Here is a 48030-nt window from a genome sequence, read left to right on the forward strand (position 1 = left end):
CCGAAGGAGCGCCAGGCCTCGAAGGTCCAAGGCGGCCAGGCCCGAAGAACCCCGCCGCCGATGCAGAGGATCTACCCGAACCCCTGCCGAAGGTCAACACCTGTTTCGAAGATTTTCTCTCGAAACCGGCGCCGCCGCCGTCGTCCATAGTATTCGGACAAGCTTCATCGCTCGCAGAAGCGTATTCGCCTCCGCGTGATCATCATCCGGACCAGCCGATGCCAGCCGAATGCTTCCCAGTGTCGTCAGAGGAGCCCTGGAACCTGGCCAGATACTGGCCGCCCCGGCTCGTGGCGCCGATCGGGATCCCGCAGGATCCGCAATCCCGACCCGACCCAGCGGCCGGATCCAACGATCCCGCCCCGGCCCGCGTCGCTCGTGCTTGAAGCCCGCCCGAACCAGCCGTCCGGCGGGGCTGCCGATATGTCCAGTCCAATCCCGTTTGTCAATAGCCGGATGACCGATCGATGCCAAACGTCCTGCCGGAGCGTGAGAACCCTACCGTTAAGACCAACGCGCCGGCGCGGAATGAGGAGCCCTGCCCTCCTTGAGGAACAGGTTTCTATCCGGATGCGTGCTTAAAGAAAGTTGGAGCGGGCGATGGGAATCGAACCCACGACATTCAGCTTGGGAAGCTGACGTTCTACCTCTGAACTACACCCGCGCGTACTAAGCATTTCAAGCACTTAGAGCCTCCAGCGTTCTGGCCGAGGGCTCGGTGTGCCGCCTGTACACTGTCGTTTTTAGCAAGGTGGCAGTGTCGACGTCAAACGCCTTCTTGTGATCCTTACCCCGGATCGGTTCCCGCATGACGCGAGTAGGCTTTTCTGATCATGGCACGGTGCGATGGCCGGGCGATCATGCCGATTGAGGACGTGCCGCGGGACTACCTCTCCAGGCTCTCCCCGAAGACAAGTGCGTTATTCGGCTGGTGCGATGGAAGCTCTGTAAGGAACTTACCTCGTCCATTGGGTTTGATTTCTCCGAAGAGAGGAGCAAACCCGATGAAAGCACGTATTTTGTTCGCCGCGATTGGCCTCACCGTTCTTTCCGTCCCTGCTGCCGTTCAGGCGCAAGGAATCGTGCGCGGTGCCGAACAGGGAGCTGCCGTCGGCAACCGTGCCGCCGGTCCGGTCGGCGGAGCCGTCGGGGGCGCGGTTGGCGGCGTCACCGGCGGTGTTGTTGGCGGGGTCAAGGGTGTGCTTGGCATCCCTCAGAGCACCGGCAGCGTCAAGCAGCATCACAATTCCCGCAAGAAGCGGCCAGCTCACCACTAGAGCGCTTTTCGGCGCAGTGGATCCGGCTCGCCGTTCAAAAGTTCGCCCCAACGAAGAGAGCCGTTTCCGCTTGGCTGAAAACAGCTCCAAGCCAGCACTGAAGCATCGGCCTAAAGGTGGACCCGCGCTTTAGGCCGACGCTCCTTTTCTAGGCCGGCGCACCATTCGCAGCTGGCCGAAAGGACAAGAGTTCTGGGATGGTCAGCGGAAATGCTTCGAGAGCTTCAGCCCTTGAGCCTGATAGTTCGATCCTGCGCCTGAGCCGTAGAGCACTCTCGGCCGCTCGGCCATGCGCTCGTAGACGAGGCGCCCGACGATCTGCCCGTCTTCGAGAATGAAGGGAACGTCGCGGGAGCGCACCTCGAGGACCGCGCGGGCCCCCTCCCCTCCTGCCCCCGCATGGCCGAAACCCGGATCGAAGAAGCCCGCGTAATGGACCCGAAATTCCCCCACGAGGGGGTCGAAGGGCACCATCTCGGCCGCATAATCCGGCGGCACGTGCACGGCCTCTTTGGAAGCCAGGATATAGAACTGCCCCGGATCCAGGATCAGGGTCCGGCTGGAATCCGCATAGAGCGGCTCCCAGAAATCCGCGACGCGGCAGGAACCGGGCTTGTCCACGTCGACGAGGCCGGTATGGCGCTTGGCGCGGTAACCGATGAGGTTGTCGGGGCCGAAGCCCGACAGGTCCACGCTCACGGCGACGCCATCCTGGATGGACGGCTCGGCGGAGGTCACGACCCGTTCCCGCTCATGGACCGACAGGAGTTCGGCGTCGCTCAGGCGCACATCGCCCTTGCGCAGGCGCAGCTGCGACAGGCGCGTGCCGGTTCGCACCAGGACGGGGAAGGTGCGCGGGGAGATTTCGGCGTAGAGACGTCCGTGATAGCCGGTCCCGATGGTGTCGAACTCCTGGCTGCGGTCGGTGATGACCCGGGTGAACACATCGATGCGGCCTGTGGAGCTCTTGGGATTGGCGGCGGCCGACAGGTCCTCCGGCAGAGCCAGTTCTTCCTGCAGTTCTGCGATATAGACGCTGCCGGTCTCCAGGATCGCCCCTTTGGCGAGATCGATCTCATGGAAACTCAACTGGTCGAGCCGGTCCCGAACCGTATGGTTGCGACCCGGCAGGAAGCTGGCGCGGACCCGGTAGGCGCGGCGCCCGAGCCGCAGATCGAGACTGGCCGGCTGGATCTGGTCGGAGGCAAAGGGAGTCTCCGGTTTGATGGCTCCCGCCTCGGCAAGGCGCATGATGGCATCAGCCGATTGTATCCCGTCCTTCAACGCAACCATGTCTGTCTTCCGAGGGGCATAGCCCTCATTGAGTTGTTGAGCCTGACAGTATCTGTAAGGCTTGTTCCGGAATTCTCAATCGCTTTCACGCCCGGGACGTGCCACGAACAAGGAAACCCCTCCCCGCTCGCTCGATTGACGGGACCCGAAGGCCGCCGTACCACGGGCCCATGGAACTCTTCGACCGGCGTGAGGCAGGCTCATGTACAAAGCTGTGACCCGCGGCATCTCCGTGACGGTGACGCCCCGCTACATGCCCGAAGAATCCTCGCCCGAGCAGGGCCGCTACTTCTTCGCCTATACGGTCGAGATCATCAACACCAGCCCGGAGCGGGTCCAGCTCCGTGCCCGTCACTGGACGATCACCGACGAGCACGGCCTCGTGCAGGAGGTGCGCGGCGCGGGCGTCGTCGGGGAGGAGCCCGTCCTGGGGCCCGGCGAGAGCTTCAGCTATACGAGCGGCTGCCCATTGCCGACGCCGAGCGGCACCATGCAGGGCACCTATCTGATGGAGACCGCCACCGGCGAAACCTTCAACGCCGAAATCCCCGCCTTCTCACTCGACATTCCCCGCGCCAAGCGCGTGCTGCATTAGGCTCACGGATACCAAGCGTAGACAAAAGCCGTTTGGCTTTTGTCTACGCCACAACTCCCCGTCAAATAATGAAGAAGTCGGCAGCAGTCATTTTGAGCCCCTTCTTGAGGGTAGCGATCTCGACTGCTTTGTACTTGGAGCCCGAACCATCGGCATCGTAGGACAGGACACCGGTTTTCTTGTTGTAGGTCAGGTAGTCGTCTTTGTCCTGGGCCTTGTCGCTGATCTTGAAGAACGACTTGTTCAGCTTCGCGGGATTGGTCTCGGAGCCCTTCTTACCAAGTTTGGTGAAGACCTTGTTGTCGAGCCAGATCGAGTCGTCCTTCACGTCGAAGTCCGTGATCTTGTCCAAGTTGGTCTTGCTCGGTTTGGTATTGAACACGAAAGTGTCGCTTCCGCCGCCGCCATTGAGCACATCATTGCCAGCTCCGCCCTTGATGATGTTGTTGCCACTGTTTCCGACAATAATGTTCGCCAAACTATTGCCGGTAAGAGCGAGTGCATCGGAGCCCGTCGCCGTCAGATTCTCGATATAATTCCCGAGTGTCCAGCTGACGGACGTCACGACCCTATCAGTACCTCCATCCGCAGCTTCGATGCATTTATCCAGAGCGTTGTCGACATAATAAGTCGTGTTGCTGGTGGTCCAGAAATCGCCGCCACCAACCATGGTGTCGGCGCCCGCTCCCCCGTCGATGGCATCACTGCCGCCGTTGCCATCGAGATAATCGTTGCCAGCGCCCCCGGACAGCGTGTCGCCATATTTCGTTCCAAGATAATCATCATCAGCGTTGGTTCCGGTGACGCTCACGGCTGTCGTGCGCTCGTCCAGAACCAGCGTTCTCAGCAAAGAGCTTGAATTACTCTGTTCGATCCATGTGAGGATGTGGCGTCCATCCCGCAACACGGCGAGAGAAGGATCGAACTGAGTGCCAAGCGCTGCGGCGTCGGCTTCATCGGCAGACAGGGAAGCATATTCATTGCGCGCAAAGCCTAGAAACACGCTCATATTGCTCGCCGTGCCGTGGGTAAAAGCATAGGCGTACCCGCCGCCCGGCAACGCTTGCAGAACAGGATGATCGTATGCCTGGGCTACGGAAGTGGGGGTAAAATCGGACGCAGTGCCGATAATGATGCCACCGCTCCGGTAGCTCTGGAAAATGGCGGCCTGCTTCCCATTCACCTCACCTTCCCATGACACCACGAACGCGCCATTGGCCAATCCCGCCACGGTCGGGTGGGGAACCCATGGCTCGTGCCGGATGGCAAGAATCTTGGACATCGTGATCTGGCCATCGGGTCCTTGCGCGACGCCGGCAATCTCATACCCGCCTCCGTCGGCGGCAACAGCTGCAACCGTTATGACGCTGCCGTCCTGCAGGACGGTTACGGAGGGATTAAGACCCTCGTCCATCAACAGTTTCGGAGCGGATTGTACCCCGGAAGCATCGACACCGACTCTCGACACGCTTGCGCCATCGGTCGCGACGACGGAGAAACCACCCACGCGATCTGCAATGACATTTGGCGAGGTTCGATTTGCCGAGCTAGCCCCGATTTCAAAGACATTTGAAGCCGGCACCGCATCTCGCCCAAAGAGTCGGGCCTGGATCGTGTGCTTGCCCGAACCGTCAGTCTCTTCCCATACGACAACGAAGCGCCCATCGCTGAGTTCTGTCGCCGAGAGATGCGACACTGTCGACCCCTTCGCGGGAGCAATCGAAAAAACTTGGCCTATTCCCGGGGTCCGGGCCTTGCTGATCTGGCCCCATATGGCATTTGAATCCAGGGTCCATACCGAGAGATAGGAGCCGTTGGCGAGTGCCGTGAGTGCGCTGTCGGGCGTGCTGGTCATGGTCAATCCTTTGTTTGTTATTTCGTTACATGAGCAATTTTCCTATTGCAACCCTGAGCTGGCTAGGCACTCGCCATGCGCGAATTTCCCGTTGGAAAATTGACGCTGGATCCCGTGGCGACTAACACCGTTGCCGTTCCGGGTCACATGGACCTGACACAACCACCCGAGGACCTCATGCCCTCCCAAGGCCAGCGGCTCACGCCGCTCGATTTGCTGGCGAAGCTGGTTTCGTTCGATACCGTGAGTTCGAAGTCGAACCTGCCCCTGATCGAATTCGTCGAAAGTTATCTGCGGAGCTGGGACGTGCCTTACGTGCGCGTGCTCGACGACACGGGTGAGAAGGCTGCGCTCTATGCCACCATCGGCCCGCAGGATCGGGGCGGGATCGTGCTGTCCGGCCATACGGACGTGGTGCCGGTGACCGGCCAGTCCTGGACCTCCGACCCCTTCACCCTTCGCGTGGAGAACGGGCGCGCCTACGGACGCGGCGCCGTGGACATGAAGGCCTTCGATGCGCTGGCGCTTGCGATGGTGCCGGAGTTTCTGGCCGCCAATCTGACGACGCCGATCCACATCATGCTTTCCTACGACGAGGAGACGACCTGCCTCGGCGTCGTCGACACCATCCGCCGCCTCGGGCACGATCTGCCGTTGCCGAAGGCCGCCATCGTCGGCGAGCCGACGATGCTGGAGGTTGTTGACGCACACAAAAGCGTCGTGACCTTCTCCACCACGGTGCACGGTTTCGAGGCGCATTCGTCGAAACCCTATCTCGGCGCCAGCGCCGTCATGACGGCCGCCGAACTGATCGCGGAGCTGAACCGCATCGGCGACGAGATGATCGAGCGCGGCGACTCGAGCGGGCGCTTCGATCCGCCCTACACGACCGTACATGTGGGCACGATTGCGGGCGGCACGGCGCGCAACATCCTCTCGAAGAGCTGCACCTTCCATTGGGAGTTCCGGGGCCTGCCGAGCCTCGACCCGCAGGAGATCCCCGACCGTCTCAACCGCTTCGTCGAGGAGGTGGCCTTGAAGCGCCTCAACCGCTTCGGCGAGTTCGGACGGATCGAGACCGTTCTCCACGCCGACGTGCCGGGCCTCGCGCCCGATCCGGGTTCGGCTGCGGAAGTCCTGGCGCTTCGCATCGCAGGCAAGAACCACACGCAGACGGTGCCCTTCGGCACGGAAGCAGGCCATTATCAGGCGGCGGGCATTCCCACCGTCGTGTGCGGCCCCGGCTCGATCAACCAGGCGCATCAGCCGGACGAGTACATCACGCTGGAGCAGCTCGACGCGGGACTGGCTTTCATGCGCCGGCTCGCAGCGACGTGCGCAAGTTCTTGAATAATACCTCACGTCATGGCCGGGCTCGTCCCGGCCATCTCGATAAGGTGAGGCTCTGCGCTTTCAGATCGGGACCACCGGCACAAGGCCGGTGATGACGACAGCTCCGTGCACTGCCTTTATGCTTCCGACCTGGCGATCTCGGCTTCCACATCCGCCGGATCGAGATCGTAGAAGCGCGAGCAGAACTCGCACGTGATGCCGATGCGGCCGTTGTCGCCGACCATGTCGCGACGATCTTCCGCCGAGAAGCGACGCATCATTCCCATGATGCGCTCGTGCGAGCAGGTGCATTCCTCGTGCACGTGCTGACCTTCGAAGACGCGCACGCCGCGCTCATGGAAAAGACGATAGAGAAGCGTCTCGCTGGAAACAGTCGGGTCGACCAGTTCGTGATCCTCAATCGTGCCGACCAGGGACTTGGCTTCGAGCCAGGCATCGTCTTCGGAGGGCGCAGTCAGATCGTTCGAGGGATGGCCCTCCGGGATGTCGCCCGGATGAAGATCCGCCTGCCGCAGGCGCTCCGACGAGGAAGGCAGGAACTGGATCATCAGGCCGCCGGCGCGATAGGTATGGCGGCCCTCCTCGAACTGCTCGGCGACGGCGAGGCGAACCTGCGTCGGGATCTGTTCGGACTGGCGGAAATACTGATGTGCGGCTTCCTCGAAGCCCTGGCCTTCGAGAGCGACGACGCCCTGATAGCGGCTGCGCTCGGAACCCTGATCGATGGTCATGGCGAGATAGCCGGACCCGAGGAGTTCGCCCGTTCCCGGCGACGTGGCTCCGAGCGCTTCAAGCCTGTCCTTGTCGAAGCGGGCCGTGGCGCGCAGGCGATCCGGTGCATTGAAATCGACCACCACCATGTCGATGATGCCGTCGGTCTTCGTCTGTAGCTGGAAGCGCCCCTCGAGCTTGAGGGACGCGCCGAGCATAACCGTCAATGCCGCCGCCTCGCCGATGACGCGGGCCACCCGGTCGGGATAACCGTGACGGGCCAGGATGGTGTCGATGGAGGCTCCGAGACGGACCACGCGTCCGCGCACATCGAGAGGCTCGACCGCGAACGGCAGGACGACGTCGTCGTTTCCTTCAAGCGAAGCTGAACTCATGCGTTTGCTGCTCCGAGGCACCACGCCAGGATGCCCTTCTGTGCATGAAGCCGGTTCTCGGCCTCGTCGAAGACCACAGATTGCGGACCGTCCATGACCTCATCCGTCACCTCTTCGCCGCGATGGGCGGGGAGGCAATGCATGAAGATCGCGTCCTTGTCGGCCACGCCCATGAGCCTGCCGTTGATCTGGTAGGGCTTGAGCAGGTTCTGACGGCGGAACTCGTCGTCGTCGCCCATGGACACCCAGCAATCGGTGATGACCGCGTGGGCGCCCTCGGCGGCCTCGAAGGCATCGGTGGTCACGCTGATCTTGGCCCCTTCCTGTTTCGCCCAGGACAAAAGCTCCGGGCGCGGAGCAAGTTCCGGCGGAGATGCGATCTTAAGCGTGAAATCAAGACGCGCCGCCGCATGGACCCAGGAGGCCAGCACGTTGTTGGCATCGCCCGTCCAGGCGATCGTCCGGCCTTCGATGGAGCCGCGATGCTCCTCGAAGGTCATGATGTCGGCCATGATCTGGCACGGATGCGTCGTCTTGGTCAGGCCGTTGATCACCGGGATCGAGGCGTACTGGGCGAGCTCCGTCACCATGGCATGGTCCAGGGTGCGGATCATGATGGCATCCACGTAGCGGGAGAGCACGCGCGCCGTATCGGCGATGCTCTCGCCGCGGCCGAGCTGCATCTCCTTGCCCGTGAGCATCAGGGTCTCGCCGCCAAGCTCGCGCATGCCGACATCGAAGGAGACGCGGGTGCGGGTGGACGGCTTGTCGAACACCATCGCCAGGACCTTGCCTTCGAGCGGGCGGTCCTTGGGCTTCTCGCCCCGGCGGCGCTTGGACTTGATCTCCAGACCGATATTCAGGAGGTGCCGGATCTCCGCGCCGGAAAAGTCGCTGAGATCGAGAAAATGGCGGGTCTTCATTGAATTGCTCCCGGCTGAGAGGCGTTCTTCTGCTCAGCTTCGATGGCCGTGCAGGCGGCATCCAGACGATCGATGGCTTCCCCGAGATCGGCTTCCGTGATGATCAGCGGCGGCAGGAGCCGGACGACATTGTCGCCGGCCCCGATCACGATGAGCTTCTGTTCGCGGGCGGCGTTGACGAATTCCGTGTTGGGAACGACGGTGCGCAGGCCCATCATGAGTCCCTGCCCCCTCACCTCGGCGATGACGTTCGGATGGCGGTCCTTCAGCTCGGCAAGGCGCTGCTTGAGCAGCAGGCCCTTGCGTTCGACGCTCTCCAGGAAGCCGGGTTCCAGGATGACGTCGAGCACGGCGTTGCCGACCGCCATGGCGAGCGGATTGCCGCCGAAGGTCGTCCCGTGGGTGCCGAGCGTCAGCCCCTTGCCAGCCTCCGCCGTGGCGAGGCAGGCGCCCAGCGGAAAGCCGCCGCCGATGCCCTTGGCGACCGTCATGATGTCGGGCGTCACGCCGCTCCATTCATAGGCGAAAAGCTTGCCGGTGCGGCCGACGCCGGTCTGGATCTCGTCGAAGATCAGGAGCAGTCCCTGGCTGTCGCACAGGGCGCGCAGCTCGCGCAGGAAGGCGGGCGACACGCTCCTGACCCCGCCCTCGCCCTGGATCGGCTCGATCATCAGCGCCGCCGTCTGCGGGCCGATGACGGCCTTCAGGGCTTCTAGGTCCTCGACGGGCACCTGGTCGAAGCCCTGCACCTTGGGACCGAAGCCCTCGAGGTACTTGGCCTGTCCGCCGGCCGCGATGGTGCCGAGGGTGCGTCCATGGAAGGCGCCCTCGAAGGTGACGATGTGGAAGCGCTCGGGGTTGCCGTTCACGTAATGATAGCGGCGGGCCATCTTGATGGCAGCCTCGTTCGCCTCGGCGCCGGAATTGGCGAAGAAGACGAAATCCGCGAAGGTGTTGTCGACGAGGCGCTGGGCGAGGCGCTCGCCCTCCGGGATCTGGAACAGGTTGGAGCTGTGCCAGATCTTGGAGGCCTGCTCGGACAGGGCCTTCACCAGATGCGGGTGCGCGTGGCCCAGGGCGTTCACCGCAATGCCGGCGCCGAAATCCAGATATCGCTCGCCATCTCGGCCGTAGAGCCAGGGACCCTCTCCCTTCTCGAAGGAAAGCTCGGCACGGGCAAAAGTCGGCAGCAAGGGCGATGTCACGGGTTGTCTCCGCCTAGAGAGGCCCAAGGTCGCACCCGGGCCCGAAAAAGAAAGCGCCGCCCCAGCGGGGGCGGCACGGCGGGGATTCTAACGAGGTGCGAGACCCTGTCAATTCAAGAGAAATGAAGTCACCCATCACAAGGAATTTTTGCCTGGGGCGAGTTCCTTGGGGAAAACGACATGGCCTGTTCAGGGACTCTTGCGCCGGAGTCCACCCATCCTGTAACTTCAGGTCAGTCGAGTACAGCATTCGTGCGGCGGCATTCACCCTCAGGAGCGACCCTCGCAACGCGGTCGGACATCAAAACCTGTCCGCGAGGCATCTGGGATTCTGAGCCTGAAAGCCCCTCACGATGGAGGCGAGTTTAAAAATGATGGATGCGGGCGGAACTTGGACGGATGAGCGGGTTGAGCTTCTCAAGAAGCTCTGGACCGATGGTTTGAGCGCGAGCCAGATCGCCGCCGAGCTTGGCAACGTCACCCGCAATGCGGTGATCGGCAAGGTTCACCGCCTCGGCCTGTCCGGCCGCGCCAAGGATGCGAAGCCTGCCGCTTCCGTCGCCGCGCGCCCGCGCAAGGCGACCCGCGCGCCGAGCCCCCCGACCCCGATTGCGCCGCAGCCGCACAACAACAACGTGGTGCTGGCCCCGATCCCGCTGCAGCCGGTGGCCGAGGAGCCCGTGGCCTTCGTCGAGGACGACATTGCCATTCCGATGTCCGAGCGCGTGACCATCATGGACCTGCGCGAGTCCATGTGCCGCTGGCCCATGGGCGACCCGACGAAACCGGAGTTCCGCTTCTGCGGCGCCCGCTCGATCACGGGCCTGCCCTATTGCACCCACCACGCTCGCATCGCCTACCAACCGGTGGCCGACCGCAAGCGCGAACGGAAGCTGGCGCGCGCTTAAAATCGAACTCTTTCAACGAGAAAAGGGCCGCGCTGATCGACCTCAGCGCGGCCCTTTTCACATTCCTCTCTCACGTCATCACCGGCCTTGTGCCGGTGATCTCCCGACTGATTGAGGCGCAGCACCTCCCGTATCGAGATGGCCGGGACAAGCCCGGCCATGACATGGAGAGGTTATACGCGCCCTCGAGCAACCGGTACGGATCCGAAGGATCGCACTTCAAGACGCTTCAGGCGTTCACCGCCTGCTCCTCGCGGGCGAAGGTCTCGTCGAAGGAATAGCCGGCACCACGCACGGTGCGGATCGGGTCAGGCCGGCGCGGCAGGTTGATGGCCTTGCGCAGGCGGCCCACGTGCACGTCCACGGTGCGCTCGTCGATATAGACGTCATGGCCCCAGACGGCATTGAGCAGATGCTCGCGGGAAAAGACGCGGCCGGGGCTCTGCATCAGGAATTCGAGGAGACGGAACTCCGTCGGCCCGAGATGCAGCTCCTGCCCGGCACGACGGACGCGATGGGTCTCGCGGTCGAGTTCGATATCACCAGCGCGGAGAAGGGTCGCGATATGTGCGGGCTTCGCCCGGCGAAGGAGCGCGCGGACCCGCGCCAGCAGCTCAGGCACCGAGAACGGCTTGACGATGTAATCGTCGGCACCGGTCGACAGACCGCGGATGCGGTCGCCCTCCTCGCCCCGCGCCGTGAGCATGATCACCGGCAGACGCTCGGTTTCCGTACGGGCACGGATGCGGCGGCAGAGCTCGATTCCGGACAGGCCGGGCAGCATCCAGTCGAGCAGCACGATATCGGGAACCTGCTCGCGCAGGCGGATTTCCGCTTCGTCGCCGCGCGAGACGCTGTCGACCTCGTAGCCTTCGGCTTCGAGGTTGTAGCGCAGGAGCAGCATCAAGGGTTCTTCGTCCTCGACGATCAGAACGCGAGGTCCCATGGTCATGCTCCGGGTGCGACCGTCGCGTCGATGGAGCGGTCGTTCTTGGGCCGGTCGATGGCCAGCGTCTCGCCGGTGACGAGATAATGGACCGTCTCGGCGATGTTGGTGGTGTGGTCGCCGATGCGCTCGATGTTCTTGGCGCAGAAGAGAAGATGCGTGCAGAACGAGATGTTGCGCGGATCTTCCATCATGTAGGTGAGAAGCTCGCGGAACAGAGAGGTGTAGAGCGCGTCGATGGCGCCGTCCCGCTTCCACACGTCGAGCGCCTTCGCGGTATCCTTCTGCGCATAGGCGTCGAGCACGTCCTTGAGCTGCCCGAGCACGAGATCGCTCATGTGCTGGAGGCCGACGACGATCTTCTGCGGCTGGAAATCGTCGCCGATGGCGAGCGCCCGCTTGCCGATGTTCTTCGCCATGTCGCCAATGCGTTCGACGTCGCCGGAGATGCGGATCGCCGAGATGGTCTCGCGCAGATCGACCGCAAGCGGCTGGCGCCGGGCAATGGTGAGGATGGCGTTCTCTTCCACCTCGCGCTGCAGCATGTCGAGGCGCTTGTCGGAGGTCACGACCACCTGAGCGAGCGCCTTGTCGTGGCGCACAAGGGCCACGATGGAATCGACCAGCATCTTCTCGGCGATGCCGCCCATCTCGGAGATGCGCTGCCGGAGACCCTGCAGGTCGTTGTCGTAGGAGCTGACGATATGCTCCGCCATGGGATAGGCCTCCCTTGAAGCGCTTCGGTCAGCCGAAGCGGCCCGTGATGTAATCCTGAGTTTGTTTCTTGGTCGGGTTCATGAACATCTTGGTCGTAGGCCCGAACTCGATGAGCTCGCCGAGATACATGAATGCCGTGAACTGCGAGATGCGCGCCGCCTGCTGCATGTTGTGCGTGACGATCACGATGGTGAATTCCGAGCGCAGTTGTTCGATCAGCTCCTCGATCTTGCCCGTCGAGATCGGATCGAGCGCCGAGGTCGGCTCATCGAGCAGGATCACCTCCGGCCTCTGCGCGATGGTGCGCGCGATGCACAGGCGCTGCTGCTGACCGCCCGACAGGCCCATGCCCGACTGGCGCAGCTTGTCCTTCGCCTCGTCCCACAGAGCCGCCTTGCGCAGGGCCTCCTCGACACGCCCGTCGAGTTCGGATTTCGGCAGCTTCTCATAGAGTTTAATTCCGAACGCGATGTTGTCGTAGATCGACATGGGGAACGGCGTCGGCTTCTGGAACACCATGCCGACACGGGCGCGCAGCTCGTTCACATCGATGTTGGATGAGAGCACGTTCTGCCCATCGAGCAGGATCTGGCCGTCGGCGCGTTGTTCCGGGTACAGGCTGTAGATGCGGTTGAAGGTGCGCAGCAGCGTCGACTTCCCGCAGCCGGACGGGCCGATGAGGGCCGTCACCTGCCGGTCGTAGAAGTCGATCGATATGTCCTTCAGGCTGCGGAAATCGCCGTAGTAGAAATTGAGGTTCTTGACGGCGATGCGAACCGGCGCGCCCGTGTCCGCAGCGGCCGCGTTGCCGATGGCGCTGCTCGTGTTGAGGGCAATCGTGCTCATCGGACTTTATCCTTCTTCAGGAGCAGGCGCGCCACGATGGACAGCGCCAGGATCGACATGGTGATGATGAGGGCGCCGGCCCAGGCGAGTTCACGCCAGTTCTCGTAAGGCGCGAGCGCAAACTGATAAATCGTAACGGGCAGGTTCGAGACGCCGCCCATCAGGGTCGGGCTGAACCAGAAGTTGTTGTTGAGGGCCGTGAAGAGCAGCGGCGCGGTCTCACCCGCGATACGCGCGGTCGCCAGAATCACGCCCGTCACCATGCCGGCGCGTGCCGCCTTCCAGCTGATCTTCATGATCACTTTGGACATGGGAGCGCCAAGAGCCGCACCGGCTTCTCGCAGCGATCCCGGCACGAGGCGGAGCATGTCCTCCGTCGAGCGGACGATGACCGGAATGGCGATGATCGCTAAGGCGACGCCACCGGCCCAGCCCGAGTAGCCGCCCATCGGCTGCACCATGAGGATGTAGACGAAGAGACCGATGAGGATGCTGGGCGCAGCGAGCAGAATATCGTTCACGAAGCGGATGACCGTCGCCAGAACCGAGCCCTTGCCGTATTCGGCCAGATAGGTCCCGGCGAGCACGCCGATGGGCGTCGCCACCACGATTCCGAGCGTGGTGAGCACGAGACTGCCGACGATGGCGTTGGCGATGCCGCCTCCCTGTGTCCCAGGACCCGGGGTCGTCTCCGTGAACACTGCGGGCGAGAGACCACCGATGCCCTCATAGAGAAGCATCAGCAGGATCCAACCGAGAACGAAGGCCCCCAGCAGGGTGAACAGGGTGCAGGCGACCTTGAGCACGCGGTCGGCCAGATAGCGGCTGCGGCGCACGCGACCCCAGGGCGCGGGTGCCGCGGTCGGGGCCTGGTTATAGACGGCGGTATCCATCCTTCACCTCTCAAGGAGTCTTGACGCGGGCGATCAGAAGACGCGCGAGAGCAAGAACAATGAACGTGACCACGAACAGAATGCAGCCGAGAGCCAGCAGGGCACTCATGTGCATGCCCGATGCTTCGTTGAACTCGTTCGCGATACGGGATGCGATCGTCGAACTTGGATCGAAGAGCGACAAGGACAGGCGGTTCGCGTTTCCGATCACGAAGGTCACCGCCATCGTCTCGCCCAGAGCACGTCCCAGGCCGAGCATGACGGCTCCGATGATGCTGACACCCGCCTGGGGGAGCAGGACGTAACGCACCACTTCCCAGGTGGTGCAGCCGATGCCGTAGGCGCTCTCACGAAGAATGCTGGGGATCTGGTCCAGCATGTCGCGTGTGATCGACGCGATGAAGGGAATGATCATGATTGCCAGAATGATCCCCGCCGTCAGCATGCCGACGCCGGACGGCACGCGCGCATAGAGAACGGTCCCGAGGATCGGCATGCCCTCCACGATCGTCGTGAGGGGAATCTGCACGTAGTTGGCGAAGAGCGGAGCGAAGACGAAAAGGCCCCACATACCGTAGATGATGCTGGGAACGGCAGCCAGCAGCTCGATGACGGTCGAGACCGGACGCCGGAGCCACGGCGGGCAGAGCTGCGTGAGGAAGATCGCGATCCCGATGGAGATCGGCACGCCGATCACGAGAGCGATCAGGGCCGACGTCAACGTGCCGGTGATGGCGACCCAGGCGCCGAACTGCTCGCCTCCCACGTTCCAGATGCTGGACGTGATGAACCCGACGCCGAACTCCTGGAAGGCGGGCCAGCCTCCATAAATCATCGTTCCGATGATGCCGGCCAGGACCGCAAGAACGATCAGGGCCGAGCCGTAGCTCGCCCAGCGAAAGCCTCGATCGAAGACAGGTGAAGAACGGCGGCGGATGGACTGCATGTTGCTCGACACAAGGATCTCATCAGACATAACAGCCATCCGCCTTACTCCATCAACAGATCAGGGACCAGCTTACATCTTGTAGACGGGCTCACCGGCGCTGGTCTTGATGTCCTTCGACCAGGTCGAGCGGATCTGCTCGACGACGTTGTCCGGCAGCGGGACGTAGTCCAGGTCGGAGGCGAGCTTGTCGCCGTTCTTGAAGGACCAGTCGAAGAACTTCAGCACCTCGGCGGTCTGCTCCGGCTTCTCGGCCGTCTTGTAGACCAGGATGAAGGTGGGGTTCGTGATCGGCCAAGCTTCTTCGCCGGCCTGGTTGGTCAGCGAGATGCCGAAGCCGGGAGCCGACGACCAGTCGGCGCTGGCGGCAGCGGCTTGGAACGACTTGATCTCGGGCTGCGGATACTTGCCGGCCTTGTTCTGGAGCAGGGTGTAGGGAATGTTGTTCTGCTTGGCATAGGCGTACTCGACGTAGCCGATCGAGTTCGGAACCTGCTTCACCGTCGCGGCGACGCCCTCGTTGCCCTTGCCGCCTTGACCGATCGGCCAATTGACCGTGGTGCCGGCGCCGAGCTCGCCCTTCCAGGCGTCGGAAACCTGGGACAGGTAGGTGGTGAACACGCTGGTCGTGCCCGAGGAGTCCGAGCGATAGACCGGGGTGATGTTGGCGTTGGGCAGATTCACGCCGGCGTTCAGCTGGGCGATCTTGGGATCGTTCCACTTGGCGATCTTGCCCTGGAAGATGTCGGCCAGGACCTGTCCCGTCAGCTTGATCTGACCGGATTGAACGCCCTGAATATTCACGACGGGAACGACGGCGCCCATCACGGTCGGGAACTGCAGAAGACCGTTCTTGTCGAGGTCCGCGCCCTTCATCGGGGCGTCGGTGGCGCCGAAATCGACCGTCTTGGCCTGGATCTGCTTGATGCCACCGCCGGAACCGATCGACTGGTAGTTCATGCCGTTGCCCGTCTCCTTCTTGTAGGCTTCAGCCCACTTCGAATAGACCGGGAACGGGAAGGTCGCGCCTGCGCCGGTGATGTCGGCCGCAGATGCCGTGGTCGTAAGGCTCGCGACGGCAAGGCCGGCCGCAATGGCGTAGGACAAAATCTTCACGGTAAGTCTCCTGTTCATAAGCGCGACAGGCAGCCCGAGCATCGGACCCAAAAGTGGATTGCACTTTTGGGAGCCATCCGATGCTCCAGCTTTACCGGCGCATCGCCGATGCGGAAAACCGGTTTCCACTTTTCCGCACGATGCGCCCAATGCCTGGGCCGCGTCACGCGATGGGACTGCTAGGCCCGACGGATGTCTCCTCTACGACAGTTGGATGACAATTAAATGACACCCCCAAAGGATCCCTTGGGAGGGGAGAAACTGCCCGCTACGAGCGAGGCCCCGCCTCCGGGAACCGGACCGTGAAGCGGGCGCCCTGCCCCGGCTCGCTGGCGATGTCGAGCTGGGCGCGATGGCGGTTGACGATGTGCTTGACGATGGCGAGCCCGAGACCGGTTCCGCCCTTGTCCCGGCTCTGCACCACGTCGACCCGGTAGAACCGCTCGGTCAGGCGCGGCAGGTGCTCGGGCCCGATGCCCGGGCCATAATCCTTCACCGAGAAGGCGACCTGCGGCACCGGCTCTCCGGTCCGGACGACCTCCACATCCACCCTCCCGCCGCTCTCGCCGTATTTCACCGCGTTCTCGATCAGGTTCTCCGCCACGCGCAGGAGCTCGTCCCGGTCGCCGAGGACGAGGACGGGCCGGTCCGGCAGAGTCGCCCGGATGGCCACGCCCCTTTCCTGCGCCAAGGGCGAGAGGGTTTCGACCATCTGTGAGGCGATGGAGGCGAGATCGAGGGTCTGGGTGGGCGACAGGTGGGCGCGCATCTCGATGCGGGACAGGGACAGGAGATCGTCGATCAGGCGCTTCATGCGCTGCGCCTGGCCCTTCATGATGTCGAGGAATCTCTCCCTGGCCTTGGCATCGTCGCGGGCGGGCCCCTGAAGAGTTTCGACGAATCCCAGAAGCGAGGCCAGGGGCGTGCGCAGCTCATGGCTCGCATTGGCGACGAAATCGGCCCGCATGGCCTCCAGCCGCCGGGCCGATGTGAGATCGCGGAAGAACAGGACGACGCCCGCCTTCACCTCCGCATCCGCGACGTCCGCCTGCAGGGGGCCGATATGGACCTCGAAGGTCCGCTCCGTCGGGATGCGCTCCGAATACTCGACCTTGAGGGCCTGGCCGCTGTCCAGCACCTCCTGGATGCCGTCGAGCACGTCCGGGGTACGCAGGGCAAAGGACAGGGGGTGTCCGGCCTTCAGGCCCGCCAGAAGATCGTAGGCGGCCCGGTTCGCCTCGATCACCACGGCCCGCTGATCCACCAGAATGACCGGATCGGGGATCTGGGCCAGAACCGCCTCGGCCACGCTGGAGCGGGAATTCGCCTTCGGCGTCAGGGTGATCCTGGTTCCGAGCCCGAGACTGCGCTTGGGGGCGGCGACGAGAAATCCCGCGAGAACGGCAACCGCGGCCCAGACCAGGAGCCATCCGTCCCCTTGGCCCCGCACCAGTGAAACGAGGACCAGCACGAAACAGGTCACGACCGTCCCGCGCAGGGCGACGTCACGGATGGCAGAGGCTCCCTGTCGGAGGGTGTCCGGCGAGAGGTCGTCGGGATCGCTCATGGGGGGTGTCTCGGAGGCGCGGTCTACCTTCTTTAGGAGAGGCAGGCCCAGGTGTCATCTCCCGCCGAGTTCGACCTCGCCCGCAAGTTCCTCGTCATCCGGCTTGAAGGACAGCCGGGCGGCCCGGATGCGATTGCGGATCTCGTAGGCCCCGAGGATCGCAAGGGCGATCACGAAGGGGATGAGGTAATAGCAAAGGCGGTAGAGGAGCAGCGCTCCCAGGACCTGCTCCCGGGGATAGTTCGACAGGGCCAGAAGAATGGTGGCCTCGAAGACCCCGAGCCCGCCCGGTGCATGGCTCGCCACGCCGAGCATGACGGCGAAGATGTAGACCGCCAGAAAGGTCTCGAAACTGAGATTGTGGCCCCCGGGCAGCAATACGAAGAGAACCCCTGCGCCGGCGCAGACGTCGCCGGCGCCGATCAGGATCTGGGCCAGGGACAGGCGAAAGCCCGGCAGTTCCAGCTTCCAGCCCTGGATCCTCACGGCGCGGCGCTTGATCGAGACCCAGACCATATAGCCGATGACGAAGATCGCCGCGCCCAGGCCCGCCAGCTGGTTCATCCAGATATGGGTGTAGACGAGGCTTGCCAGCTCGTCAGCCTTGCTGATCAGGCTCAAGGCGAGGACGAGCGCCATGCCGAGCCAGAAGGTCACACCGGCGATCACGGTGAGGCTCGCCACCCGTCCCGGGCTGACGCCCTTGGGGGAATAGATCCAGTAGCGGACCGTGCCGGCCGTCAGCAGGGGAAACCCGAGCGTGAAGCTCACCGCGTAACTCGTGAAGGAGGCGAGCGCGGTCGTCCGATAGGGGATCTGCAGCTTGAGCTGCCGCAGGGCAATGGCATCGTAGCAGGTCAACAGGCTGTAGCTGATGGCGGTGAGGAGGACCGCGAGCCCGATCTGGCGCAGGCTTGCGGCCGTGAAGGCCGCTTTCAGCTCGTTGACATCGATTTCCGATACGATGTGCCAGAGAACGACCAGCGAAGCACCGAACAGGAGAATGCTCGCCGCCATCCCGATCCAGGCGAACCGGCGGGAACGGCGCTCCTTCGGATGAAGGGCTTCGGCAGAGGACATCTCCGGCTGGGGCGCCGGGCGGGGGCTCAAATCATTCATGAAAACGGTCTATCAGCCTCAGCGTGGAAAAGATCGCATCGGGTACGAGGGCTGTCCTGCATCTATGCTCTGGCCGAAGGAACCGCCAGACGTCGGCCGCCTTTTAGATCATCGGACCCAAAAGTGAAATGCACTTTCGGGATCCATCCGATGCTCCACCTTTTGAAGAGCGCATCGGTTTCGACAGGCTGGCGCTACGCTTTCGCCGGAGAAATCGCTGCGGACGACCGATGTGGGTTGTCAGCCCCGAAAAAGGCCTACAACAATGGTTCCGCTGCATCGGAGACTTGGCTGCAGGGTCGGTCCTCAGGAGTTTTGAGTGGATTTCAAGGAAACGGAAACGCAATTTGCTGTTCTGGCGGAGTCGCTGCCTCAACTCGTCTGGTCGTCCCGCCCCGATGGATCTGTTGATTACGTGAATCGCCGGTGGCGTGAGTTCACAGGGCTTTCCAGCGAGCAGCTTTTTGGGAACGGCTGGGAAGCGGCCATTCACCCCGACGACCTGCCTGAAGTCCTGCAGCATTGGCACAGATCCCTGGAAGCCGGGCAGGATTATGAACGGGAGTACCGTGTCAGGACGGCTGCTGGCGACTACGAATGGTTTCTCACCCGGGCCATTCCGATCCAGGACCTGACGGGAAAGATCACCCGCTGGTTCGGCACGAGCACCAACATCAATGCCCAGAAGAAGGCCGACGAGACCATCCGCATGCTCGAGAGCCAGTACCGCCTTGCTCTGGAGGCCGCCGATCTCGGGACATGGCAGATCGACCTGGAAAAGCAGCTAATCACCTGGGACGAGGGCTCATGCGCTCTCTACCACATTCCCCACAACGGATTTTACAGCATGACCCTGGAAGACGCCTGGGCAATGATCCACCCGGAGGATGTGGAAGGCGTCAAAGAGCGGATCGCAGCAGCGGCTGCCTCCGGATCCGACGGCAAGTACGACAACGAGTATCGCGCCATCCTACCCGATGGGAAACTTCGCTGGTTCCGCTCGCATGGACAGGCCGTTTACGCGAACGAGGACAAGAATCGTCGTGCCATCAGCATTTGTGGCGTCGTCAGCGACATTACGGAACATCACGCTCTAGAGGAGGCCCAAAAGCTTCTGACACGGGAGCTCAACCACCGGGTGAAGAACCTGTTTGCCATCGCCAACGGCATGGTCTCGATGACCGCCCGCACGGCGAAGGACACGAAGGACATGGCCAATGCCCTGCGCGGGCGCCTGAGTGCCCTGTCGCGGGCCCACGAACTGGTGCAGCCCGTCACGGCAGGTGAGCCGGGCAAAGGTTCGGACGTGGAGCTTGCGCGGCTGATCGAGGCGGTTCTGGAACCCTACCGGCAGGCCGGCCAGAACAAGATCACCATCGAGGGACCGAGCGTTCTCGTCGGGTCCAACACGACCACGAGCCTTGCCCTCGTCCTGCACGAACTCGCGACGAACGCCGCCAAATACGGCTGCCTGTCCTGCCAGGAGGGCGTATTGGCCATCCGGTGGAGCTTGCAGGATGAGAATGTCGATTTTCACTGGACCGAGACCGGCGGCCCCCGCATCGAGACACCCCCGACCTTTGAAGGGTTCGGCACCCAGCTGTCGCAGCGAAGCATCACGGGGCAGCTCGGCGGCACGCTCGATCGGGACTGGCGTCCGGAAGGCTTGTGCGTTCATATGGTCCTGCCGCTCAACCGCCTGACCGCCTGATCGACCATGTCCACCTATCGCCGCGTCCTGGTCCTGGGCGGAGCCCGCTCCGGAAAAAGCCGCACCGCGCTGCAGCTCGCCGAGAGCACGTCCACGGAGCGGACCTACATCGCTACGGCCCAGGCCTATGACGAGGAAATGCGCGAGCGGATCGCGCAGCATCGCACCGAGCGCGACGGATCGTGGCGAACGGTCGACGCACCCCTCGATCTCGTGGAAGCCGTGCGGACGCAGACCGCACCCGGGCGAGCCGTGCTGGTCGATTGCCTGACCCTGTGGCTGTCCAACATCATCCTGGCCGAGCGCGACCCGATCCATGAGGCTGACCGGCTGGTTCAGGCCGTTCAGGACGCGGGAGGGCCGCTGATCCTCGTGTCGAACGAGGTCGGTCAGAGCATCGTGCCCGCGACGCCTTTGGGACGGCGGTTCCGTGACGAGCAGGGCCGCCTCAACCAGAGAATCGCGGAGGCCTGCGAGGCCGTTGTCTTCGTCGCGGCCGGCTGCCCGATCCTGCTCAAGCCGGCCCCTCCCCTGCAGCTGAGGCTGGAATAACGCCGTCGGTCACCGGATCCTGGCCCGCACCTCGGCGCCCAAGGCATCGATGGCGGCGGGCGTCGAGGGGCCGCCGCAGATGGTGAGCCGGCCGGGAAGCGCCAGGCGCCGGTTGGAGGGTAACGCCTTAGTCAGGGCCGGGTGAGCGAAAAGCGCCGTGCCGTTGTCGACCGCCTGGCTCGACGCCTCATCGACAAGCATGAAATCCGGTGGCGTCGTTACAAGGGCCTCGAGCCTCGCCACGCCGCCGTGAGTCAGCCCCAGCGCCTCCTGATGCAGCCTGAAACCCATATGGACCAGGATCTCGCCGAGTAACGACCGGGCTCCCATGACCCAACCGCCTCGCTCATAGACGAGGATGCTGGGGCCCCTTGGAACAATGGCCTTCACCCGATCCAAGCTTGCGTCGATCTGAGCGATCAAGTCCTCGCCGCGCTCCGGATGCCCGAGCCTTCGGGCCAAGGCGCGGATCTGCCCGCGCCCGTCCTCCAGGCTCGTCCAGGGCCCGAAGGTCAGAACCTCCAGCCCCTGCCGCCTCAAGAGGGCGACCTGCTCCTGCTGGCCGTAGGTGCCCGTCAGCACGAGATCAGGATTGGCGAAGAGGACGGCCTCGGCGCCGCCGTCGCTCCGGGACACCCCAGCGGCCTTTCCGGCCAGAAACGAGAGAGACATGTCCGCGGCGAGACGGCTGACAGACAAGATCTGGCTCCGGTCGGCCAGAGCCAGAAGAAGCTGGTCGGTGCAAAGGTTGAGGGAGGCGACTCGAACAGGCCTTGTCTGAGCCTGCGCACCCGCGGAGAAGAGCGTCAGGCACGACAGCAGAACCAATGCTGCGCGGCAGCTGACAGAGCGGTGGAGCATTGTGGGTGTTTCGATCCCCGGCACGCAAGTTCTCTATCATGCAGGACATATCGGCGGAAACGCTCGTCTATCCAGCAGGCCGGCAGGGCGCAAATTGGCCCTTCAACAGAAGGCCCGGACGGGAACATGGCACAGCCACCATGCTAGGCCGCGTGACCTGAGGATGCTCGAGCCTTTCAGTATTACCTTACCTTCGGTTAAGTTTATTAAGCTATTGTCATCTCATCACATCGTATTATTCACCCTGCGTCATCTCGCCATCAGTCATGTCTTCCGTCAACAAAGCTTTTCGTTGAAAAACAAGGCTTATTCGAAGATGAACGTCTATTAATAAACCAACACAAATCGTCGCACCCTGGAACATTTTCGGATTTTTACCGCCAAGCTGACCTATTCTGGACATATCAGGCCATCACATACTTTCCCCGTCGAACGAAGAACGACCGTACACCCGCCTCGGTGGAGAAACGGTGCATTTGTGGGGACTTATCCATATGCAAATCGCTCTGACAGCGTCTCAGGACGCATGCCAGCAGACGGCTATTTGCCTTGAGAACGAGAGGAAGACCGGTTTCCGGTCCCTTGTTGACGCTTGCCGCTCACCCTCGCAGGGAGGGAAAACCCTGCTGGATCTCACCAAGTGCTTCGGGCTCAGCGCATGCCTGACGATTGGCATCGGCACGGCGATCCACACGCATTCCGCCTCGGCGGCCGAGGCATGGACGGCATTGCCGCCGAGCCTCGACGCCGGTCCGAATGCCATCCGGCTGCCGCCCGCCCCTTCGACGGCGCCATTCTCCATGTCCAGCCAGGAAGCAGCATCAGCCGATCCGCTCGAAGCCATCGTTCCGGCCGCGGCAGCGGAAGCGACGACGGCGGAACTGCAGAGGCAGATCATCCTGTCCATTCCTCTGACGGAAGAACCAGCTTCGGCGGGTTCCAAGGATGGGGAGACTGTTTCCCGCGAACTTACGGAATTCATGGAGTTCGAGGAGATGCGCGTTCCCGTCTGGATCGTCGACACGATCCTGCGGGCATCCAAGGCCACCGGCGCCGATCCGGTCTACATGATGGCGCTTGCCGACAAGGAATCGAGCTTTCTGCCCGGCAACAAGGCCTCGACTTCTTCCGCCGTCGGCCTGTTCCAGTTCATCACCAGCACCTGGCTCGATGCGGTACGCTCGTTCGGTCCCCTGCATGGACTGACGGCTGAAGCCGAGGCAATCTCGGGCGCGGGAGCCAAGATCGACGTGGCGGACGCCACGATGCGCGAGCACATTCTCGGACTGCGCCGGAACCCTTACATTTCAGCCCTCATGGCGGCCGAGATGATGAAGCGTGACAAGGCCAAGATCGAAGGCAAGCTCGGGCGGCAGCTGAGCCGGTCGGAGTTCTATCTTTCCCATTTCTTCGGCGTCGACAGCGCGAGCAGGTTCATCGCCCTGGTGGACGACACACCGAAGAAGAGCGCGCCGGACGCCTTCCCGGCAGCCGCCAAGTCCAACAAGTCGCTGTTCTTCACCAAGGACGGCAAGAAGACCCGCCAGCTCAGCGTGGCCGAGGTCTATGACAAGATCGACGGGATGATCGACAAACGCCTCAACCGCTACGAGGCCGTATCGGCCCGTGCCACGGCTGACGCTTCACCCTTCTGATCGGACTCGTCCGCTCCGCGTCGGCTGTCCGCCGCAGGAGCCTGACCGTCGACGGCCTGGATGTCCGCACGGGGTGTCAGGCTTGCCGTGGCGGAGCTGGTGGGTGCGATATCGGCAAAGCCTCCCTTGGCCGGAGAGCGCTCCACCTGAAGAATCCGTACCACGATGAACGCGACGAGCCCGAGCGAGGCCACGCCCGAGTAGATGAACAGACCCTTCGGCCCCATCATCTCCATGGCCGCCGCGCCGAACAGAGGGCCGACGGTGACGCCGGCCGCCCAGGAAAACAGCAGCGTCCCGACCGTGGACACGATCTGCCCCGGATCGACGATATCGCACGCATGGGCCACGCAGACCGAGTAGATGCATAGGGCCAAGCCGCCCCAGGCTGCGAACGACCAAAGGATCAGCAGGTTGGCACCCTGCGCACTGGCCCAGAGGATCAGAAGCGACACGAGGCTCGTCCCTGCGGCCAATCCCGCGATCACGTAACGCCGGTCCGCCCTGTCGGAGAGCCACCCGAGCGGCCATTGCATGGCCAGGCTGCCGGCCTGGAGAGCGAAGAGAAGGGCTGCGGCCTGGTCCTGGCTCAATCCGATGCTGACGCCGAAGACGGGCGTAATGGCGATGACCGGGCCGTTGACCAACCCGACCACGAAGGCGCCCACTACGGCAGATGGCGCGGTGGCGAACAGCTTCCGAACCTCGATCCGCACGCCCTGCGGGGCGGCAGGCTCCGTTGTCGTCGTTGCGGCAATCGGCAGGAGCGAGAGCGTGATCAGAGCGCTCACGGTCATGAACAGGCCGTCCGTACGGATATCGCCGAAGCCGATCCCGAGGGGAGACAGCATCAGGGCGACCTTGGTGCAGATCATGTAGATCGACAGGATCCGCCCGCGATGGCTCGACGTGGCGCGGGCGCTGATCCAACCGTCCGTCACGGTGAAGATGCAGGCAAGCGTGACGCCGGTCAGCCCGCGCAGAACGATCCAGGCCAAGGTCGAGTGCGCCTGTGTCATGGCGAGGATCAGGACGGCCACCATCGCTGCGAGGCTGGCGAAGGCCCGAATGTAACCCACATGCCTGATGAAGCTCGGAGCCAGGAAACAGCCCGTCGAGAAGCCGAGTCCGTAGGCGGCCGCCACGACGCCGATGGAGGCGACCGAAATCCCCTCGGCTTGCATGCGCAGGGGCATGAGCGCCTGAAGCAGACCGTTGCCAGCTTGCAGCAGGGTGGTTGCGGCCGTGATGGTCCAGATAAGGGCGAGGGAGGCGTTCACAATCGAATCGGGATGAAAGGCGGCGGGCGCGAAAGTCAGTCAGATAGAAGACAGGTGCCGCTTAAGATCAAGTTTCGATCGGAATGGACGGGGGTGTTCTTTAGTCGGTTCGGCATGCCCGGCCGGATCAGCCGGACATGCAGGAAAGCCGCCGGACCTCAATGGCCCGGCCGGTCCTTCTGAAAGCTCGCAAAAAGATAGAAACCGTTGAAGCGCACGCCTTCCATGGCCGCCTTCCGGTCGAACCCGAGCGGCGCGTCCTGGCTCTCGAGCCGCCCACCGAATTGCCAATGCGGTTCGACGACGAATGAAGGGACGGAGCGCTCTTCCGGCACGGCACAAACCAGCCCGTCCGGTTTCGTGCTTCGGAACAGATTATATGAGTACATGTCCTGCTCCCTTATTCGCATCACGAATCGCACCCTGCCGGAAAAGAATGACAGGAGTGTGTTGTTGCATCGCAGCAAGTGCGGATTTTCTTCTTTTCGTCGGCCCGATGGAAGTGGCGCAAAGGGATGATCCTTTGTTAGGCTGACCCTCTCCATGGGACCGAAGAACCAGAGAGGAAGCACGCTGCATGATCACTCACAACGCTCTTCGACGAAACCTTCTGAGCATCGGCCTTCTCGCGGGTATTGCCCTGCCCGGCCCGGTTTTCGCGCAGGCTCTCGCCCCTGCGCCCGAGGCTCCCACCGGGCGCACGACCAAGTCGGTCGGAACGGCGACGAAAGACATGGTTGCCGCCGCCAATCCCCTGGCCGCGCAGGCAGGCCGGGAGATCCTGGCTGCCGGTGGAAGCGCCGTCGATGCGGCGATTGCGGTTCAGCTCGTTCTCAATCTCGTCGAGCCTCAGAGCTCCGGCATCGGTGGCGGTGCCTTCATGGTTTTCTGGGATGGGAAGACCATGACCACCCTCGACGGCCGGGAGACCGCCCCGGCCGCAGCCAAGCCCGAACGCTTTCTCGGGCCCGACGGCAAGCCAATGAAATTCTATGATGCCGTGGTCGGCGGCCGTTCGGTCGGCGTGCCGGGCACGCTGCGCCTGCTTGAAGCGGCTCACAGGAACTGGGGCAAGCTCTCATGGCAGCAGGTGATCGAGCCGGCTGCTCGCCTCGCCGAGGAAGGCTTTGCGATTTCGCCGCGCCTCAACGGGCTCCTAACCCAGGAGAAATATCTCCAGAACGATCCCGTGGCACGGGCCTATTTCTACGAAGCGGACGGTACGCCGAAAGCCGTGGGAACGGTTCTCAAGAACCCGGCCTTCGCCAAGACCCTGCGGACGATCGCCGAGAAAGGCGCCGATGCCTTCTACACGGGCGAGATCGCGCAGGACATCGTGAGCACCGTGACGGGCCACGCGACGAATCCCGGCGACATGACCCTGGACGATCTCAAGAGCTACAAGGTCCAGGAGCGCGACGCGCTCTGCGGGAACTACCGGACCTACAGGATCTGCGGCATGGGTCCGCCGAGCTCGGGACAGGTCGCCGTGCAGCAGATCATGGGTATCCTGGAAACGCAGGACATGGCCTCCCTGAAGCCCGGACCGGATGCGGTGCACTGGGTCGCCGAGGCAGGCCGCCTGGCCTATGCCGACCGGGCACTTTTCCTGGCCGATCCCGCCTTCGTGAACGTGCCGGTCAAGGGCCTGACCGATCCCGGCTATCTCAAGAGCCGGGCCGCACTGATCGATCCCAACAAGTCCATGGGCAAGGCGAAGCCGGGCGATCCGCCCTTCCAGAAGACCTTCCTGTGGGGCCCGTCCGAGGGAATCGAATTCGGCACGAGCCACATGTCCATCGTGGATCGCAACGGCAATGCGGTATCGATGACGACGACCATCGAGGATGGCTTCGGATCGCGGCTGATGACGAAGAGTGGATTCCTGCTCAACAACGAGCTGACGGACTTCTCCTTCGCCACGATGGAGGACGACAAGCCCGTCGCCAATCGCGTCGAGCCCGGCAAACGCCCTCGCTCCTCCATGGCGCCGACCATCGTGCTCGACGGCAGCGGCAAGCTCTACGCGGTCGTGGGTTCGCCGGGCGGCAGCCTGATCATCAACTACGTGGCCAAGACCCTCGTGGGCCTTCTCGACTGGAAGCTCGATCCTCAGGTGGCCGCCGACCTTCCCAACGTGGGCAGCCGCAACGGTCCGACGGAACTCGAGGCCGGAACGGAGGCCGAAGGGTGGAAGGCCGCCCTCGAAGCCAAGGGCCATGAGGTCAAGCTGATCGACCAGAATTCAGGCATCCATGCTATCGTCGTGACGCCCGAGGGACTGGTCGGCGGCGCCGACAGCCGCCGCGAAGGCGTTGCCATCGGCAACAACTGATCTTGCTTGGGCGGCCCTGTTGCGACAGGGTCGCCTTCATCATCGAAGGGGATTGCGGGTGTCCATGCGTATCATCGTCGTCGGCAAGGAAGGTCAGGTCGCGCGCGCCCTGGCGGAGCGGGCGCGGGCCCATGGTGCACAGGCTGTACTCGTCGGACGTCCCAAGCTCGATCTTGCCGATCCGTCGGGCATTGAGGACGCCCTGATCGATACCGGGGGCGACGTGATCGTGAATGCCGCCGCCTACACGGCCGTGGACCAGGCCGAATCCGACCGGGAACTGGCGGAGGCCATCAACGGCATCGGCGCCGGCGTCGTAGCCGGCGCCGCGACGGCCATGAACGTGCCCATCATCCATCTGTCCACAGATTATGTCTTCGACGGCACGGCCGACCGCCCCTACCGCGAGGATGATCCGGTCTCGCCGCTCGGAGCCTACGGCGCCTCGAAGCTACTGGGCGAGGAAGCCGTGGCGGCGGAGGCGGAGAACCATGTCATCCTGCGCACCGCCTGGGTCTACAGCCCCTTCGGAAAGAACTTCGTCAAAACCATGCTGCGCCTCGCGGCCGACCGCGACGAGCTCGGGGTGGTCGGAGACCAGTTTGGATCGCCCACGAGCGCCCTCGATATCGCCGACGGGATTTTCGCAGTGAGCCGCAACCTTCTCGAAAGGCCGGAGGACGGGAGCCTGCGCGGGCTGTTTCACATGACCGGGACAGGCTTTGCGAGCTGGTCGGACTTTGCCGCGGAGATCTTCGCACTGTCCGCCCGGTTCGGCGGTCCCTCTGCCAGGGTCCGGCCGATTGCGACAGCGGATTATCCGACGCCGGCCAAGCGCCCCGCCAATTCCAGGCTCGATTGCACCAAGCTGAAGGATGTTCATGGAGTGGAGCTTCCGCCCTGGCGCAATTCGTTGGAGCCTTGCGTCAAGCGGCTGATCGAGGAAGCGCGCAAGGAAGTCCTGCGCTGACGAGGGCCCGGAGAAGGATATTATGAAATTTTCCGCGAAAGAAGACGATTGTTCTTTTTAAAGAACAATCGTAGGATCGCTCCATGACCTCGCCGCAGCACCCCGATTACCGCCTGGAAACCCGCCTCGTTCATGAAGGCCATCAACGCACGCCCTTCGGCGAGACGTCCGAGGCGCTCTTTCTGACACAAGGCTTCGTGTATGAAAGCGCCGAAAGTGCCGAGCGGCGGTTCCTGAACGAGGAACCCGGCTACAGCTACAGCCGCTATTCCAACCCCACGATCGACGCCTTCGAGCAGCGCATCGCCTCCCTTGAAGGAGCCGAGGCGGCCCGGGCGACGGCGAGCGGGATGGCCGCGGTGACGGCCGCCATGGTCGGGCAGGTTCAGGCTGGCGACCATGTGGTGGCGGCGCGCGCGCTCTTCGGTTCCTGCCGGTGGGTGGTAGAGGATTTCCTGCCCCGCTTCGGCGTCGGCTGCACCCTCGTCGACGGTGCGGACCTCGACCAGTGGCGGGCCGCCGTCCGGCCGGAGACGAAGGCCTTTCTGCTCGAAACGCCAACCAATCCGGGCCTGGACATCATCGATATCGCGGCCGTGGCCGCCATCGCGCACGAGGCCGGTGCGACGCTGACCGTCGACAACGTCTTTGCCACGCCCCTCTTCCAGAAGCCCCTCGCCCTCGGGGCCGATTGCGTGGTCTATTCCGCCACCAAGCACATCGACGGGCAGGGCCGGTGCCTGGGCGGCGTGATCCTGGCCTCGACCGAGTTCATCGAGACGAAGGTGCAGCAATTCCTGCGCATGACAGGACCTTCCATATCGCCTTTCAATGCCTGGGTGCTCCTGAAGGGCCTCGAGACGCTCCCCTTGCGGGTCGAGAAGCAGACGGCGACGGCGGGCTATCTCGCGGATGCGCTTCATGGCCATCCCAGGCTCCAGCGGCTGATTTATCCGGGACGCCCCGACCATCCCCAGGCCGAGCTGATCCGGCGCCAGATGAGCGGCGCCTCCACGATGATCGCCCTCGACGTCAAAGGTGGAAAGGCCGGTGCTTTCCGCTTCCTGAACGCGCTCAGGCTCATCCGGATCTCGAACAACCTGGGCGATGCGAAGAGCCTCGTCACCCATCCGGCGACGACGACCCACCAGCGCTTCACCCCTGAGCAACGTGTGGAGATGAACATTCCGGACGGACTCGTGCGCCTGTCCGTCGGGCTGGAGCATCGTGATGATTTATTGGCAGATCTTACCACTGCCCTTGAGAGCGTCTGACTTCAAACCGGGAAACGGTCTCGCGCCGACCTGAGCGGAGAAGGAGCCAGCCGCCGACCAGCATGGCCGCGCCCCAGATCAGGAAGCCGACATCCCAGGTGATCCATTGCTCCCGCGGCATGGTTTCGTTGACGTGATGGATTCCGAGGAGCTGACTCGAGACGTCTCACCGTCCATGATGCATCAAACCCTTGACCAGCATCATTGAGGCGGCTGGGTTGGAGCGGGAGCCGAGGGAGTTCTCGTCGCCGCTCCCTGCTGGGACTGCATGCGGTCGAACAGCCGCAAGGCCGCGTCGACGCAGGCCTGCGTGGATTCGCGACTGCCGCAGACAACGCGAAGCTGCGTGTCGCCGCTGCGGAGGAAGAAGCGGGCGCCCTGCGCGTCAGGGCGGCCCCAATCCTCATCGTCGTCCCGCATCATCGGGCCACGACTGCGATCCCTGGCGCGATCCCATTCGTCGTGCCTGCCGCTCCAGCCGCCGCGACCCGAATCATCGCGATCTCGCGACGATTCCTGACTCACGGCGCCCGTCGCGAAGAAGGCGAGACCGACCGCCAGAATCAAAGCATTTTTCATCGGAACCTCTACGAATGGATGTGAACAGGCCACGGGCCTCTTGGTTCCTGATTGCAGACTGCAAGTGACGCATCGAACAACGCCTGTCGTGCGCGGCACGAAGCGGCTTCTGAGCGGAACCCTGAGATCGCCTTCACGTTGGCCCACTGCTCATGCTGCAAAGGAGGCGATCATGAGATGCCAGTTCTGCCATCAGGACGTCGAGAACCCTTGCCATACCACTCAGGAGATGCAGCGGCGCGCGGAAAGCCATGTGGAGCGTTGCGAACATGCTCTCCAGGATCGGCAGGGCATGAGATCCGGCACCCACCGCAGCGATGTCCAAAGCAACGGATGAGCCGATGTCCGGCAAAGCTGAAGACCGGACTCGTGGATTGGCGGAGCGGAGCGTGAACACCAGCATCGTGCATCCGACCGAGAGCAATCCCGGGCATCGGATCCGAAACGTCCGCTCCGCAGCCGACCGTCGTCTGGAGGAGAACGACCAGCGCGAGGGCATGGACAAGACTCGTCGCGATATCAGGAAAGCCGGTGACACTGACCAGTAACCGACCCGTAGGAGTGGAGCGATGGCACGGAAAGCCCGGATGAGACCATCCTGGAAGAAGGCGAAAGCCCGAAAGCAGAAGATTTCGGATTCCCGCAAGGAGCGGGTGACCCAGCGCAGCTGATCCCAATGAGAGTGGTTTCGACGGCCCGCCATCTGCGGGCCGTTCTTTTTTGCCCGATTGAACCAGCCTGCCGAGCTCGGACACGTAACCGTATTTACATTACCTTACGAAATAACATATATATTCGTTATCGTTATCGAATCACTGTTGTGATTTTCCACACATCGGACATTCTGCTCACCGGTGTAGTGGAAACAAAAGCAAACCACCCGGGAATACTTTCAGGAGGACCTCATGACTGCGTCGTCGCTCAGCTTCAAACTTGCCGTACTCTTCGTCATCGCAGGCATGGCGATGGGAATTGGCATGGCTGCGTCTCAGGATCATTCGATCATGCCCGCCCATGCACATCTGAACCTGCTCGGGTGGGTGTCACTGTTCCTCTTCGGAATCTACTACGAGCGCCGTCCCGCCCTCGATAAGAGCCGACTGGCCCTGGTCCAGGTGATCGTCTGGTCGGTCGGGACCGTCCTGCTGACCGTCGCCGTTGCGGCCCTTCACCTCGGATACATGGCTTTCGACCCGGTCGCCGCCATCGCGTCCCTGATCGTGCTCGCCGCCATGGTCCTGTTCGCCTATTTCGTCTTCAAGCCGGCCCGAGACGTCGCTTCGTCGCCGACGCCTCACCTGACGCCAGCCGAGTGATCGGAAGCCTTACGGGGCGGCAGGAGCCGCCCCGATATCCAGACTGCTTCCGCCTCGACGACGCATATGCAACGACGGTCAGCTGCAACGACGGTCAGCGCACCTTGTTGAGCGTCTGGCTTGGCGTCACGCCGAAAACGCGGCGATAAGCGATTCCGAACTCACCCACATGCCTGAAACCGCAGGCCAGGGCGACCTGCGTCACCGTCACGAGCGCGGGATCGGCCACTCGCAATGCTTCGTGCGCTCGCTGCAGCCGAACGGAACGCAGGAACATCATGGGCGTGATGTGGCGGAAGCTCTGAAACCCCGTCTGCAGGCTGCGCGCGCTCACCCCCGCCTGCGCGGCGATATCGGCCAAGGACAGCGGTTGGGCGAAATGAGCCTCGATATACGCCTCCGCCCGCCTGACATAGAACGGCACGGCCGCCGCCTGCGGCGCCAGCAAAGCCCGCGTATACTCATGCTGCTGGGACAGCAGGAAACCGGTGAGCAGCTGCTGCTCGAACTGGCGCCAGGCGGCCGGCGAGTGCCGGATGAAGGAGTACGGATCGGAGAGTTCGGCCTCCGCATAATTGAGCAGCCGCAGCCAGCTGCGGCCGGGAGCGGTGTCGAGATCGGCCTGAACATCGAAGTTGACGAAGCCGGGAATGTCGTAGCCCAGAAGCTTGGCGCAACACTCTGCAACCTTCAGGCGCTCCAAAAGGAAGACTCTGACTTCCGTCGATTGATCGAACCTCACGATTCTCTGTGGGCCGGACGGGAAGATGACACCTTTGTCCGACGAGTGAGAAAAGGTCTTGCCATTTAAGAGGAACTCTCCGGTTCCCGAAGCCGTCATGACGAAGGCCATTCTGTCGTTTGCTTCCTCGGGCTCCAGGATGACGTCAAGGTCACGCCCGATCCGCAACTGGAATATCCCGAAGGAGTCTTGGCCGCGGTATGCGAGCATTCCGTTGGCTTGATCTCCGGCCGTGGCATTCGCAAACTTCTGCGGGGAGACCTGCGCATTGAGCACATTCTCCAGCTCATCGAGCCGCTTCGTGTGGAACGTATGGTCGATGATCAGGCTGGTCGGCGGCGCATGGACCTGCAAAGCCCGGTTCTCGCCGAACATATCCCCTGGAACGACGGCAGGCATATCTCGGCTCATGGGCAGAACCGGCAGGGCAGGCGGTCGGACGCGTGATTGAACCCTCGGCGGATCGCCATCAGGAGAATGTTATGTTGAATATTTTCTACCGGGAAATCACGCCCACGATTGTGAATACAAGTCCCGAAATGTTGTTTCTCGAAACAGATGGAAGTGTTCGCGCGCTCAGCCGAGCGCAATACTTCTTGACAACCTAGAGTAGCGCCCCTCAATTCCATTTGTGCTTGCTGCCGAACCCGCCAGATCTCGCGATCATAGAAGACCGCCGGATTATCCACAAGCAATACCTACGGCTAGAAGCGTTGTACTGGTCGACACCGGGGCGCAGGAGAGCCGGGCAAGAGGCAGGCCCCCTGCCCGGCTTTACGACATCAAGGGTGGTCTTCAGGCTTCAAGCCGTGAGATCCGCATCGCCACGCCCGTACGGGGCTGCGGCGCCTTAGTGAAGGCTGACCGTCGTCAGGTCGTGCGCCCAGGCATTGGCGACTGCCGCGTCGTGGTTGTCGGTGAGCAGGATGGGCTCGCCGCTGGCGGACAGGAGCGCGAAGAGCCGCATGCCGGGCTGGAGCTTCGGCGCCTGCGGAAACAGCCTTGCGACCTCGTCGGACCCGATCGGCTTCACGTAAGCCATCTGCCCCACGCCCAGGGTTGCCAGTTCGGCAACGTCAAGGACCGGCTCGCCATTATTTCTGATTTCGAAGTTCATGGACATCTCCTTGTTTGCGGATGCCGTCACACCTTGTCCGATGCGATGATGTCGATCTTGCGGATGATCCGCTCCGGCTCGGGCCGGACGAGATCGATCGACAACAGGCCGTTGGACAGGTCTGCCCCCATGACCTCCATGCCGTCGACAAGGAGGAAGGTACGCTGGAACTGACGGGCGGCGATGCCGCGATGAAGGAAGTGCCTTGTCTTGTCGTCGGACTGACGCCCCCGGATGACGAGCTGGTTCTCCTCCAGGGTCACTTCCAGCTGGTCCCGGGTAAATCCGGCGACGGCCAGGGTGATGCGGAGGCGCTCGGGAGCGTGTTCGGTGCGAGCCAGGCGCTCGATATTATAGGGCGGATAGCCATCTCCTGCCGCTTTGGCGACACGGTCGAGCGCCTGCTCGATCTCGTCGAAGCCTAACAGGAACGGATGCCCAAAGGGCGACTGACGCGACATGTTCGAAGCCCAAGGTTGGAGGCACTTCGGTTGTTTTGAGCCCGCTCATGCGGCGCTCAAGTGGCCCCGGAAAGAGCCGCTGTCGGCAATATGGCGATGGCATCCAGGCCTATCAAGACCCTGCCAAGTCGTGCCGGGAGGGGCCAGGATCGAAGGTTAACGGGACATCTCAGACCCGCTCCCGCCACCAGGCGACCTGCTCGGCCACGCGGACGGGCGACGTTCCGCCAAAACTCGTGCGGGAACGGACGGAGTTCTCGACACCCAGCACGTCGTAGATGCCCTGGTGGATCCTCGGTTCGACGGCCTGCATGGCCTCCAGGGGAAGCTCCTCCAGGGTGCAGCCCCGCTTCTCCGCCTCCGAGACGATCCGGCCGGTGATGTGGTGGGCATCGCGGAAGGGGACGTTGAGACTGCGCACCAGCCAGTCGGCGAGGTCGGTCGCCGTGGAGAAGCCGGCGCCCGCCACGGCCGCCATGCGCTCCGGCACCGGCTCCAGGTCCTGGATCATGCCCGTCATGGCGGCGAGCACGATCTCGATCGTGTCGGCCGCGTCGAAGAGCGGCTCCTTGTCCTCCTGCGTGTCCTTCGCATAGGCGAGCGGCAGGCCCTTCATGACGGTCAGCAGGGCCACCAGCGAACCGATGACCCGGCCGCTCTTGCCGCGCACCAGCTCGGCGGCATCGGGATTGCGCTTCTGCGGCATCATGCTGGACCCGGTGGTCCAGCGGTCGGGAAGCTTCACGAAGCCGAAGGGCGCCGACATCCAGATGATGATCTCTTCCGCAAGGCGCGACAGGTGCATGGCGCAGATGGAGGCTGCCGCCATGAACTCCAGGAGGCTGTCCCGGTCGGACACGGTATCGAGCGAATTGCGGGTCGGACCGTCGAAGCCGAGCGCCCTAGCGGTCATGTGCCGGTCGATGGGGAAGGACGTACCGGCGAGCGCACCGGCGCCCAAGGGGCACTCGTTCAGGCGCTGGCGGGAATCGCGGAAGCGGCTGCGGTCGCGGCCGAACATCTCCACATAGGCCATGAGGTGGTGCCCGAAGGTCACCGGCTGGGCGCTCTGAAGGTGGGTGAAACCCGGCATCACCGTGGCGGCATGGGCCTCGGCCTTGTCGAGGAGCGCCTTGATCAGGATCGTCAGCTGCTCGTCCGTCCGGTCATGGGCCTCGCGCACCCAGAGACGGGTGTCCGTGGCGACCTGGTCGTTGCGGCTGCGGGCCGTGTGCAGGCGGGCCGCCGGATCGCCCACGATCTCGCGCAGGCGGCTTTCCACGTTCATGTGGATGTCTTCGAGCGCGGTCGAGAAGGTGAAGGAGCCGGACTCGATCTCGCCCAGGACCCGCTGCAACCCCTGATGGATCGCGTCCCGGTCGCTCTCGGCGATGATGCCTTGCTTCGCCAGCATGGCGCTGTGGGCGATGGAGCCCTGGATGTCCTGGGAAGCCAGTCGCTTGTCGAAGTCGATGGAAGCGTTGATGGCTTCCATGAGCGCGCTGGGCGAGGACGAGAAACGCCCGCCCCACATGGTGTTGGCACCTGACTTTTTGGCTTCTTCAGACACGGTCGTTCATCCGATCAAGAGGGTCCGGGTGCCTTTGCCACAAATTGCCGGTTCAGGCCACCCGGGAGGATCGCTTGCACGCCCATTAAGCACGCTGCGCAATGTTTGCCAGTTTAAAACCAGTTGCTAGACTCGACAGCGCTTGTGTGATTTGCATTCATACTGGCGCAACAACAGGCGCTCTAAGCGCTCTAAGGGAATGGCCAATGAAGCGACTTCCGAAATTCCTCCTATCCGCAGCCCTAGTTGCCACGATGGCGACCTCCTTCTCCGCCGTCATGGCGGCAACGCCGCCGGACACCCTCGTCCAGGCCTGGCAGATGGACGACATCATCTCGCTCGATCCCGCCGAGATCTTCGAGTTGAGCGCGTCCGAGATCAACGGCAACACCTATGAGCGCCTGATCACCTACGACATCAAGGATGTCTCGAAGATCTCCGGCCAAGTCGCCGAGTCCTGGACAGTCTCGCCGGACGGCAAGACCTACACGTTCAAGATCAAGCCGAACCGCAAATTTGCCTCCGGAAACCCGATCACCGCCGAAGACGTGGTCTACTCGATCCAGCGCGCCGTGGCGCTCGACAAGTCCCCGGCCTTCATCCTCGGCCAGTTCGGCCTCGACAAGAACAACGTCAAGGACAAGGTCAAGCAGACCGGTCCGCTCGAGATGACCTTCGAGGTCGACAAGCCCTACGCTCCGACGCTCGTTCTCTACTGCCTCGGCAACTCGGTTGCCTCCATCGTTGACAAGAAGCTTCTCACACAGAACGAGAAGGACGGCGACTACGGCTATAACTGGCTGAAGACCCACTATGCCGGTTCCGGCCCCTACATCATGCGCGACTGGAAGGCCAACGAGGTTCTCGTTCTGGAGCGCAACCCGAACTACGAGAAGAAGACGCCGCTTGCCCGCGTGATCTACCGCCACATCAAGGAAACGGCGAACCAGCGCCTGCTCCTCGAGAAGGGCGACATCGACGTGGCCCGCAGCCTGAATCCGGAAGAGATCACCGCCGTCTCGAACAACAAGGACATCACGGTCCAGAGCGCTCCCAAGGGCACGATCTATTATCTCGGCCTGAACCAGAAGAACCCGAATCTGGCGAAGCCTGAGGTTCGCCAGGCCCTGAAATGGCTCGTGGACTATCAGGCGATCGCCGACACGATCATGAAGTACAAGGGCGACGTTCATCAGAACTTCCTGCCCAAGGGCTTCCTCGGCGCAGAGACCAACAATCCCTACAAGCTCGACGTCGCCAAGGCGAAGGAACTACTCGCCAAGGCCGGCCTGAAGGACGGCTTCTCGGTCACCATGGACACCCGCTCCACGCCCGAGATCATGGGCGTCGCCCAGGCCATGCAGGCCACCTTCGCGCAGGCCGGCATCAAGCTAGAGATCCTGCCGATGGATTCGAAGCAGGCCCTGACCAAGTACCGCGCCCGCCAGCAGGACATCTATATCGGCAACTGGGGCTCGGACTATCAGGACCCGAACTCCAACGCCGACACCTTCGCGGCGAACGACGACAACTCGGATAACGCCAAGGCGAAGCCGCTGGCATGGCGCAATGCCTGGGATCCGGGCCCGCTGACCGCCAAGACCCGCGCGGCCGTGATGGAGCGTGACGCCGAGAAGCGTGCACAGATGTACAAGGAGCTGCAGAAGGCGGTTCTCGACGACGGTCCGTTCGTGATCTTCCTGCAGCAGACTGAAGTCGCGGCCGTGCGCAAGAACGTGGACAACTTCGTTCTCGGCCCGTCCTTCAGCGACAACGACATCTCGCAGGCGAAGAAGAACTAAACCTGCAATGGCATCATCGATCGCAACCGGAGGCGGAGGGCACGATGCCCTCCGCTTCTACCTTACAAAGACCGCTCAATTCATCCTTGTGCTGGCGACGACCCTGCTCGGGCTCATTGCCGTCACCTTTTTCATCGGCCGCGTCGTTCCCATCGATCCCGTCATCGCCATCGTCGGCGACAGGGCTCCGCCGCAGGTTTATGCCCGCGTGCGTCAGGAACTCGGCCTCGATCTGCCGCTCATCGAGCAGTTCTGGATCTACCTGAAGAAAGCCGTCGTCGGCGATTTCGGCAATTCGGTTCTCACCACGAATCCCGTGATGACCGATATCAAGAACGCCTTTCCGGCGACCTTCGAGCTCGCGACGCTCGGCACGCTCATCGGCACCCTCATCGGCATCCCGCTCGGTGTTCTGGCGGCCGTGAAGCGCGGCAGCCTTCTCGATCAGGTCGTCCGTTTCATCGGCCTTGCCGGCTATTCCATTCCGATCTTCTGGCTTGGCCTCATGAGCCTGCTGCTGTTCTACGCCAAGCTCGGCTGGGTTCCGGGACCGGGCCGCATCGACGTGGCCTATTCCTATCTCTACACGCCGGTCACCAACATCGTGCTGCTCGACACGGCGATGCAGGGCCAATGGGATGCGTTCTGGGATGCGGCCTCGCACATCGTCCTGCCGGCCTGTCTGCTCGGCTATTTCTCCCTCGCCTATATCAGCCGCATGACGCGCTCGTTCATGCTGAATGAGCTGGCGCAGGAATACGTGATCGCCGCGCGCGTCAAAGGTCTGTCCGAAATGCGCGTGATCTGGCGTCATGCCCTGCGCAACGCGGCCGTTCCCCTCATCACGGTGATCGCCCTATCCTATGCCAACCTGCTCGAAGGCTCCGTGCTCACCGAGACGGTCTTCGCATGGCCGGGCCTCGGCCAGTACATTACCAACTCCCTGCAGAATGCGGACATGAACGCGGTGCTGGGTGGAACGCTGGTGATCGGCACCGCCTTCGTGGTGCTCAATCTCATCTCCGACCTGCTCTACCGTCTGCTCGATCCGAGGACCCGCTGATGGCCGGCTCCCCTGCTCTTTCCCAACCGACCGGCTGGCGGGCCTGGCTGCTCTCGCCGGAGCCGCATTCCCGCTGGCAGGCCCGCCTCGGCCGTTTCTATCTCGGCTGGCGCTCGTTCACCAAGAATCCGCTTGCGGTGGTCGGTCTTGCCATCGTGCTTCTGCTCATCCTCGTGGCGCTCTTCGCGGATTTCATCGCGCCCTATTCGCCGATCGTCGGCGGCGACCTGCGCACCCAGCGCCTCCTGCCCCCGAGCGAGACCTTCTGGCTCGGCACGGACGACCAGGCGCGGGACATTTTCTCGCGCATCATCTACGGCTCCCGCATCACCCTGTTCGTCGTGGTGCTGGTGTCGATCATCGCCACTCCCATCGGCCTCCTGGTCGGCACGGTCTCGGGATATCTCGGCGGCTGGGTGGACACGGTGCTGATGCGCATCACCGACATCTTCCTCGCCTTCCCGCGCCTCGTCCTGGCGCTCGCCTTCGTGGCGGCCCTCGGGCCGGGCATCGAGAACGCCGTCATCGCGATCGCCATCACGTCCTGGCCACCCTACGCACGCATCGCCCGCGCCGAAACCCTGATGATCCGCAACAGCGACTTCATCGCCGCCGTGAAGCTGCAGGGTGCTTCGACGCCGCGCATCATCCTGGGCCATGTGGTGCCACTCTGCCTGTCCTCCGTCATCGTCCGTGTGACGCTCGACATGGCCGGCATCATCCTCACCGCCGCGGGCCTCGGTTTCCTCGGCCTCGGCGCGCAGCCGCCGTCCCCCGAATGGGGCGCAATGGTCGCCACGGGCCGCAACTATCTCATCGACCAATGGTGGGTCGCCGCCATGCCGGGTCTGGCCATCTTCGTGGTGAGCCTCGGCTTCAACCTGCTGGGCGACGGCCTGCGTGACGTTCTCGATCCGAAGGCAGCCAAATGACCAAGCCGCTTCTCGACGTCGAAGACCTGCGCGTCCGCTTCCATCTGCGCACCGGCACCGTGGACGCGGTGCGCGGCGTGACCTTCCAGCTCGGCCGCGAGCGCCTCGGCATCGTGGGCGAGTCCGGTTCCGGCAAGTCGCAGACGGGGCGCGCCATCCTCGGTCTCACCCCTCCTCCGGGCGAAGTGACGGCCAAGCGCCTTGCCTTCGACGGGATCGATCTGCAGACCGCCTCGAAGCGTACCCTGCGCCAATTGCGCGGCGGGCGCATCAGCATGGTGATGCAGGATCCGAAATACTCGCTGAACCCGGTCATGACCATCGGCGAGCAGATCATCGAGGCCTATCAGGCCCACGCCAAGGCCGGCCGCGGGGAAGCCCGCGACAAGGCGCTCGCCATGCTGGAGGCGGTGAAGATGCGCGATCCGGCCCGTATCTTCTCGCTCTACCCGCACGAGGTGTCGGGCGGCATGGGACAACGCGCCATGATCGCCATGATGCTCGTGACCGATCCCGACCTGCTCATCGCCGACGAGCCGACATCGGCCCTCGACGTGACCGTGTCGATGGAGGTCCTGCGTATCCTCGACGAGCTCGTCACCGAGCGCGGCATGGGGCTCATCTTCATCTCGCACGACCTCAAGCTCGTCTCCTCCTTCTGCGACCGGGTGCTGGTGATGTATGCCGGGCGCGTGGTCGAGGAGCTGGAGGCGAAGAACCTGCGCGAGGCGAAGCATCCCTATACCCAGGGGCTCATGCGCTGCCTGCCGACGCTCGCCGACGACGTCCGTCCGCTTCCCACCCTGAACCGCGACCCCGCCTGGGCGCTGTGACAGGTGAAAGATCCGATGCTCGATATTCAGAATCTTCAAGTCGTCTTCGGCACCGGTCGCCTCAGGGTCGATGCGGTCAAGGACGTGAACTTCCACGTGGAGCCCGGCGAGGCCTACGGGCTCGTCGGCGAATCCGGCTCCGGCAAGTCGACGGTGCTGCGCGCCATTTGCGGCCTGGCGCCGATCACGCGCGGGCGCGTCCTCGTCGAGGGCAAGGAAGTCACCACGCCGCGCTCGAAAGCCTTCTACCGCACAATGCAGATGGTCTTCCAGGACCCCTATGCCTCGCTCCATCCGCGCCACACGGTCGACCGCACCCTGTCCGAGCCGCTCGCGATCCACGGCGAGAAGGACGTGGAGACGCGAATCCTTCAAGCCCTGCGCGAGGTAGGCCTTGGCCCCTCCTTCCGCTTCCGCTACCCGCACCAGCTCTCGGGCGGCCAGCGCCAGCGCATCGCCATCGCCCGCGCGCTGATCCTGCGCCCGAAGGTTCTGCTGCTCGACGAGCCGACCTCGGCGCTCGACGCGTCCGTGCAGGCGGAAATCCTGAACCTGCTCGACGACCTGCGCCGCAAGATGGGGCTGACTTATATCCTGGTGAGCCACGACCTCGCCGTCGTCGCGCATCTGTGCGAGCGGCTCCTGGTCATGCGCCACGGCGAAGCCGTCGAGGAAACCACCTCCGCGGCACTGCGCACAGGCGCGGCCTCCAACGAGTATACCCGATCCCTGATCCAGGCGAGCCAGGGCTTTACGAGGAAAGAGAAACAGCCGACCCGGTCTCTGGCCGGCTAGAGCATCGGACGAGCCCGGAGGGCCGCAGTGAACGATGCGCCAGTCAAAGAGAGGAGCATTTTTCGGCGAAGCATCTCCGGTTTGCCAGAAAATGCGACGAGGCAAAGAAGGGAGCTGCTTCCACGTCAACGGAAACAGCTCTAAACCTGATTTTTTCAATTCCAACCGCTTGGCACGAAACCATGTCCTCCTCTTCCCCGATGCCCATCTTCGACGGCCATAACGACGTCCTTCTCCGCCTGATGCGCGGCAAGCTCCAGCCGGAGAAGGCATTCCTGGAAGGCGACAATATCGGGCATCTCGATTGGCCGCGCATGAAGCAGGGCGGCCTCATGGGCGGGTTCTTCGCCGTCTACGTGCCGTCGGACAGCGACAGCGTCGGTATCGATGTGGACGCGCTGATGACGCAGTCGCGCTATGACGTACCCCTGCCGTCGCAACTGGCGCTCGCGACGAGCCAGCAGGTCACCGTTCACATGGCCTCGCTCCTCATCCGCATCGAGCGTGCCTCGAAGGGCGAGGTGAAGATCTGCCGCACGGCCGCCGATATCCGCCAGTGCCTCGACAACGGCCGACTCGCGACCATCCTGCATATCGAGGGCGCCGAGGGCATCGACCCCGACCTGCACATGCTGGACGTGCTCTACGAGAGCGGCCTGCGCTCCATCGGCCCTGTCTGGAGCCGCCCGAACATCTTCGGCCACGGCGTGCCGTTCCGCTATCCCTCGACGCCGGACACCGGCCCCGGCCTGACGGATCGCGGCATCGATCTGGTGCGCGCCTGCAACCGCCTGAAGATCATGATCGACCTCTCGCACCTCAACGAGAAGGGGTTCTGGGACGTGGCGCGCCTCTCCGACGCGCCGCTCGTCGCCACCCATTCCAACGCGTGGGAGATCTGCCAGCACTCGCGCAACCTGACCGACAAGCAGCTCGCGGCCATCCGCGAGAGCCGCGGCATGGTCGGCGTGAACTTCGCCACCTCGTTCATCCGCCCGGACGGACAGCGCAACGACGACACGCCGCTGGAGGAGATGATCCGTCACATGGATCACCTGATCAAGCATGTGGGCGTAGACGGCGTCGGCCTCGGCTCCGATTTCGACGGCGCCACCATCCCGGCCGAGATCGGCGATGCCCGCGGCCTGCCCCGCCTCGTCGACGCCATGCGCCGCCACGGCTACGACGAAGCGACCCTGCGCAAGCTCTGCCATGAGAATTGGGTGAACGTCCTGGAGCGCACCTGGGGGCAGTGAGCTTTCCGGGATTGCCGGCTCTCCTCCATATCATTCCCGGCTGGAGTGTGAGCGGAGGGGAAGGGAATCTGCTCACACGCTCCGCACTATGGATCCCCTTCCCGCACTTCGTGCGCCGGGGATCACACCCACCACGTCATGGCCGGCCTTGTGCCGGCCATCCCGATAAGAAAAGGCACGGCGCCTTATAGAAGCGAGATCACCGGCACGAGGCCGGTGATGACGTGGCGTGAAAGCTAACGCTCCGCCTTCGACGTGAGCGCGAAAATGCTCGCGATCCCACCGACGCCCAGCATCAGAAGAAGGCTCACCGCATTGATCGCCGGGGTCGCGCCCTCGCGCATCTGACCGTACATGGTGATCGGCAGCGGCGCGTCGGAGCCGACGAGCATCAGGGTCGTGTTGAAATTCTCGAACGACATGAGCAGAGCCACGAGTCCGGCACCGATGAGCGCAGGACTTAAGAAAGGCAGCGTGACGGTGCGCAGCACGCGCAGCCGGCTCGCGCCGAGGTCGAAGGCCGCTTCCTCCAGCGAACGATCGAACTTGCGCAGCCGCGCGGCGATGATGAGGGTCGAGATCGTGAGGATGAAGGACAGCTGTCCCAGGATCACGAGGGTCAGTCCAGGCCGCAGGAAGTCGAGATCGGTCTGAAGCCACTCCTCGAGCCCGTTCGCCAGCCGTGAGAAGAAGGCGAGGATCGAGATGCCGAGCACCACGCCGGGGATGACGAGCGGCCAGAGCATCATCATGGCCAGGAAGGTCTTGCCGCGGAATTCGGCCCGCTCCAGCACCCAGGCATTGACCGTGCCGAGGAGAACGGCCAGCAACGCCACGGGTACAGCGACCTTGAAGCTGTTGCCGATGCTGCTCAACCAGATCGGATCCGCCAGCACGCCGGGCTTGCCGAAAACGGCGCCCATGCCGGTGAACCATTCGAGCGTGAAGCCACGCCAAGGCGGCGATGGGAACGGGCTCGCGTTGAACGCGAAGATCGCCACGATGAGCAGCGGCGCGAACAGGAAGACGTAGAACGCCGCGATGTAGAGTTTCCAGGCGATGGACGGGCGGTTCATGGTCTTCAGGCCTGTTTCAGGGTGGTGCCAAGGCTCTGGCCGGTGAGGCGCAGGCCCAGCCACACGATGGCCGAGGAGAGCAGCAGAAGCAGCATGCCGAAGGCCGCGCCCTGAGGCCAGTTGAAGCGCGTGATGAACTGCGCGTAGATCTGCTCGGTGAACCACAGGCCGTTCTTGCCGCCGAGCAGCACGGGCGTGGCGAAATTGCCGACGGTCAGCATGAACACAATGATCGAGCCCGCGACGATGCCCGGCATCGCATGGGGAATGACGATCCGGCGCAGAACCGTCCAGCGGCTGCCGCCGAGATCGAAGCCCGCCTCGACCACGGATGGCTCCAGGCTTTCCAGCGCGTTGGCCAATGGCACGATCATGAACAGAAGGCCGCCATAGACGAGACCCAGGATCACCGCGCCGTCGTTGTAGAGAAGCTCCACCGGCTGGTCGGCAAGACCGATCGCCCTCAGCACGTAGGAGATCACGCCCGTTTCGCGCAGCAGCATCATCCAGCCGAGCGTGCGCACGAGTTCCGACACCCAGAACGGCAAGAGGCAGAGGAGCAGCAGCATCGCCTTCACGCGGCCCTGAGCCACGCGGGCGATGTAGAGCGCGATGGGGAAGGCGAGCACGAGGGTCAGTGCTGTCACCAGGATCGACATGAAGGCCGTGCGCGCGAAGGTGCGCCAGTAGAGCGGTTCGGTGAAGAACTCGAGATAACTGCCGAACCCGAAGGCATAGACCCGCGGCGCCACGCGCTCGCTGAAGGAGAGGACGAGGATCTCCACATGCGGCAGCACGATGAGAAGCCCGAGCCACAGGATCGCGGGAGCGAGCAGCAGAAAGAGCGTGAGGCGCGATGCCTGTTTCGTCATCATGCGGCGAAGACCTTCATGGCGTCCGCCGTCCAGCCCACGTGGATCGGCGCGCCGACCTCGATGCCGGCAAGCGGCCCAGCCTGGGGCAGCACGGCGCGCACCGGCTGCTCGAAGCCTGCCGTGTCGATCAGCAGGCTCGAAGCGGCGCCGTCGAAGAGCACAGCCGAGACGCGGCCCGCGAAGCGGTTGGGCAGGTTGCCCAAGGACGAGGGATCCTGCGCGAGCGCCACGGCCTCGGGCCGCACGAAGGCAAGCGCCCCTTGGGCCGCCGCGCTCCCCTGCCCCTGCACGACAGCCCCCGATGGCAGGCGGACGGCGATGGCGCCATTGGAAGAAGCTGCCGCCTGTCCCTGCCAGCGATTCGTCTCACCAACGAAGCTTGCGACGAAGGGTGTGGCCGGGTTGTGATAAAGCTCGCGCGGGCTTCCAACCTGCTCGAACTTGCCCTGGTTCATCACGGCGATGCGGTCGGACATGACGAGCGCTTCGGACTGGTCGTGCGTGATGTACACGAAGGTGGTGTTGAAGGTGCCCTGCAGCTGCTTCAGCTCGATTTTCATGTGCTCGCGCAGCTTCAGGTCCAGCGCACCAAGCGGCTCGTCGAGGAGCACGAGCGTGGGCTCCAGCACGAGGCAGCGGGCGATGGCGACGCGCTGGCGCTGGCCACCGGACAAGGCCGTCACGCGGCGCTCGCCGAAACCCTTGAGGCCGACGCGCTCCAGCATCCGGTTGGCGCGCTCCTCCGCCTCCGCCCGGGACACGCCGCGGCAGGTGAGCCCATAGGCTACGTTCTCGCCCACGCTCATCATGGGAAAGAGCGCGAGGCTCTGGAATACCATGTTGACGGGGCGCTTGTTGGCCGGAACGCCGATCATCGATTGCCCGCGAATGCGGATGTCGCCCGAGGTCGGATGCTCGAACCCGGCGATCATGCGCATCAGGGTGGTCTTGCCGCAGCCGGAGGGGCCGAGGATCGAGAAGAACTCGCCGGGAGCGACGCTGAAGGTCACGTCATCGACGGCCGCATGGCTGCCGAAACGCTTGGTGACGTTGACGATGTCGAGATCGGTGGAATGGGCCATGACGCTGCCACGCAAAAAGTCATCCCCCAGACCAGCTGGGGGATGATGATACAACACATTGGGCTTTTACGAACCGGCCTTCAGACGGTCGAGGACCTTGCCCTCGATCTCCTCGATGCCGGCCGGCACGGCCGGATACCACTTGATGTTGTCGATGGCGGCCTTCGGGAAGCTCTCGGCGAACTGGTCCTTCAGCTTGCCCTGCATGAGCTTGTCGGCGCCGTTCGAGGCCGTGAAGTTGCCTGCCGACGCTGCGACCTTCGCGGCGATTTCGGGCTTCATGTTGAAGTTGATCCACTTGTAGGCGGCATCGTCATTGCGGCCCTTGGCGGGAATCGCGAAGGTGTCGACCCAGCCCAGCGCGCCCGACTTCGGCGCAATGAACTTGATGTCGGGGTTCTCGGAGTTGAGCTTCCAGCCGCCCGTGTCCCAGGCCATGGCCGCCACCACTTCGCCGGAGCGCAAGGCGTTGAGGAGCTGGTCCTTGCCGTCCCAGAAGAACTTCACGTTCTTCTTGCACTCCGCGAGCTTGGCGCCGACCTTGTCCATCATGGCCGCATAGGCCTTGGCGTCGCCGTAGGACGCAAAGGGATCCATGCCGTTGGCGAAGGCAAAGGCGATGAGCGCGGGACGCTTGGCGCGGAAGCTGGCCTTGCCGGCAATCGCGGCATCGCAAAGGTCGTTGTAGTCGGCGACTTTCGGGGCCGCCTTGGTGTTCACGATCAGGCCGTCGGTGCCCCAGATGTGGGGTACGCCATAGACCTTGCCGCCGACCGTGGTGTTCTTCTTGGTCGCTTCCAGCATGGAGGCGATGAATTGATCGGACTTGAGCTTCGAGAGGTCGAGCGGCTTGTAGATGCCGAACTCCGCCTGCGGGCCGGCGATGCGATCCTGACTCGGCTGAACGAGGTCGAAGCCTGCGCCCTGCGTGGCGCGCAGCTTGGAGATCATCTCCTCGTTGTTCGAGAGAGTAACCTCGACTTCGATCCCGGTTTCCTTCGTGAACTGGTCAATCACGTCCTTCGGAGCGTAATCGGCCCAGGTCAGAAGCCGTAGCTTCTCGGCGGCATGCGCCGATCCGACGACCATGAGAGCAGCGAGGGCCGTAGCCAGCTTCAGGCTGGCGCGTTTGGTCAACATCTTCATCCTCCAATGTGGCTGGGCTTTTACCCATGTTCCCCAGTTGCAAAACTATATGACAGTTGAACGACGCGCTAGTGGGTTCGAAGCCGGCTCAACAATTGTCGGATGGCTGACAGCCCTGCCCTGTCTCGCTATGGATAGGCTTCCCTTGATGGAGCTCTCGCAATGCGCACCTTCTACCCCGAAATAGAACCCTACGATCACGGCATGCTCGACGTCGGCGACGGTCATTGGGTCTATTGGGAGATGTGCGGCAACCCGCAGGGGAAACCTGTGGTCTTCCTTCATGGCGGCCCGGGCGGCGGCTGCACGCCGACTCAGCGCCGACTGTTCGATCCGGAGAAGTACCGCATCCTGCTCTTCGACCAGCGCGGCTGCGGGCGCTCGACGCCCTATGCGAGCCTCGAGGCCAACACCACCTGGCATCTCGTGGCCGATATCGAGCGCCTGCGCATCATGATGGGTGTGGACAAGTGGATGGTGTTCGGCGGCTCCTGGGGCTCGACGCTCGCCCTTGCCTATGCGGAAACGCATCCGGAGCGCGTGACCGAGTTGGTGCTGCGCGGGATCTTCACTCTCCGCCGCTCGGAGCTGCTCTGGTATTACCAGGAAGGCGCGTCCTGGATCTTCCCTGACAAGTGGGAAGGCTTCCTCGCTCCGATCCCGGAGGAGGAGCGCGGCGACCTGATGGCGGCCTACCGCAAGCGCCTGGTCGATCCCGATCCTGCGGTCCAAGCGAAGGCGGCGAGGGCTTGGAGCCTGTGGGAGGGCGAGACGATCACGCTCCTGCACAACCAGGAATACAGCAACCAGTTCGGCGACGAGCATTACGCCATCGCCTTCGCCCGGATCGAGAACCACTATTTCGTCAATGAGGGCTGGTTCGAGGAGGGCCAGCTCATCCGCAACGCCCATCGCCTGAAGGACATCCCCGGCGTGATCATCCAGGGCCGCTACGACATCGCCACGCCGCCGAAGACGGCCTGGGAGCTGCACAAGGCTTGGCCCGAGGCGAAGTTCATCATGGTGCCGGATGCGGGCCATGCCGTGAGCGAGCCGGGCATCACGCATCATCTCATCGAGGCGACGGACGCGTTTGCGCGCGGGTGATGTTTGTCCAGGCAGCTCTCTGGGACAGCGTAAGTGTATCGGAGATTGCTTCCATAGCCCCACACGTCATGGCCGGGCTCGGCTCGGCCGTCTCGATTGAAAAGCGCTGCGCTTCAATCGATCGAGATCACCGGCACAAGGCCGGTGATGACGTGCCAGGGAGACATTCCGGATGGCATATGTCGATCTAGGATGAGGGTTGGTGCTTCACTTCGCGGTCCAGCCGCCATCCATCGAGATGTTCGCGCCCGAGATCTGGCTCGCCGCGTCCGAGCACAGGAACACGGCCAGCGCCGCGACCTGATCGACGGTCACGAACTGCTTGGTGGGCTGCGCCTCCAGCAGCACGTCGTTGATCACCTGCTCCTTGGTCAGCCCGCGCGCCTTCATGGTGTCGGGGATCTGCTTTTCGACCAGCGGCGTCCAGACATAGCCGGGGCTGATGCAGTTGACCGTGATCCCGTCGGTCGCCACCTCGAGCGCCACCGTCTTGGTGAGGCCGGCGATGCCGTGCTTGGCCGCCACATAGGCCGACTTGAACGGCGAGGCCACGAGCGAATGGGCCGAGGCCGTGTTGATGATGCGGCCCCATTGGCGCGCCTTCATGCCCGGCACCGCGGCGCGGATCGCGTGGAACGCGGACGACAGGTTGATGGCGATGATCTGGTCCCATTTCTCGACCGGGAAGTTCTCCACCGGCGAGACGAACTGGATGCCCGCGTTGTTGACGAGGATGTCGACGCCCCCGAAGGTGCGCTCGGCCAGGCGGATCATCTCCTCGATCTCGTGCGGCTTCGACATGTCGGCCGGCGAATGGATCGCCTTGACGCCGAACTCGCTCTCGATGGCGGCACGCTCCTTCTCGATGGCGTCCGCATCGCCGAAGCCGTTGATGACCACATTGGCGCCCTCCTTGGCGAGAGCGCGGGCGATGGCGAGGCCGATGCCGCTGGTCGAGCCTGTCACGACAGCAGT

45 protein-coding genes, 1 tRNA gene and 1 pseudogene are annotated in these 48030 nt (G+C 63.4%); 19 read left to right on the top strand and 28 right to left on the bottom strand.

The features are described 5' to 3' along the window. Positions 1–589: 589 nt before the first annotated feature. A tRNA-Gly gene (locus tag DDF70_RS21695) sits at positions 590–664 on the bottom strand. Between the two features lie 340 nt (positions 665–1004). Here DDF70_RS21695 and DDF70_RS21700 point away from each other — a divergent pair. Beyond that, positions 1005–1277, top strand: coding sequence for a hypothetical protein (locus tag DDF70_RS21700; RefSeq protein WP_114946906.1), 273 nt, complete (start codon positions 1005–1007; stop codon positions 1275–1277). Positions 1278–1478: 201 nt separating this feature from the next. Here the strand turns inward: DDF70_RS21700 and DDF70_RS21705 are convergent, their stop codons facing one another. Continuing rightward, positions 1479–2570, bottom strand: coding sequence for a 2'-deoxycytidine 5'-triphosphate deaminase (locus tag DDF70_RS21705; RefSeq protein ID WP_114946907.1), 1092 nt, complete (start codon positions 2568–2570; stop codon positions 1479–1481). A 202-nt stretch (positions 2571–2772) separates the two neighbouring features. Here DDF70_RS21705 and apaG point away from each other — a divergent pair, with 202 nt between their 5' ends. Continuing rightward, complete coding sequence (apaG, locus tag DDF70_RS21710) at positions 2773–3165, top strand: Co2+/Mg2+ efflux protein ApaG (RefSeq protein WP_114946908.1); 393 nt, start codon at positions 2773–2775, stop codon at positions 3163–3165. A gap of 61 nt (positions 3166–3226) precedes the next feature. Here the strand turns inward: apaG and DDF70_RS36795 are convergent, their stop codons facing one another. After that, positions 3227–5020, bottom strand: a complete 1794-nt coding sequence (locus DDF70_RS36795; RefSeq protein WP_162820565.1) for a calcium-binding protein — start codon at positions 5018–5020, stop codon at positions 3227–3229. 177 nt (positions 5021–5197) lie between these two features. On the opposite strand from DDF70_RS36795, the gene argE reads away from it, so the two are divergent. After that, a complete protein-coding gene (gene argE / locus DDF70_RS21730; protein ID WP_114946948.1) occupies positions 5198–6370 on the top strand; it encodes an acetylornithine deacetylase in 1173 nt (390 codons plus the stop codon). A gap of 119 nt (positions 6371–6489) precedes the next feature. On the opposite strand, the gene DDF70_RS21735 is transcribed toward argE, so the two are convergent. Genes DDF70_RS21735 through DDF70_RS21745 form a run of 3 tightly spaced genes read right to left on the bottom strand, consistent with a single transcriptional unit; the run spans position 6490 to position 9607 of the window. Then, complete coding sequence (locus DDF70_RS21735) at positions 6490–7479, bottom strand: Hsp33 family molecular chaperone (protein ID WP_114946912.1); 990 nt, start codon at positions 7477–7479, stop codon at positions 6490–6492. Continuing rightward, positions 7476–8402 (bottom strand): ornithine carbamoyltransferase, encoded by a 927-nt coding sequence (gene argF / locus DDF70_RS21740; RefSeq protein WP_114946913.1) that lies wholly within the window; start codon positions 8400–8402, stop codon positions 7476–7478. Before argF ends, DDF70_RS21735 begins: the two co-directional genes overlap by 4 nt. Next, positions 8399–9607 (bottom strand): aspartate aminotransferase family protein, encoded by a 1209-nt coding sequence (locus DDF70_RS21745; protein WP_114946914.1) that lies wholly within the window; start codon positions 9605–9607, stop codon positions 8399–8401. The genes argF and DDF70_RS21745 overlap by 4 nt, the downstream gene beginning before the upstream one ends. A 371-nt stretch (positions 9608–9978) precedes the next feature. Here DDF70_RS21745 and DDF70_RS21750 point away from each other — a divergent pair, with 371 nt between their 5' ends. Next, positions 9979–10515, top strand: a complete 537-nt coding sequence (locus tag DDF70_RS21750; RefSeq protein WP_114946915.1) for a GcrA family cell cycle regulator — start codon at positions 9979–9981, stop codon at positions 10513–10515. A 229-nt stretch (positions 10516–10744) separates the two neighbouring features. Here the strand turns inward: DDF70_RS21750 and phoB are convergent, their stop codons facing one another. The 8 genes from phoB to DDF70_RS21790 all read right to left on the bottom strand — a co-directional run bounded on the left by phoB (position 10745) and on the right by DDF70_RS21790 (position 18665). Beyond that, the gene (gene phoB / locus DDF70_RS21755; protein WP_009763523.1) at positions 10745–11461 is read right to left on the bottom strand and encodes a phosphate regulon transcriptional regulator PhoB; all 717 of its coding nucleotides are present in this window, start codon (positions 11459–11461) and stop codon (positions 10745–10747) included. Between the two features lie 2 nt (positions 11462–11463). Next, the gene (gene phoU / locus DDF70_RS21760; protein ID WP_114946916.1) at positions 11464–12177 is read right to left on the bottom strand and encodes a phosphate signaling complex protein PhoU; all 714 of its coding nucleotides are present in this window, start codon (positions 12175–12177) and stop codon (positions 11464–11466) included. Between the two features lie 28 nt (positions 12178–12205). After that, complete coding sequence (gene pstB, locus DDF70_RS21765; RefSeq protein WP_114946917.1) at positions 12206–13024, bottom strand: phosphate ABC transporter ATP-binding protein PstB; 819 nt, start codon at positions 13022–13024, stop codon at positions 12206–12208. Next, on the bottom strand, positions 13021–13917 hold the full coding sequence (pstA, locus tag DDF70_RS21770; RefSeq protein WP_114946918.1) for a phosphate ABC transporter permease PstA: 897 nt from the start codon (positions 13915–13917) through the stop codon (positions 13021–13023). The genes pstB and pstA overlap by 4 nt, the downstream gene beginning before the upstream one ends. Before the next feature lie 10 nt (positions 13918–13927). Further along, positions 13928–14863, bottom strand: coding sequence for a phosphate ABC transporter permease subunit PstC (pstC, locus tag DDF70_RS21775; RefSeq protein ID WP_425374101.1), 936 nt, complete (start codon positions 14861–14863; stop codon positions 13928–13930). Between the two features lie 72 nt (positions 14864–14935). Beyond that, positions 14936–15979, bottom strand: coding sequence for a phosphate ABC transporter substrate-binding protein PstS (pstS, locus tag DDF70_RS21780; protein WP_114946920.1), 1044 nt, complete (start codon positions 15977–15979; stop codon positions 14936–14938). A gap of 268 nt (positions 15980–16247) precedes the next feature. Beyond that, positions 16248–17546, bottom strand: a complete 1299-nt coding sequence (locus DDF70_RS21785; RefSeq protein ID WP_114946921.1) for an ATP-binding protein — start codon at positions 17544–17546, stop codon at positions 16248–16250. A 54-nt stretch (positions 17547–17600) separates the two neighbouring features. After that, the gene (locus DDF70_RS21790) at positions 17601–18665 is read right to left on the bottom strand and encodes a lysylphosphatidylglycerol synthase domain-containing protein (protein WP_114946922.1); all 1065 of its coding nucleotides are present in this window, start codon (positions 18663–18665) and stop codon (positions 17601–17603) included. A 319-nt stretch (positions 18666–18984) separates the two neighbouring features. On the opposite strand from DDF70_RS21790, the gene DDF70_RS21795 reads away from it, so the two are divergent. Both DDF70_RS21795 and cobU read left to right on the top strand, forming a co-directional pair. After that, complete coding sequence (locus DDF70_RS21795; RefSeq protein WP_114946923.1) at positions 18985–20376, top strand: sensor histidine kinase; 1392 nt, start codon at positions 18985–18987, stop codon at positions 20374–20376. 6 nt (positions 20377–20382) lie between these two features. Then, positions 20383–20928, top strand: coding sequence for a bifunctional adenosylcobinamide kinase/adenosylcobinamide-phosphate guanylyltransferase (gene cobU, locus DDF70_RS21800; protein WP_114946924.1), 546 nt, complete (start codon positions 20383–20385; stop codon positions 20926–20928). Positions 20929–20937: 9 nt separating this feature from the next. Here the strand turns inward: cobU and DDF70_RS21805 are convergent, their stop codons facing one another. After that, positions 20938–21756: an ABC transporter substrate-binding protein gene (locus DDF70_RS21805; protein ID WP_245435597.1), complete on the bottom strand. Its 819-nt coding sequence runs from the start codon at positions 21754–21756 to the stop codon at positions 20938–20940. A 527-nt stretch (positions 21757–22283) separates the two neighbouring features. Here DDF70_RS21805 and DDF70_RS21810 point away from each other — a divergent pair. Continuing rightward, positions 22284–23444, top strand: a complete 1161-nt coding sequence (locus DDF70_RS21810; RefSeq protein WP_114946926.1) for a transglycosylase SLT domain-containing protein — start codon at positions 22284–22286, stop codon at positions 23442–23444. On the opposite strand, the gene DDF70_RS21815 is transcribed toward DDF70_RS21810, so the two are convergent. Both DDF70_RS21815 and DDF70_RS21820 read right to left on the bottom strand, forming a co-directional pair. Continuing rightward, positions 23396–24724, bottom strand: a complete 1329-nt coding sequence (locus DDF70_RS21815) for an MFS transporter (RefSeq protein WP_114946927.1) — start codon at positions 24722–24724, stop codon at positions 23396–23398. The genes DDF70_RS21810 and DDF70_RS21815 overlap by 49 nt on opposite strands. 158 nt (positions 24725–24882) lie before the next feature. Then, positions 24883–25113, bottom strand: coding sequence for a hypothetical protein (locus DDF70_RS21820; protein ID WP_114946928.1), 231 nt, complete (start codon positions 25111–25113; stop codon positions 24883–24885). Between the two features lie 188 nt (positions 25114–25301). Here DDF70_RS21820 and ggt point away from each other — a divergent pair, with 188 nt between their 5' ends. The 3 genes from ggt to DDF70_RS21835 all read left to right on the top strand — a co-directional run bounded on the left by ggt (position 25302) and on the right by DDF70_RS21835 (position 29303). After that, positions 25302–27059: a gamma-glutamyltransferase gene (gene ggt / locus DDF70_RS21825; RefSeq protein ID WP_114946929.1), complete on the top strand. Its 1758-nt coding sequence runs from the start codon at positions 25302–25304 to the stop codon at positions 27057–27059. 64 nt (positions 27060–27123) lie between these two features. Then, positions 27124–28029, top strand: coding sequence for a dTDP-4-dehydrorhamnose reductase (gene rfbD / locus DDF70_RS21830; protein ID WP_114946930.1), 906 nt, complete (start codon positions 27124–27126; stop codon positions 28027–28029). An 83-nt stretch (positions 28030–28112) separates the two neighbouring features. After that, entirely contained in the window at positions 28113–29303 is a 1191-nt protein-coding gene (locus tag DDF70_RS21835; RefSeq protein WP_114946931.1) for an O-succinylhomoserine sulfhydrylase, read from the top strand. Here DDF70_RS21835 and DDF70_RS36800 read toward each other — a convergent pair. Together DDF70_RS36800 and DDF70_RS21845 are read right to left on the bottom strand one after the other, a co-directional pair. Next, a pseudogene (locus DDF70_RS36800) lies at positions 29278–29451 on the bottom strand (DUF2243 domain-containing protein); the annotation flags it as partial. The gene DDF70_RS21835 and the pseudogene DDF70_RS36800 overlap by 26 nt on opposite strands. A 53-nt stretch (positions 29452–29504) precedes the next feature. Next, complete coding sequence (locus DDF70_RS21845; RefSeq protein ID WP_114946932.1) at positions 29505–29882, bottom strand: hypothetical protein; 378 nt, start codon at positions 29880–29882, stop codon at positions 29505–29507. 341 nt (positions 29883–30223) lie between these two features. Here DDF70_RS21845 and DDF70_RS21850 point away from each other — a divergent pair, with 341 nt between their 5' ends. Continuing rightward, positions 30224–30430 (top strand): hypothetical protein, encoded by a 207-nt coding sequence (locus DDF70_RS21850; RefSeq protein WP_162820567.1) that lies wholly within the window; start codon positions 30224–30226, stop codon positions 30428–30430. Positions 30431–30787: 357 nt separating this feature from the next. Further along, positions 30788–31198, top strand: coding sequence for a cytochrome b family protein (locus DDF70_RS21855; protein WP_114946934.1), 411 nt, complete (start codon positions 30788–30790; stop codon positions 31196–31198). 94 nt (positions 31199–31292) lie between these two features. Here the strand turns inward: DDF70_RS21855 and DDF70_RS21860 are convergent, their stop codons facing one another. The 4 genes from DDF70_RS21860 to argH all read right to left on the bottom strand — a co-directional run bounded on the left by DDF70_RS21860 (position 31293) and on the right by argH (position 35052). Further along, the gene (locus tag DDF70_RS21860) at positions 31293–32339 is read right to left on the bottom strand and encodes an AraC family transcriptional regulator (RefSeq protein WP_114946935.1); all 1047 of its coding nucleotides are present in this window, start codon (positions 32337–32339) and stop codon (positions 31293–31295) included. Positions 32340–32790: 451 nt separating this feature from the next. After that, positions 32791–33057, bottom strand: a complete 267-nt coding sequence (locus DDF70_RS21865; RefSeq protein WP_114946936.1) for a BQ00720 family protein — start codon at positions 33055–33057, stop codon at positions 32791–32793. A 26-nt stretch (positions 33058–33083) separates the two neighbouring features. After that, positions 33084–33518, bottom strand: coding sequence for an Hsp20 family protein (locus DDF70_RS21870; protein ID WP_009763496.1), 435 nt, complete (start codon positions 33516–33518; stop codon positions 33084–33086). A 169-nt stretch (positions 33519–33687) separates the two neighbouring features. Continuing rightward, positions 33688–35052 carry an argininosuccinate lyase gene (gene argH, locus DDF70_RS21875; protein WP_114946937.1) on the bottom strand — a complete coding sequence of 455 codons (1365 nt, stop codon included), beginning with the start codon at positions 35050–35052 and terminating at the stop codon, positions 33688–33690. A 242-nt stretch (positions 35053–35294) separates the two neighbouring features. On the opposite strand from argH, the gene DDF70_RS21880 reads away from it, so the two are divergent. The 6 genes from DDF70_RS21880 to DDF70_RS21905 all read left to right on the top strand — a co-directional run bounded on the left by DDF70_RS21880 (position 35295) and on the right by DDF70_RS21905 (position 41769). Then, positions 35295–36890 carry an ABC transporter substrate-binding protein gene (locus DDF70_RS21880; protein WP_114946938.1) on the top strand — a complete coding sequence of 532 codons (1596 nt, stop codon included), beginning with the start codon at positions 35295–35297 and terminating at the stop codon, positions 36888–36890. A gap of 7 nt (positions 36891–36897) precedes the next feature. Then, a complete protein-coding gene (locus tag DDF70_RS21885) occupies positions 36898–37953 on the top strand; it encodes an ABC transporter permease (RefSeq protein WP_114946939.1) in 1056 nt (351 codons plus the stop codon). Further along, on the top strand, positions 37953–38885 hold the full coding sequence (locus tag DDF70_RS21890) for an ABC transporter permease (protein WP_114946940.1): 933 nt from the start codon (positions 37953–37955) through the stop codon (positions 38883–38885). The genes DDF70_RS21885 and DDF70_RS21890 overlap by 1 nt, the downstream gene beginning before the upstream one ends. Further along, positions 38882–39718, top strand: coding sequence for an ABC transporter ATP-binding protein (locus DDF70_RS21895; protein WP_114946941.1), 837 nt, complete (start codon positions 38882–38884; stop codon positions 39716–39718). The genes DDF70_RS21890 and DDF70_RS21895 overlap by 4 nt, the downstream gene beginning before the upstream one ends. Positions 39719–39733: 15 nt before the next feature. After that, positions 39734–40513, top strand: a complete 780-nt coding sequence (locus DDF70_RS21900; RefSeq protein WP_114946942.1) for an ABC transporter ATP-binding protein — start codon at positions 39734–39736, stop codon at positions 40511–40513. Between the two features lie 182 nt (positions 40514–40695). After that, positions 40696–41769 carry a dipeptidase gene (locus DDF70_RS21905; protein WP_114946943.1) on the top strand — a complete coding sequence of 358 codons (1074 nt, stop codon included), beginning with the start codon at positions 40696–40698 and terminating at the stop codon, positions 41767–41769. 236 nt (positions 41770–42005) lie between these two features. Here the strand turns inward: DDF70_RS21905 and DDF70_RS21910 are convergent, their stop codons facing one another. Genes DDF70_RS21910 through DDF70_RS21925 form a run of 4 tightly spaced genes read right to left on the bottom strand, consistent with a single transcriptional unit; the run spans position 42006 to position 45942 of the window. Then, positions 42006–42845 (bottom strand): ABC transporter permease, encoded by an 840-nt coding sequence (locus tag DDF70_RS21910; protein WP_114946944.1) that lies wholly within the window; start codon positions 42843–42845, stop codon positions 42006–42008. Between the two features lie 5 nt (positions 42846–42850). Beyond that, positions 42851–43720, bottom strand: a complete 870-nt coding sequence (locus DDF70_RS21915; RefSeq protein WP_170316105.1) for an ABC transporter permease — start codon at positions 43718–43720, stop codon at positions 42851–42853. Continuing rightward, a complete protein-coding gene (locus DDF70_RS21920; protein ID WP_245435596.1) occupies positions 43717–44817 on the bottom strand; it encodes an ABC transporter ATP-binding protein in 1101 nt (366 codons plus the stop codon). The genes DDF70_RS21915 and DDF70_RS21920 overlap by 4 nt, the downstream gene beginning before the upstream one ends. Before the next feature lie 51 nt (positions 44818–44868). Then, positions 44869–45942, bottom strand: coding sequence for an extracellular solute-binding protein (locus tag DDF70_RS21925; RefSeq protein WP_114946946.1), 1074 nt, complete (start codon positions 45940–45942; stop codon positions 44869–44871). Between the two features lie 168 nt (positions 45943–46110). On the opposite strand from DDF70_RS21925, the gene pip reads away from it, so the two are divergent. After that, positions 46111–47055, top strand: a complete 945-nt coding sequence (pip, locus tag DDF70_RS21930; RefSeq protein ID WP_114946947.1) for a prolyl aminopeptidase — start codon at positions 46111–46113, stop codon at positions 47053–47055. A gap of 207 nt (positions 47056–47262) precedes the next feature. Here pip and DDF70_RS21935 read toward each other — a convergent pair. Then, the coding region (locus tag DDF70_RS21935) for a 3-hydroxybutyrate dehydrogenase (protein WP_114946950.1) at positions 47263–48030 on the bottom strand (768 nt) is incomplete at its 5' end.

This window comes from Microvirga calopogonii (assembly GCF_003347665.1).
Taxonomy (GTDB): Bacteria; Pseudomonadota; Alphaproteobacteria; order Rhizobiales; family Beijerinckiaceae; genus Microvirga; species Microvirga calopogonii.

What these genes read in the sequence shown, in the direction of transcription:
- DDF70_RS21785 (WP_114946921.1), bottom strand. Translation starts at nt 17,546, where the DNA reads ATGAGCGATCCCGACGACCTCTCGCCGGACACCCTCCGACAGGGAGCC.
- DDF70_RS21885 (WP_114946939.1), top strand. Translation starts at nt 36,898, where the DNA reads ATGGCATCATCGATCGCAACCGGAGGCGGAGGGCACGATGCCCTCCGC.
- phoU (WP_114946916.1), bottom strand. Translation starts at nt 12,177, where the DNA reads ATGGCGGAGCATATCGTCAGCTCCTACGACAACGACCTGCAGGGTCTC.
- cobU (WP_114946924.1), top strand. Translation starts at nt 20,383, where the DNA reads ATGTCCACCTATCGCCGCGTCCTGGTCCTGGGCGGAGCCCGCTCCGGA.
- argE (WP_114946948.1), top strand. Translation starts at nt 5,198, where the DNA reads ATGCCCTCCCAAGGCCAGCGGCTCACGCCGCTCGATTTGCTGGCGAAG.
- ggt (WP_114946929.1), top strand. Translation starts at nt 25,302, where the DNA reads ATGATCACTCACAACGCTCTTCGACGAAACCTTCTGAGCATCGGCCTT.
- phoB (WP_009763523.1), bottom strand. Translation starts at nt 11,461, where the DNA reads ATGGGACCTCGCGTTCTGATCGTCGAGGACGAAGAACCCTTGATGCTG.
- DDF70_RS21900 (WP_114946942.1), top strand. Translation starts at nt 39,734, where the DNA reads ATGCTCGATATTCAGAATCTTCAAGTCGTCTTCGGCACCGGTCGCCTC.
- pstC (WP_425374101.1), bottom strand. Translation starts at nt 14,863, where the DNA reads ATGCAGTCCATCCGCCGCCGTTCTTCACCTGTCTTCGATCGAGGCTTT.
- DDF70_RS21865 (WP_114946936.1), bottom strand. Translation starts at nt 33,057, where the DNA reads ATGAACTTCGAAATCAGAAATAATGGCGAGCCGGTCCTTGACGTTGCC.
- DDF70_RS21905 (WP_114946943.1), top strand. Translation starts at nt 40,696, where the DNA reads ATGTCCTCCTCTTCCCCGATGCCCATCTTCGACGGCCATAACGACGTC.
- rfbD (WP_114946930.1), top strand. Translation starts at nt 27,124, where the DNA reads ATGCGTATCATCGTCGTCGGCAAGGAAGGTCAGGTCGCGCGCGCCCTG.
- DDF70_RS21810 (WP_114946926.1), top strand. Translation starts at nt 22,284, where the DNA reads ATGCAAATCGCTCTGACAGCGTCTCAGGACGCATGCCAGCAGACGGCT.
- DDF70_RS21845 (WP_114946932.1), bottom strand. Translation starts at nt 29,882, where the DNA reads ATGAAAAATGCTTTGATTCTGGCGGTCGGTCTCGCCTTCTTCGCGACG.
- DDF70_RS21910 (WP_114946944.1), bottom strand. Translation starts at nt 42,845, where the DNA reads ATGAACCGCCCGTCCATCGCCTGGAAACTCTACATCGCGGCGTTCTAC.
- argH (WP_114946937.1), bottom strand. Translation starts at nt 35,052, where the DNA reads ATGTGGGGCGGGCGTTTCTCGTCCTCGCCCAGCGCGCTCATGGAAGCC.
- DDF70_RS21870 (WP_009763496.1), bottom strand. Translation starts at nt 33,518, where the DNA reads ATGTCGCGTCAGTCGCCCTTTGGGCATCCGTTCCTGTTAGGCTTCGAC.
- DDF70_RS21855 (WP_114946934.1), top strand. Translation starts at nt 30,788, where the DNA reads ATGACTGCGTCGTCGCTCAGCTTCAAACTTGCCGTACTCTTCGTCATC.
- DDF70_RS21890 (WP_114946940.1), top strand. Translation starts at nt 37,953, where the DNA reads ATGGCCGGCTCCCCTGCTCTTTCCCAACCGACCGGCTGGCGGGCCTGG.
- argF (WP_114946913.1), bottom strand. Translation starts at nt 8,402, where the DNA reads ATGAAGACCCGCCATTTTCTCGATCTCAGCGACTTTTCCGGCGCGGAG.
- DDF70_RS21860 (WP_114946935.1), bottom strand. Translation starts at nt 32,339, where the DNA reads ATGCCTGCCGTCGTTCCAGGGGATATGTTCGGCGAGAACCGGGCTTTG.
- DDF70_RS21915 (WP_170316105.1), bottom strand. Translation starts at nt 43,720, where the DNA reads ATGATGACGAAACAGGCATCGCGCCTCACGCTCTTTCTGCTGCTCGCT.
- DDF70_RS21705 (WP_114946907.1), bottom strand. Translation starts at nt 2,570, where the DNA reads ATGGTTGCGTTGAAGGACGGGATACAATCGGCTGATGCCATCATGCGC.
- DDF70_RS21790 (WP_114946922.1), bottom strand. Translation starts at nt 18,665, where the DNA reads ATGAATGATTTGAGCCCCCGCCCGGCGCCCCAGCCGGAGATGTCCTCT.
- pstB (WP_114946917.1), bottom strand. Translation starts at nt 13,024, where the DNA reads ATGAGCACGATTGCCCTCAACACGAGCAGCGCCATCGGCAACGCGGCC.
- DDF70_RS21700 (WP_114946906.1), top strand. Translation starts at nt 1,005, where the DNA reads ATGAAAGCACGTATTTTGTTCGCCGCGATTGGCCTCACCGTTCTTTCC.
- DDF70_RS21895 (WP_114946941.1), top strand. Translation starts at nt 38,882, where the DNA reads ATGACCAAGCCGCTTCTCGACGTCGAAGACCTGCGCGTCCGCTTCCAT.
- DDF70_RS21735 (WP_114946912.1), bottom strand. Translation starts at nt 7,479, where the DNA reads ATGAGTTCAGCTTCGCTTGAAGGAAACGACGACGTCGTCCTGCCGTTC.
- DDF70_RS36795 (WP_162820565.1), bottom strand. Translation starts at nt 5,020, where the DNA reads ATGACCAGCACGCCCGACAGCGCACTCACGGCACTCGCCAACGGCTCC.
- DDF70_RS21750 (WP_114946915.1), top strand. Translation starts at nt 9,979, where the DNA reads ATGATGGATGCGGGCGGAACTTGGACGGATGAGCGGGTTGAGCTTCTC.
- DDF70_RS21835 (WP_114946931.1), top strand. Translation starts at nt 28,113, where the DNA reads ATGACCTCGCCGCAGCACCCCGATTACCGCCTGGAAACCCGCCTCGTT.
- DDF70_RS21850 (WP_162820567.1), top strand. Translation starts at nt 30,224, where the DNA reads ATGTCCGGCAAAGCTGAAGACCGGACTCGTGGATTGGCGGAGCGGAGC.
- pip (WP_114946947.1), top strand. Translation starts at nt 46,111, where the DNA reads ATGCGCACCTTCTACCCCGAAATAGAACCCTACGATCACGGCATGCTC.
- DDF70_RS21820 (WP_114946928.1), bottom strand. Translation starts at nt 25,113, where the DNA reads ATGTACTCATATAATCTGTTCCGAAGCACGAAACCGGACGGGCTGGTT.
- DDF70_RS21880 (WP_114946938.1), top strand. Translation starts at nt 35,295, where the DNA reads ATGAAGCGACTTCCGAAATTCCTCCTATCCGCAGCCCTAGTTGCCACG.
- pstA (WP_114946918.1), bottom strand. Translation starts at nt 13,917, where the DNA reads ATGGATACCGCCGTCTATAACCAGGCCCCGACCGCGGCACCCGCGCCC.
- apaG (WP_114946908.1), top strand. Translation starts at nt 2,773, where the DNA reads ATGTACAAAGCTGTGACCCGCGGCATCTCCGTGACGGTGACGCCCCGC.
- DDF70_RS21925 (WP_114946946.1), bottom strand. Translation starts at nt 45,942, where the DNA reads ATGTTGACCAAACGCGCCAGCCTGAAGCTGGCTACGGCCCTCGCTGCT.